Origin of the sequence: Shewanella sp. Sh95 (assembly GCF_001308045.1) — a bacterium.
Taxonomy (GTDB): Bacteria; Pseudomonadota; Gammaproteobacteria; order Enterobacterales; family Shewanellaceae; genus Shewanella; species Shewanella xiamenensis.
In genome coordinates, this window is the sequence record NZ_LGYY01000146.1 from 1 (window position 1) to 57671 (window position 57671).

A 57671-nucleotide genomic window follows, 5' to 3' on the forward strand; every position below is an offset into this window, starting at 1 on the left:
TGGATGGATCGCGGTTCACTATCCGAACCAGAAAACAGGTTAGGCGTTCTAAATGAACCGCCCTGTGCGGAGCCGCATGCAGGGTGGTGTGGGGGCTGGAGGCTAAATACCTCCGGCTACCCGATTAAGTTTCATATTCGTTGACATTAAATTCTTGCAGTGCGTCTTTTAAACTTGCAAACAGTGGCTCATAGTTTTGTCTTAAGGTGTTGGAAAAATCTGGATGTTCACCACAAAACTGAAATAGAAATAGCGAACGCATTTCAGCAAAAGTGCAGAGATCAGAAATAGATCGAGCTATATGCGCAGCTTTAACCCATGCTTGTTCTTCTGTCGTACGTACACATCGCTCCCACACCATAGCTACACCGTCACCATCTTTATGGATAAGATGACTACTCATCCCGTAGTTATAGCCTAAATGAATCAAAGGATTAAGCCTCGTATCATTAGACTTGCTAAACTCTTGTATGATGTGGCTAAACGACCACTTTTGTTCTAGCTGTTTTCGTTGCTGCTTATTTGTATCACCTCGAATAATGTCCACTTGTTCTGGTTCTAATGTTAGCTCTTGAATTGAAAGCCAATTATGCATATCTTGTGGGTCGACTTCTGCTAACAAAGAGCTCGCACGATCACTTCGTTTAATAGCAGAGTAACTGGGAAGAATCTCCCAATACTCATTAACTTTCGTTAGCACTTCCTCTTCAGAGCCATTCAGCATGTAGATGTACTTGGTAACACCTTCAATTATTGTACGGTTAATAATTTCAGCATCCCACTCTTGACCATGCTGTAACAAAATAAGTGAACTCTCTGAGCTAAAGTGACAAGATAAGTACAACTGGGTACTTACAAACCTAACCATGGGATGCATGTTTTGAAAATCTTTATCTAGAAAAGGTTTGCAATGATCGAAGTGCTCACCAATGAAATGGCTAGCCATTGCAACCCAAGATTTAAACCTATCGTCCATAGTTACCTCTTGAAACTTAACATTTTATTCGTGCGCATGCGGGTTTACCCCGTTGGACCAGTAAAAACGCGCACTGTTAACTATCTGTATGCAAAGAAGTTATCAGCTTTCTGCCAAATACACTATCTGGCAAAACGCGCATGAGCGTTTTTCAAACCTATTAACTAAAATTAATTTATTATAATCATTTGATTTTATAGAGTTTTATTCGCTGAGAATGGAATTAATGCGCACTGATATTGTCTTAAAATCACACCAAAGTATCTAAATTTAAATACGACTGTATACCCATACATTGTTAGTCGATTTCTGGTAAGGCCAAACATAGCCAAATAGATAAGAATTTGTATGGCAGCAGATGTGGGAATTTTCGTTTGAGCTAATGAGCTTAAACACACAAAGGGGCAAAAGTCCGTTAGAAATGGCAGTGCTATATTTAGCTCTGCATTTGAGGGTAGGTAATAGGTGATTTGGACGATGACTCAGAATGAGGTTTTACATGCCTCATTCTGAGATTAACAAAGTTAGTTACAGAGCTTAATTATCGACGACGACTTTTTCATCGATAATAACGGGTAGTTCCTGCTGTTTACCTTGGCGAATAACCGTCATCATGATTTTCTTGCCGGGTGTGGTCTCGGCAATTCTATCCATCAGCATTTCGACCCCAGGCACATCTTCGTCGCCGTATTTGATGATTACATCCCTTGGTTGTAGCTGCGCTCGTGCCGCTGGACCATTAGGATCGACACCAGTAACTAATACCCCACGTAAATCGGGCAGGTTGAGGATTTGTGCCACAACTGGGTTAATCGGTTCGCCAGAGATCCCTAAGGCACCACGGATCACACGACCATTTTTAATTAGCTTACCCATAATGCTGTGGGCCAGTTTAATCGGGATCGCGAAGTTAATGCCGTGGCCGCCACCTTCGCCGCCCACTTGGAAGGCGGCGGTGTTGATACCAATCAGGCTACCGTTAGTATCAATTAATGCACCACCGGAGTTACCGGCGTTAATCGCGGCATCTGTCTGTAAAAAGTCTAAATAACCCGAACTCAAGCCGTTACGACCCGTGGCGCTGATAATGCCTTGGGTAATAGTTTGGCCGAGGTTATAAGGGTTACCAATGGCTAATACCACATCACCAACCTGTGGTGGGCTGTCGAGATTGACTGGTACAGTAGGAAGATTATCGCCTTCGATCTTAAGCACTGAAAGATCGGTTTCGGGATCAAAACCTACGACTTCCGAGGTGAATTTGCGGCCATCTTGTAGGGCGACTACAATTTCATCGGCTTTTTTAATGACATGATAATTCGTGAGAATATAGCCTTCTTTACTCATGATCACCCCAGATCCTAAACCTTGGAGTGAGCCAGAATTCAATGGACGGCTCTGATCGATACTTAAGCTGTAAATATTGACTACGGCAGGTGCTGCGCGGCGCACTGCCTTAGCAAAGGACAGTTCAACTGTATTATTACCGCGGTTTTGCAGAAGTGAATTGCCAAGACTCTTATTATCGAAGAAGTTAGTCACCAATAAAAACATGGCCGCCATGATAAGGCCGAAAAGCACGGCTTTACCGAGATATAACAGGGTTTCTTTTATTGTCATGGCAGGCTAAATATTGAAAAAGGTGAGTTAGATTAACATGTTTAACAAGTTAAAGCATAGGGAACGCGCGTTCCCTATGCTGATCCGCATCTGATAATGGGATATAAATCAGACCGGCGTATCGATTAACGCAGCACTAGGTACAATAAGCTCTTACCACGCAGGATCTTCAGGGCTACAGCGCCTTCTTGATCTTTGAGCTGTTCCTTGAGTGATTTGAGATCTTTCACCGCAGAACGATTGATACCGACAATCAAATCGCCTTTTTGCAGACCGCTCATTGCCGCAGGCGAGCCTTGCGCGACATCGGTAATTTCAACCCCTTTAGAGGCATTTTCTAATGAGGCTCCTTGCAACATAGGATGTACAGCACCAGCCGCTTTTTCAGTAGTTTGGCTAGCTTCGCCTAAGGTGACACTCACGGTCTTCTTATCGCCATCACGGATAAGGCCCAGTTCGACCTTGGCGCCTGCGCCCATGGTTGCCACTTTAGCTCGCAGCTCTTGGAACGACTTAATTGCTCGTCCATCCACGCTAACGATAATATCGCCCGCTTTAATACCTGCTTTTTCGGCAGCACTGCCCGCAGTGACTTCATTCACAAAGCCACCGTGCTGAGTGTCTAACCCAAAGCCTTGGGCAAGTTGGCTATCTAAATCACGGCCAGAAATCCCCAATACGCCACGGCGAACTTCACCGTGTTCGGCAATTTGAGCCACGAGGTTTTTCACCATGTTTGCGGGAATCGCAAAACCGATACCGACGTTACCACCGTTTGGTGCGACGATAGCCGTGTTAATACCGATCAGTTCACCTTTAAGGTTAACCAGCGCGCCGCCCGAGTTACCACTGTTGATAGCTGCGTCGGTTTGGATAAAGTTTTCAAGCATTTCAATGCCTAAACCACTACGGCCTAGGGCACTGACAATCCCTGAGGTCACGGTTTGTCCTAGACCGAAGGGGTTACCAATAGCCACGGCAAAGTCACCAACACGCAGCTCATCTGAGTCGGAGGTTTTAATTGCGACCAGATTTTTTGCTTCAATTTGCAGCAAAGCAATGTCGGACTCTGAATCGGTACCAATCAGTTTGGCTTTAACTTCACGGCCATCATGTAAGCCGACTTGGATATCATCGGCACCGTCGATCACATGGTTGTTGGTGACAATATAGCCCTTATCCGCATCGATAATAACGCCAGAGCCTAAGCCTCTAAATGGACGCTCTTGTACTTGTTCCTGCGGTGCATTCGGGCCGAAGAAATAGCGGAACACATCCGGAACGCGTTGTTTAGAAACATGGGTGCCGGAAACCGCGACAGAAACCACTGCGGGCGTCGTGCGCTCTAGCATAGGGGCAAGGCTGGGAATGGGTTGTCCCTCAACAGATTGGGGAATAGCGGCCTGTGAAACCGCAGGCATCATTGTCAGGGTTGCGGCTAACATTGCGGCTGAAAGTACAGATAATTTCGTTTTCATCTATTCATAACTCCAAATAAGGGATCAAGGATCTGGATGTAATGCGTCGTCAGTTTGTGTCCGCACCAGATCAAATCTGTATCGGTACCGGCTATTTGCCTAGGTAACCTTTCGGACACGCACCTCATTGAAAAAGTTCATCAATATTAACAAAGGTTAATTTCTTAACGGTTATTTTATCAACATTTTATTGACTGTAACTGAAGTGAAACCTGTGGGCTTTTAAGGTATTTTTCAAGTCCTAATAACTTCCAATCATTGAGTTTAATCAGCTAACAGCATAGTTCTTCCTCATCAGTTTTATCATATTAAGCCGTTGTGCTGGGCCCTTCCGCAAGCTCACTACAGATCCAAGTTGATAGGGTATAAATATATGCTGCGTCATCTTGGCCGTGTTAATATCGACGCAGTTTTTCCAAAGGACAAAAGAGAATAATAACGTGCCCCAGTTAAGCCCTTGGCAGCATTATCAAAAAGATCTTACTCGTGATGGTTTTTCCCATGATCCGGCGCAGGAAATGGCGGTAAAGGCGCTGCAACGCGTTTATGAGGATCTCACCGCAGCCGAAGAGCCTAATTCTGTATTTGGTAAGCTATTGACCTCTTTTGGCTTAAAGTCGGCACCCGCGCCTACAAAAGGGCTTTATCTTTGGGGAGGCGTAGGCCGCGGTAAAACCTATTTGATGGACACCTTCTTTGATGCATTACCTGGCAATCAAAAGTTAAGGGCGCACTTTCATCGTTTTATGCATCAACTGCATTTAGATTTAGACACCCTTAAAGGTACGCGCGATCCATTATTAGTGATTGCCAAACAAATGGCGGCAAAATATAAAGTCATTTGTTTTGATGAGTTTTTCGTGTCAGATATCACCGACGCCATGTTGCTTGGCACCTTATTCCAAGCGCTCTTTAAAGAAGGCGTGGTATTAGTGGCGACTTCAAATATCATCCCTGACGACTTATATAAAAATGGGTTGCAACGGGCGCGATTTCTTCCTGCGATCGCGCTGATCAATCAGCATTGTGAAGTATTAAATGTGGATTCGGGGATCGACTACCGTCTACGGACGTTAGAGCAGGCGGAAATTTACCACTATCCACTTGATGAGCAGGCCGATACTAACTTGCTGCGTTATTTCCGTCAGTTAGCGCCTGAGGCCGAGGTTTCAACTGACGCGATTGAAATCGAAGGCCGTGAAATATCCATTCGCCAACAGGCGCAAGGTGTGTTGCTTGCTGATTTTAGAGCCTTATGTGATGGCCCCCGTAGTCAGCGGGATTATATGGAACTGGCGCGGATTTATCATACCGTGCTGGTGAGTGGCATTGAGCAAATGGGCGCATTTTTAACGGGTGATGATATCGCCAGACGCTTTTTGGCCATGGTGGATGAGTTTTACGAGCGCAACGTTAAATTGATCGTGTCCGCGCAGGTGCCGTTAGAAGACATTTATGCCGACGGCTTATTGAGTTTTGAATTCAGACGTTGTCGTTCCCGTTTGATTGAAATGCAATCCCACGATTACTTAAAATCAGAGCATTTACCCTAAGTCTTAGACTATTGCAGAGCGTGCTTTGCGGGGTTTTTCTCGACAAATCTTCAGTGGCTCATTCCTTAGCGTAGTAATGAGCCACATCGATCGAATTTTTATGATTTTTGTCAAAATATCAGGTGATTTTTAACTCACGTTTGTCTATAATCCGCCACCTGCCCACGTTACTCCACCAAACTAGGTGGAAGTTGTATGCCGAGTTAAGTACTCGAAGGGGTACTGAAAGGCAATTTTGTGTTGTTTGTCATTGCAAGCAACATGTGAGACAGAAAATTAACTTTGGGTTTTTGTAATAATGAAGACTTTTACTGCTACACCAGAAACTGTAACTCGTGACTGGTTCGTCGTTGATGCAGACGGCAAAACTTTAGGTCGTATCGCTACCGAAATCGCTCTGCGTTTACGCGGTAAGCACAAGCCTGAATACACTCCTCACGTTGACACTGGTGATTACATCATCGTTATCAACGCTGAGAAAGTTACTGTTACTGGTAACAAAGCGCAAGGCAAGACGTACTACTCGCACTCAGGCTTCCCTGGTGGCATTAAGCAAATCAGCTTTGAAAAGCTGCAAGCTCATAAGCCAGAAATGATCATCGAGAAAGCAGTTAAGGGTATGTTACCAAAAGGTCCACTGGGCCGTGCCATGTTCCGTAAACTGAAAGTTTACGCTGGCGCAGAACATAACCACGCTGCACAACAACCTCAAGTTCTTGATATCTAAACGGGATTAAGCAAATGGCTGCAACTCAGTACTACGGCACTGGCCGTCGCAAAACCTCTACAGCACGCGTATTCGCTAAAGCTGGTAGTGGCAACATCGTTGTAAATCAACGTCCTTTGGACCAATACTTTGGTCGTGAAACTGCTCGTATGGTTGTTCGTCAACCATTAGAGTTAGTTGAAATGACTGACAAGCTGGACATCTATGTAACTGTTAAAGGCGGTGGTATCACTGGCCAAGCAGGTGCAATCCGTCACGGTATCACTCGTGCCCTGATGCAATTAGATGAAGCTCTGCGTCCATCATTACGTTCTGCTGGTTTCGTTACCCGTGACGCTCGTAAAGTTGAGCGTAAGAAAGTGGGTCTACGTAAAGCACGTCGTAAGCCACAATTCTCTAAGCGTTAATACGTTTTGGAATCTCAAAAAACCCAGCTTATGCTGGGTTTTTTATTGCCTAAAATTGGTTATCCTCGTATTAATCACCGATTTTTAGGGTAGAAAAAGCTAAGAGAGAGGAAGATGAGCTTACAGTTATTTATGCTAGCCGTGGCACTGGTGTTGATTTTGGAAGGTGTGGGACCATTGTTATTCCCCAATAAATGGCGCCGATATTTAAATGAACTTTCCAATCAAAATCAGCAAGTTTTGCGTCGCATCGGTGGCTCATTAGTCACTGCTGGTGTGGTCATTTTGATTATTTTTTCATAAATGCCTTACCACTTGCGGTTTAAAATCTGTTAGAATTCTTTTTTAACCACAACCTTGCAGCAAACAATGGGCAAAAACGTAGTTGTTCTCGGCACTCAATGGGGTGACGAAGGAAAAGGTAAGATTGTCGACCTTCTAACAGAACAGGCAAAATATGTAGTTCGCTACCAGGGCGGTCATAACGCAGGTCACACTTTAGTGATCAATGGCGATAAAACCGTACTTCATCTGATCCCATCAGGCATCCTACGCGACAATGTTAAATGCATTATCGGTAATGGTGTAGTGCTTGCACCCGACGCACTGATGAAAGAAATCAACATGCTCAAAGAGCGTGGCATTCCTGTTGAGGAACGTCTGCTGATTTCTGAAGCATGTCCGCTGATCCTACCATTCCACTGTGCCTTAGACATCGCTCGCGAAAAAGCGCGCGGTAACAAAGCTATTGGTACTACGGGTCGTGGTATTGGTCCTGCGTATGAAGATAAGATTTCTCGTCGCGGTCTGCGTGTGGGCGATCTGTTCAATGCTGAACTATTTGCTGAAAAGCTGAAAGAAGTTATGGCATATCATAACTTTATGCTGACAGAGTACTACAAAGTTGACGCCGTAGATTACGAGCAAACACTTAGCGATGCGTTAGCCTTAGCTGACTATCTGAAGAGTATGTGTGTTGACGTGACTGAACTTTTGGATAACGCGCGTAAAGCGGGTGAGCCAATCCTGTTCGAAGGCGCACAAGGTACACTGTTAGACATTGACCACGGTACTTATCCGTTTGTGACTTCGTCAAATACGACCGCAGGTGGTGTGGCGACAGGCAGCGGCTTTGGTCCACGTCATTTAGACTATGTCTTAGGTATCATGAAGGCATACACCACTCGCGTGGGAGCTGGTCCTTTCCCAACTGAACTCTTATGTGAAGTAGGTGATCATTTAGGGACTAAAGGTCATGAATTTGGTGCGACTACTGGTCGTAAACGTCGTCCAGGTTGGTTAGATGCAGTGGCAATGCGCCGCGCAGTACAAATCAACAGCGTAAGCGGCTTCTGCTTAACAAAGTTAGACGTACTTGATGGCCTGAAAGAAGTGAAGATCTGTGTGGGTTATCAACATCCAGATGGCACTATCTCCAAAGTTACGCCATTAGCAGCTGAAGGTTATGAGCAGGTCACTCCTGTTTATGAAACTATGCCAGGCTGGAGCGAGTCAACTTTCGGTGCGACCTCTTTAGATCAGTTACCGCAAGCAGCTATCAACTACATCAAGCGTATTGAAGAGTTGTTAGAAACGCCGATCGACATCATTTCTACCGGTCCAGACCGTAATGAGACGATGATTTTAGTTAGCCCGTTTAACTAAAATCGTAGAGGCCGTGTTTCACGGCCTTTTCACCCTCTGCTGTTCCTTCCTGTTTGCTTTCGTGGTTAGAAATTCGGCTCGAGCTCAAGAAATAGGTTATACTGCCGATGCAAGTATTCACCTTATTGTCATTGAGAGTCGTTATGCTACGTACTGCATTAGTTGCGCTGCTGCCCTTAGTATCTTCAATGTGCTTTGCTGAAACACAGGCGGTGGATATTTATTCTCAAGATCAATTGCTTGAAATGATCCGCGGTGAAAAGTATTTGGCAAGAGTCAAACAAGATGACTGTCAGTTAGTGCAAGACATCGAAGCGCGCGCAGAAGTCTTAAAGCAGCCCCTGTATCAGTTTTTGTGGGGAGAAATGCTCAACCACGGAACCTGTGTAAAAGCCAATGCGGTCAAAGGGATGGGGTTATTGCGTGATGCAGCTGAGCAGGGCAGCCCCGAGGCCATGGTGAAACTTGCCGAATATTATCAAAATGGTAAGTTTGTTATTCGTAATAAAGACCGTGCGGTCAATTATTTATTGCCAGCGGCAGCGAGCGGTAGTTTAGCCGCGCGGATGATGCTGGTCCGTTTATACGGTGAAGGTTATGGTAGTCCAAGAGACTATGAAATGGCCTATAACTGGTTATACAACAATGTATTTACCGATGAGGCGACTAAGAAAAAAGCCTTGTCATTACTGCAGGTGTTAGCCGCTAAAATGCCCGCCAGTGCAGTGGCGCGGGCCCAGCAAGAGCACTTGCGAACCCGTTGAGTTGTCTCTACAGATTGAGACAGAAATATTGGATATTGAATGATCAAAGACCCTCATTTCGAGCGTGAACAGGATAAGTACGAAAACCCTATCCCAAGTCGTGAGTATATTATCGAGTACTTACGTTCTCAAAAATCACCTATTACCCGTGACAGCATCGCTGCTGCACTACAGATCCATGATGAAGAGCAATTAGAAGCCCTGCGCCGCCGTTTACGGGCGATGGAGCGCGACGGTGAATTGGTATTTACCCGCGGTCAAAGCTACGGCTTACCTGATAAAATGGATCTGATCTCCGGCATTGTTCTTGGGCACAGAGAAGGCTACGGCTTCTTTAAACCTGACGAAGGTGGCGACGATTTATTTATCTCAAATCGCGACATGCTGATGTATTTCCATGGCGATAAAGTGCTGGCACAAAAAGCCGGTATGGATCGTAAAGGTCGTCGAGAAGCCCGTATTGTCCGTTTGATCCAGCCCCGTAGTGCTGCGATTGTTGGTCGATTCCATGTCGACAGTGGCATGGCATTTGTGATTGCCGATGATAAGCGCATTACCCAAGAAATTTTAATCGCTAGTGAAGATCGCAATGGCGCCCGTCAAGGCGATGTGGTGGTGGTAGAATTAACCCGCCGTCCCGGTCGATTTGTTAAAGCCGCAGGCAAAGTGACCGAAGTGCTTGGCAAGCAAATGGCACCGGGAATGGAAATCGAAATAGCCCTGCGCAATTACGATCTTCCCCATACGTGGTCGGCCGCCATTGAAAAGAAACTGCGCCGTATTCCCGATGAAGTGACTGAGTCTGATAAAGTGGGTCGTGTCGATCTGCGTGATCTACCCTTAGTGACCATCGATGGTGAAGATGCCCGCGACTTTGACGATGCTGTTTATGCCGAAGCTAAACCCAGTGGTGGCTGGCGTCTGTGGGTGGCGATTGCCGATGTAAGCTATTATGTGCGCACCGATTCGGCCTTAGATACTGAAGCCCGTGCCCGTGGTAACTCGGTGTACTTCCCATCGCAAGTGATCCCAATGTTGCCGGAGAAAATCTCTAACGGCTTGTGTTCACTCAATCCTCATGTTGACCGCCTGTGTATGGTTGCAGAGATGACGGTTTCAGCCCGTGGTAAGTTATCGGGTTATAAGTTTTATCCGGCGGTGATGCATTCACACGCGCGCTTTACCTACACACAAGTCGCTGCGATGCTCGAAGGCGGACCGATTGCGCCTGAGCATGAAGCACTCTTTCCACATCTTCAATGCTTACAGTCGCTTTATTTAGCGCTTGATGAACAGCGCGCAGAGCGCGGTGCGATAGCCTTTGAGACGATAGAAACGCAGTTTATTTTTAACGAACAGCGCAAGATCGATAAGATTGTGCCAAGAGCGCGTAATCAAGCTCATAAAATCATTGAAGAATGTATGATTTTGGCGAACGTGTCTGCTGCTAAGTTTGTGAAAAAGCATAAGGGTGAAATCCTCTATCGCGTGCATGAGTCACCCTCTGAGCAGAAACTGGCAAACTTTAAAGAGTTTTTAGCTGAGCGTGGTTTGAGCATGGGCGGTGGGCTTGAGCCAACGCCTGCAGATTATCAAAATGTAATGTTGCAGATTGCCGACCGTCCCGATGCTGAACTTATTCAAGTGATGTTGCTGCGCTCTATGCGCCAAGCAATCTACACGCCTGATAACGAAGGCCATTTTGGTTTGGCACTGGAAGAATACGCGCATTTTACCTCGCCTATTCGTCGTTATCCTGACTTAGTGCTGCACCGAGTGATCCGCTATTTGTTGGCGAAAGAAAAAGGTGAAGCCAATGAGAAATGGACTCCCGATGGTGGCTACCACTATCAACTCGATGAATTAGATAAATTAGGCGAAGAATGTTCTACGACTGAACGCCGCGCCGATGAGGCAACACGTGATGTAAGCGACTGGCTTAAATGTGAATTTATGCAGGACCATGTGGGTGACACCTTCGAGGCCGTGATTGCCTCTGTCACTAACTTTGGTTTATTCGTTCGCTTAAATGACTTATTTATCGATGGCTTAGTGCATATTTCTAGTCTGGGCAGCGATTATTACCAGTTCGATCCTATGCGTCAGCGTTTGATTGGTGAGCACACAGGTCAAATCTATCAAGTGGGTGACCCCGTTACGGTAAAAGTGGCCGCGGTAAACTTGGATGATAGACAGATTGACTTAGTCATGATTGGCGACAGTGGTAAAGGCGGTCGCCGCAAGGCGGCACCTAGTCGAGAAAAACCCATGACTGCCCGTGAGCGGGTAAACCGCGAAGGCGCGAAAATGGCGAAAACGGCTAAATCGACTGGCGTTAAAGCGAAAGCAGGTTCAGACAAAGCGGCGAGTAAGTCTAAGTCTAAAGCGGGCACTAAGCCTAAGAAAAGTGTAAAAGATACGGCGAAAAAGCCAAAGGCCGCGAAGCGGAGCACGAGAAAGAAGTAAATGAAAAAACAAGATATTATTTTTGGGATCCACGCGGTTGAAGCGCTGTTAAAACACAGCCCTGAGCGCATTATTGAACTTTGGCTGTTGCAGGGCCGTGAGGATGAGCGTTTAACCCCGCTGATCCGTCAAGCGAAAGCCTTTGGCACGAGCATTCAAGTGACTTCACGCAAAGTGTTGGACGAGAAAGCAGAAAGTACTCAGCACCAAGGTATTATTGCCCGTGTGAAAGCGGCTAAAATCCTTGGTGAGCATGACTTAGATGAGCTGTTAGCAAAGACCGACTTACCGTTTTTATTGATTTTAGATGGCGTTACCGATCCGCATAACCTAGGTGCCTGCTTACGTAACGCCGATGCGGCGGGCGTGCAGGGCATTATTGTGCCAAAGGATAACTCCGTTGGCTTAACGGCTGTGGTTAGTAAGGTTGCTTGCGGCGCAGCTGAAACCGTGCCGTTATTCCAAGTGACTAACCTCGCCCGCACTATGCGCCATCTGCAGGAAAAGGGCGTGTGGATTGTCGGCACGGCGGGTGAAGCGGATTGCGAGCTTTATCAAGCCGATCTTAAAGGGCCATTAGCGATTGCGATGGGCGCCGAAGGTAAAGGTTTACGCCGCCTAAGCCGTGAGTGTTGCGATACTTTAGTTTCGATTCCGATGTCGGGAAGCGTCTCTAGCTTAAACGTGTCGGTCGCCACGGGTATTTGCCTATTCGAAGCCGTGCGTCAACGCCGTAGCTAATTGATATATATCAATAAAAAAGACGGGCGAGCCCGTCTTTTTTTATTGCCTAAATCAACCCTTAATTGGTTTTAATAGCATCGAGGTTGGATTCGTCCACCTCGTTTGTCTCATCGTGGATAAAGCTGGGCGCTGGGTGAAATTCAAACTCGAATGTTAGCTGTTGCTCGTTATCATGATCTGAATCTTCAACAAGGGCATCGGCACCTAAATCTTCTTCATCTTCCTGCTGTGTTGGTGTCATGTGTTCCTGCACCGATTCAACATCCACCCTCGGGTCAAGCGCCGCAGCCAGTGGTGATGAGACTAAGTCACCGGTCGCCATGATGTAGTCTTGGGTGACACTGGTTTCGGTTTTTTGCTGTGAGTGAACATAACGTAGCCGTAAAAACAGGATTAAGGTACAGGCCGACATAAAGCCATAGAGCATGCTGTTGCCAAACCATTGCATAAGAGTCGAGGCGATTAATGGGCCGATGCTGGCGCCCATGCCAAAGGTGAGCAAAATGGTTGCCGATAGTCCTACCCTTTCACTTTGCTCGACACGGGAGTTAGCCAGTGCGGTTGCCAAGGGATAGAAGGTAAAACCAAGAATGCCGAACAGAAACGTCATCACCAGTGAGAGTGTGGGATGATAGGGGGTGAGGGCGATAGCTAATGCTAAGATCCCAAGCAGTACGCAGTTGATGCGGATCAGGCGACTGCGGGACATAATGTCAGATAATTTTCCCATTGGCCATTGGGCGAGTAGGCCCGCGAGAATGGTTGCTGTCATATAGGTGGCCACCTTCTCGGGCGGTAAACCTAAGTTGCTCGCATAAGCAGGCGCCAAACCGTAAAAGGAGCCGACAATCATGCTGCCAATGGCAATTGTCGTTAGTGCCTGCGGCGCTTTGCGCCAATAGTGAGCAATTTTTAAGGGGGCGGGCACCAGTGGTGCTGGGTGAATACGCCGCGTTAAAGAAATCGGGACAATACACAGGGCAAAGCAGATGGCGATCAGTAACAGCGGCTCTAGACCGAGTTCAGGATAGAGGCTGATGGCACCTTGGCCCAAGATCAAACCGAAGTACGAGACTATCATGTAGCTAGCAAACACAGTGCCGCGTTGGCTGCTTTCAGCCTGTTCATTCAGCCAACTTTCGAGCACCATGTATTGGCACATCATTCCCATACCAACGATAAGCCTTAACAGGATCCAAATCGCCAACTCATCTACGAGTGCATGACCCAGTGCGGAGGCGGCAACGATCCCAGCACTAGCGACAAAGGCACGGATATGTCCGACTTGGGCGATTAGCCGGTGGCCAATCTTAGATCCTGCGACAAGGCCGACATAGTAGGCCGACATCATGCTACCTATCCACAACTGCGGAACATGCATCACCGAGAGCCTAAGGCCTAAATATGTGGTGAGTAAACCGCCAGCCAGCACTGTTAATAACGTCGTGCTATATAAAGAGGCGAAAGTACGTAGCGGGTTTGTCATTAACTGCTCCTTGTATGATTGCCAGGGAGAGTATATCAGCAGTCGGTGTTTATTCCGTGTTGCAAAATGTTGGAATTTATCGACTAATTTATCGTTTTTATGTGTGGGTCACTAAATTGTGCTGAAATGGGATTTGGCTGAGTGGGGAATTGTTGTGCCAGCCAAATCGTTTTATTGCTTGTTTATCTAAAGGTATACAGCAAGTTAAAGGTGGTGATGGTATCCGTCTGCTGGCTGCCCTCAGGAACCACTTCGGTGAACTTGATGTTCATGCCGATTTTAAAGGCCCAATCCTGAAATACTAAATTTTTGTAGTTCATATCGAGAGTCAGGGTATTGTTATTTTCGCCCACCTCGGCGGTGAGATCGGCATTGATACTGGTGTATTCCTGTAATTTTTGAGAAAACTTTGCCGCAGTACGTAGGATCACATCCTTTTCGGGAGCGGGGTCTGGCTCTGCGACTGACTCGGCAGGCAAGTTGTATCGATAACCTGGGCCGATTTCGAGACTGAGTTTGGTCTTATAGGTACTGATGGCATTAAAACCATAACCCGAAGAAAGAGTTGAGATTTGGGTATAACTACCAAACTGATCCCAAGTGAAGTCGCCACGGCCGAAGATATAACCTTTGTTGAGTTTATAGTTGCTTTGAAGCTGGAGTTCGTACTTTTCTGAGGTGGTTTGATTTTTTTCAGAAGCAAAATACGCTTTTAGCGTCGCTTCCTGCTTAGTTTGTTTAGTATCGTAAATCAGTTGGGTTCGACCATTAAAACTGCTCGATTCGGTATTGCCTGTGTTCAATTGTAAGCCGGCTTCGACTTCTGCAGTCAAATCACTTGGTGGCTCCTGATAATCGGGAGGAACAAGCGCAAGTGCAGGAAAAGATAGGCAAAAAAAACTCAAAGGGGCGATAACTTTTAGCATTGCTCGTAACATTAGTATGGGTTCTTGAGTGGCCGGTGTCTGATATCCGAATAGGGGTGAGGCGTCATCATACCTGTATTGGGTGTTGAGGCAAAGTTATTGCTTGAGTTTCGCGTCTGCTTTCTGTACTATCTCGCGCTCAAATCAGTCACTATTTTCGTTCCTTGCCTCTATTTGGTTTGACTGAGCCAATAACGAGGCTACATAACCGTAAGGAGCAATAAATGCGTCATTACGAAATCGTATTTATGGTTCACCCAGATCAAAGTGAACAAGTACCAGGTATGATTGAGCGTTACACCGGTGTTATCACCGAAGCTAACGGCAAAATCCACCGTTTAGAAGATTGGGGCCGTCGTCAACTGGCTTACCCAATCCAAGATCTGCATAAAGCTCACTATGTTCTGATGAACGTTGAAGCACCAGCAGAGACGATTGAAGAGCTAGAAACTGCTTTCCGTTTCAACGACGCAGTTCTGCGTAACATGGTAATGCGTACTAAAGTTGCCGTTACTGAAGCATCTCCAATGGCGAAAGCTAAAGATGAGCGCGATTCACGTCGTGGCCCAGCTGGCGACCGCTCATATGATGAAGCTAACGCTGAAGAAATCGCTGAGTAAGTTTTTCTGTGACCACCAATAACTTGGTGTTGTCAGGAACCATAACCCGTTCCAGACGCTTTAAAAGCCCAGCAGGCATTGCACATAGTGTGATCATGCTAGAACACAAATCGCAGCGTTATGAAGCAGATATGCTCCGCAATGTCTACGTTCAAATACAAGTGATATTGAGTGGACCACGTTTTGAAAGCGTGGCAGATAATCTGAAAGCAGGTGTGGAAGTACAAGTACAAGGTTTTATGACGCTTCAACAGGGGCGAAATGGCCAAAATCGCTTAGTCATCCATGCCGAAAATGTCGAATTGAAAACTTAGGAGACTGTCAAATGGCACGTTATTTCCGTCGTCGCAAGTTCTGCCGTTTCACCGCTGAAGGTGTTGCAGAAATTGATTACAAAGATATCGTTACTTTAAAGAACTACATCACTGAAAGCGGCAAAATCGTTCCAAGCCGTATCACTGGTACTAGTGCTAAATATCAGCGTCAACTAGCTCGCGCTATCAAGCGTGCTCGTTATCTTTCTCTACTGCCATACACTGATTTACATCAGTAATTGCAGTATTCCTAATCGAATATAGAGGATTTGATAATGAACGTTATTCTGCTTGATAAAATCGCTAACCTGGGTAACCTGGGTGACCAAGTTGCAGTTAAAGCTGGTTACGCTCGTAACTACCTGCTGCCACAAGGTAAAGCTGTTGTTGCTAACGAAAGCAACGTTAAAGTATTTGAAGCTCGTCGCGCTGAATTAGAAGCTAAAATCGCTGCTGATCTGGCTGCTGCTAACCAACGTGCTGAGAAAATCGCTGCTCTGGAAGCTGTTGTTATTGCTTCTAAAGCGGGTGATGAAGGCAAACTGTTTGGTTCAGTTGGCAACCGTGACATCGCTGATGCAGTAACTGCTGCTGGCGTTGAACTGGCTAAATCAGAAGTTCGTTTACCATTAGGCGCTCTGCGTACTACTGGCGACTTCGAAGTTGAAGTTCAGTTACACACTGAAGTTAAAGCTGTTGTTAAAGTTTCTATCGTTGCAGAAGCTTAATTACCAACTGCTTTAAATGAAAAACACCGCTTCGGCGGTGTTTTTTTATGGGCGCGATTTAGTTCGTATTGTTGTGTAAGTGGTTGTTTGTCAAGCATCAAGGATAAACAGGCTTAGCTACTTCATCGCAGCTAAGCCTGGCACTAAGGCTCAATATGTTATTGCTGCGGACTGTTGTTAAAAGGCGCAAGTACTCGCGGTAGCACGCCCTGTAATTTAGAAATTGCCACCCCATAGTTAGTGATAGGCACCTGCCGCCGTTGACATTCACGGATGCGACGGAGCATTTCATTGCGGTTAAACATACAAGCGCCGCAGTGGATGACGAGGGCATATTGTTCTAAATTATCGGGAAAGTCGTGCCCAGATGTAACTACAAACTGGAGTTGTTTGCCGGTGTAGCTATTTATCCAGCGGGGAAGTTTAACTCGGCCAATATCGTCCTCCTGCACATTGTGACTACAGGCTTCGGCGATGAGCACTTTATTACCATCTTGCAATTTATCTAAAGCATCAGCTCCCGCAGCGAGAACGGCTAAATCGCCTTTAAATCGGGCAAATAAGGTTGAGAAGGTGGTGAGAGGGACTGCGTCTGGCACTGTGGCGGCGACTTGCTTAATCGCTTGAGCATCAGAAATCACCAGCTTAGGCGTAACCACTGATAATGCCTGCGTTAGTTCTGTTTCTTTGACGACCATTGCGATGGCGCTGCGATCAAGCGCCTCACGCAGTATCTGCACCTGTGGCAGGATCAAACGCCCCTTAGGTGCGGCCATATCGATAGGGACGACACAGAGAATAACGTCACCTGCTTGATAGAGGTCGCCAGCTAGGAGCGGCTCCTGCTTATACTCCGCAGGTGCTAATTCGACCATCAACTGCTTAAGTTGTTTACCCGCAAGACCTGTTGCGGCTGAGACCACAATAAAGGGTAAGGATTGAGTCTGGCAAAAGGCAATATCCTCAGCTTTGGGGGTGCAGATATCGGCCTTATTGAATACCACAAGTATTGGCATTTCTAATTGCTGTATTTCGTCAATTAATGCCATGTCTGAGGGGCACAGCCCGTGCTCATCAACGACTAAGAGTGCCATATCGGAGCGAAACAACACTCTGCGAGTGGCGCTCACTCGCATCATTCCTAATGTCCCTTCATCGTCTATGCCAGCGGTATCGTAAAAGGTCACTGGCCCTAAGGGTTGTAACTCATAGGCCTTGGCCACGGCATCTGTGGTTGTGCCTTTAATATCGGATACTATCGAGATCTGTTGCCCTGCGATCATATTAAGTAGGGAGGATTTCCCAGAATTACGCCGACCGACCAAGGCGATATGGTAGCGCATTCCTCTTGGTGCCGATTGGGTTTGGCTATGCTCTTGTGGATTAATGCCTTGACACATATTGGGTCCTTTTTGAATCACCACGGCTAAAGGAGGGGATTAGCCCGTGGCGTTGAATTTGCTGGCAGACTTGGTTAAGTCGCTCTGCTGCTGGGTTTTTTTGCTGGTTTTTTCCAGGATAGATGCTGTAATCGCCACTGACTTGTGCTGGGGTGAAGGAGGGCATAAGCACATTACATCCGCGTTTGAGTGCCAGTTCCCTTGCGCCTTTTTCGAGGGCGTCGAGGGAACTGGTGGCAGGAATATTCGCCCCCGGATTCATCAGTCGCAAAATAGCGCTAACCCTATGACTCTTAAGGGCGCTGCCATTGGGGGAAGTCGCAAACGGTGTTTGGTTATGGGCAATAAAGGGGCCGCAGGCCAGCATATCAAGCTGCAACTCCGATAAATGCTGAATATCACACGCTAAAATCGCATCAGTCATTCCCGGTAAATCGACAATAATCCCTGAGCCAGTTTGATATCCCAGAGACTTAAGATAATTGAGCCTTGCAATGCGCTCGTCAAAATTGGCTTTAGGGCGACACCGAGCAAAGAGGGCGCGGTCGAAGGTTTCCATTTTGAGTAAATAGCGATCGGCACCCGCCTCTCGCCAGCTTTCCAACTCATGATGTTTGCGATCACCGAGGGAGAGGGTGATTGCTAGGTTATGGCGCTGCTTAATTTCACTGATAAGGCTACTGATGCGCTTGCAACTGTAGCTAAAATCATCCCCCGATTGCAGCACTACAGTACCTAGTCCCAGCTCGGCAATGCTATCCACTGCGTTAAGGATTTCTTCGTTTGAGAGTCGATAGCGTGTTACCTGCCGATTTTCGGTGCGTAAACCACAGTAATGGCAGTGGTTACGACAGTGATTCGAAAACTCGACAATGCCGCGTAAATACACCTGTTGATTAAATTGCAATTTAGTGGCGAGCTGGGCGCGACTAAATAGCCATTCATCGTCTTGCCCCTGAAGTAGCGAAAGGATTTCGGCATAGGAAAACGCTGTGGGCTTAAGCAAGGTCGGTTTAACGGACGTTGGCTGAGTGACTGGCGCTGGCGGGCTAGGGCGAGTGATCATTAGTTACGCCCTTTATCTAGCTCAATCAAGCTCTGATACCAAAGATCGCCCACTGCGCGGCGGCATTCATCAACATAACGGCCTAGGGCCACTTCTACCGCGGAGTTTTGCTCACTGGGGATGCCTGTATCAAACCAATCGATTAAGCTGTTTGGCGCAAGGCCTAAAGCAAGGATGTCAAACTCCAGCCAAAGCCCCTGAGCTGAAGTGGTATGGCTATGGGCGTAGTGGCCGACAAAGAGTCTATCGCCAATCAGCAATATAGGTTGCAGTGGTAGCGCTGGGGTCGACACTAAATTGACTGTCTCAGGAAACTGCGTTTTAAGCTCGGCGCACCAGTGGCGGGAAATATCATACAGCTGCTCAACCTCTTGCAGCGGCATCTCGGGCCTTAGGATGGTGGCAAACTCATCCCGCCATAGACGAGTGGGCTCAAGCTTAATCAGGGTGAGTTGCTTTAAGCTGGCGTTTTGTAGCCGCTGCAATAACAACTGCCCTACGGCATTATCGGCAAAATTACTGTAAATGGCCGCGTGTAGCACGATTTCATCAGCGCGTTCTATCGCATTGAGTAAGGCGCTAGTGTTAAGGCCGAAATGCAACTGCACGCCGAGATCTGAGAATAGATAAGATGCCATTTATAGATAGATATCCCGTTCACCCGCATCGGTTTTTTGCAAGCAGCCGCGCACATTGCGCGCCCGTGACGGGCTCATTTTAGCCAGTTCTCGTTCTATCAGCGCATTGCCAGCCTCGCGAGTCTTTTCACTGGCGTAATCGTTCAAATATTCCTTAAAGGTGATCAAGGCATTGGGCTGGCAGAATTTGCCAATAAACTGCTGTTTGGCTAATCCCATAAAGTGATCGCCAGTTCGTCCTTTGCGGTAACAACCCGTGCAGAAAGAGGGAATAGCATCTGAATCAGTCACTAGCTCATAAATAATATCGTCCATCTCTCGTTGATCACCAAGGCTGAATTGCTCGGCATCATGTTGATTTTGTTTGCTGTCTTGATAGCCACCCGGTGCGGTACGCGAGCCTGCGCTGATTTGTGAAACCCCGAGTTCTAACAGTTCTTTGCGCAGCGCCGCACTTTCCCGCGTGCTCATAATCAGCCCGGTATAAGGCACGGCAAGGCGAGTGATGGCAACAATGCGCTTAAAGCAGTCATCATCGACCTCATAGGGCGGTTTTTCACTGATAGCCGAACCATGGGCAGGTTCAATCCGCGGAAAGGAGATGGTATGTGGGCCAACGCCACAATCTTTTTCGAGCTGCTGAACATGGGTGAGCATGGCGAGCAGCTCAAATCTATGATCATACAGGCCAAAGAGCGCACCGATACCGACATCGTCAATTCCTGCTTCCATCGCCCTGTGCATGGCGTAGAGGCGGTATAAAAAGTCGGTTTTTTTACCTTTAAGATGGACTTGGCTGTAGGTGTCTTGATGATAGGTTTCTTGAAAGCATTGATAAGTGCCTATCGCCGCAGTTTTAAGTTGCTTAAAGTCCTCCACACTCATTGGCGCGCAGTTGACGTTGATACGACGAATTTCTCCGCCCTTGCCCTGCTTAACGCTGTACATGGTTTGAATACTTTCAACAATGGCCTGCACATTATTGCGTGGATGCTCGCCATAAACGGCAAGGATCCGTTTGTGACCCATTTCTTCAAGGATCGTAACCTCTTGGCGGATCTCATCCTGTTTTAAGGTTTTACGTTTGAGCTCATGGTTATCGGCGTTAAAGCCACAATAACTACAACTGTTGGCGCAATGGTTGGATACATACAGCGGCGCAAACATCACAATCCGATTGCCGTAAATGGTGTTCTTAATCTCACGGGCGACGGTAAAGAGTGCTTCATCCAAGGCCTTATCTTGGTTTTGCAGCAAAATGGCGGTCTCGCTAATGCTTAAGCCTTCACACTGGCGCGCCTTGTCGAGAATGGAGAGGACTTGCTCGCGACTTGGATTACTGGCGTCTTCAATGGTCTGCCAAATCGCTTTATCGTCGATAAAGCTGACGTTGGGATTATAGTCAGTGACGGTAATGGAATGATGCTCGTGTGTGCTCATGGTTATCTATGCCCTTGAGTATGAATGCGAAAATGCGGCAGTTGTGAGCAACTGCCGCTGGAGACTTAGCTATTTGCTTGTCAGTTGTTCACCGTTAGTGGCGACGGGGGCAATTTCATTTTTAACCCACAGAGGGGTGTACTCAGCGGCATCATGGTAAGGCACATTACCGTGGAGCATCATGGCCTTGAAATCATCAAAGCGGTACACCGCGAGGAAAAGATGCACGGGTAAAAAGGCGGTTAACACTAAGCCTGACACTAAATGAGCCTGACCTAAAAACCACACTATATCCCGCGGCGCAGCGTGGGGGATAAGCCATAGCACTAGACCTGAGAGGATAAGCACTGTGCCGCCAATCAGTACGCAGGCACCAAAGAGTTTTTGGCCTGAGTTGTATTTGTTCATCGGTGGAATAGGCACTTTTTTACCCAGTAAGAATTTCTGTGGGTAGCCGCCTAACACCATAAACCATTTCACATCGCGCCCTGAGAAACTAAACACACGGGCGATAAACAGTACCACTCGATCGAATGCCATGATGGTAAATGCCACGGCATCGAGGGCCATAACAATCCCTGCAATAATGTGCACATCATAGGTTAGCTGCATACCTTCTTGGGAAAGCGGTTTAAAAAACAATAACAAACCTGTCGCGGCTAATGGCAAAAAGCTGAGCAGCAGGATGTAGTGGAAGATCCTGACGTTTAGCGGATGTTTTAAAATGGGTCTCATATCATGTTCTTGATGCATTTCTCATCTCCAATCAAGAGCTTAATTTAGTGCGATCGACAAAGTGGGTGTGTAGCAGCTCGTGGGACATATGTCCTAATGGCTCGCCACCGAACTCTTTGTAGTACTTTTCAACCGCTGGGTTGGCGTGGCTGACACGTTTTTTCGCTAGGCTATCGTCCTTATATAACCCTTGGCTTCTGGCCTTAATGTATTCATTCCGGCGCTCAAGCTTGCTGGTAAACCAGCCGATAGGGATCGCGAGTGCAGCCACAAACGCGGCGCCAACGGCCATAAATTTACGGCGTGACAGAAAGAAACTGTCCTCGGCAAATAGGTGTTTTTTCTTGTTCATTTTTGTTTCCCGTTAAATGTTACCTAACCAAGAAGAGCCTTTACCCTCAATAGGTTGACCTCCACCGTTAACGCAACCACCTGCGCAGTTCATCACCTCAATAAAGTGGTAGGGAGAGGTGCCTGCCATCACATCGCGCAGCACGGGTTCGATGTTGTTGCCCATGTCATGCACTACGGCGACATTGACGGTCACATTTTGTTTAAGCTGGGTATCAAACAGGCTGACTGAGGCCGATTTCACCCCTTTTAGTCCACGTACGGGTTCAAATTCCAACTTAGCCATTTCAGCGCCAGTCAGCACTTTATGGGCGGTACGCAGTGCCGCTTCCATCACCCCGCCGGTTGTTCCAAAAATAGTGCCCGCGCCGGTGTATTCCGAGAACAAACTATCACCTTGATATTCCGCGGTATTAGCGAGATTGATATCAAGCAGTTTGAGTAACTGTGCCATTTCCCTTGTGGTGAGCACGGCATCAATATCTTGGTACGAAGGCGTGTTAGCCCCGTGTTCCTGATGATATTGCCAAGCAGAGTTAAATTCGGGGCGTGAGGCTTCGAGTTTTTTCGAGGTACAAGGCATCACAGAGACGGTGAAAATATTCTCCGGCTGCATTTGATACACCTTGGCGCCGTAAGTTTTGGCAACCGTTCCGGCCATTTGCTGGGGCGATTTGGCGGTTGACAGGTTGGGTAAAAGTGCAGGGTAGCGGGTTTCGAGGTAGCGTACCCAGCCCGGGCAGCAGGAGGTGAACTGCGGCAATGCACCTGCATTTTCTTCACCTTTCACATTGGCATGGAGGCGATGAATAAACTCACTGCCTTCTTCCATAATGGTGAGATCGGCGGCAAAGTTACAATCAAAAATCTTAAAGCCCGCCTGATTCATGGCGCCATAGAGTTTACCTGTCACCAGTTCGCCCGTGCCTAAGCCAAATTCTTCACCAATCGCCACCCGTACCGCAGGGGCGATAATGCCAACGACGGTGGTATTCTTATCGGCGAGTTTTTTAATCACGGTTTCAAGGGCGCTGTGGGTTTCTTCAATGGCGCTAAAGGGGCAGTTGATTAAACACTGTCCGCAACTTAAACATTTATCTTCATCGATAGAGTGCGCTGCACCCGAGGCACCATTAATGGCGTGGGTTGGGCAGAACTGTTTGCAAGCATCACATCCTTTGCATTTGGATGCATTAATCTTGATCAGCCCTTGGATTTCTCCTGGTTGATAAGTTGTCGCTGTCATAGAATTTTGCGTTCCTCATTTTCAACCTGAATTATATTTTCAGTGTTATTTAATGTGTTTATTAAGTGCTTATGTTGACGGTTACATTTAATTTGTGAAATTTTAGGCGGTTGGATGATAGGAAATTGAACCTATGAAAAACATGATGGTGATCAAGTTTTATGGTTTTTGATAAAACAGGTGTTTTTAATAGTTTTATTTGCGTTTTTTGAGTTTTTTTGAGAAATAAAAATAACAATCTTGGTTAGTTTTATAGTGGTGATTTTTATATTTTTTATTTAAATACAGTGTGTTATTTTTCTTTTTGTGTTTGCCTACCACTATTTGTGATGTTTTAAAGGCTTAGATTGAAATTTGTTGGTTAATGTGGCTTTTATCACTGGATTTTATTTTTAGGTTGGACAAATTGTCCATGTGTAGTCTTGCTTTAAATAATACTAATTAAGACGCTTTGATTGAGTTTTTGGTGAATTGATAATGCGGTAGATCACAAATTGATAAATTACATAAAATAAAAACCGTCCAAGGAATATTTCTTGGACGGTTTTTAAAGATGCTTAATTTATATTGATTAAATTAAACGGTTCATATTAGTTAATTCCATTATCATTAATCATGACAGATTAATAATAATTAGTTTCTTACTAAATCCAGTTCTTTAATCAGATTATCGGCATGGTCAACTTCATCCATCATCCATAGGATATAACGAATATCCACGTGCACGGCACGGGTGATGGTGGGATTGAAGAACCAATCCTTAGTAATCGCTTCGTAGGTGGAGTCGAAGTTAAGTCCTACAAGTTCCCCTTTGCCGTTAAATACGGGTGAGCCTGAGTTGCCACCTGTGGTATCTACGCTCGATAAGAAGTTAACTGGTACTGAGTTGAATTCTTCTGGCTTGTCCAAACAAGAGAACAGACGGCAAATCCAGCCACGGGGATCTTGGTAGACAGATTTCACTAAGTGATCGCCAAAACGTTGCTCGTGAATCGCATCGAGCAATTTTTTCGGGGCATTATAGGGCTCAACACCAGTGTGCTTAGCTACTATCCCATCAAGACGTGTAAATGGCTGTTTGTACAGCGCATCGCGGGATTGATAACCATCGACCATACCGTAGCTGATGCGTAGCGTACCGTTAGCATCGGGATACACTGGCCAGTTGTTGGCTTTGTAGTAGTCGATAACGGCTGCCATGTAGGCTGGGCGAGCGGTAGACAATTTACCTGCAAGGATTTTTTCTGCTTTTTCCTGCGCCATATTGGTGTCATACAGCGCGACTGCAAGGCGGATAAACGGATCGCTGCTGGTTTCGAAGGCCTTGGCATCGGCGTCCATCCAGGCCAAACGTTGCGCTTGGTCTGTCAGAGTGGTCAGCGAATACAGGCCATCAAGTTTAGCCTCTAGACTGACGTTTTTATCGTCCAAATTCAGCATATTGTCTAAGGCCGCAACACGGTTTGGCTGCGATAGATAAGCATTTAAATCTTGTAACCAGAGGGTTTTATCGACTTTAACATCAAAACTAGAGTCGATACGTTTTAAGCGCGAGCTGAACATGGCTAAGTCGCGCTCTTGGTAACCGATTTCACGCTCGGCATCGCTCTTTTGCTTTTCTTTCGCTAAGCGGTAGAGGTTGTTGGCCGCAGTGAGCAGTGTGCTCGATTGGGCGTTGGTGAAGTAATAATTGGTTTGGGTTTGCAGTTGCTGCTCCGCCAGTAACACTTCTAGTTCGCTGATGAGATTCTGGTTAAGGTTTGGGTTTTTGGTTAACCATGCCAGAAAGTCATTTTCGCGTTGCTGCTTAATGCCCACGATATCTGTGGCTTTAAAGCCAGCCAGCAGACCGTTGAGCTTTTTCATCCGGTTCGCCATAGACGCCATATTGCCCGCATATTTAATCGCGATGTCGGCATCTTCCTGACCCATGGCTTCGATAGTATCAATCTGTAATTGATAGCGTTTTGCCTGAGTTGGATACAACCAATCACTGGCAAATTTAAGCTCGCTAGTGAGATTGTAACGGTTGGTCGTGCCAGGATAGCCTGCCACAAACACGCCATCGCCGGCTTTCACGCCATCGGCGTTCACTTTTAAATAGCTTTTGGGCGTATAAGGAATGTTATCTTCGCTGAAAGCCGCAGGTTTTCCGTCTTTACCCACATAAGCCCGTAGGAAGGCAAAATCACCCGAGTGGCGTGGATACTCGTAGTTATCAATATCACCACCGTAACCACCAACACTTTCAGGTGGTGCATACACTAGGCGCACATCGCGGATCATCAATTGCTTGATGAGGTAATATTCCAAGCCATTGTGGAAGCTGCGAACGTTACAGCGGTAGTTATCATCGGCTTCACAGCTTTTGATTAAGGCTTTACTGTGATTTTCAATCTCTTCGTAGCGTTTTAGTGGATCTTGGCTTAAGTCTTTGGTGATCTCAGCGGTGACATTGGTCACGGCTTCGGTGATGTATAAACGCTCATTGGGACCGGCCGACGGTTCTTTATCCATTGAGCTGGCTAAAAAGCCTTGTTCGAGATAGTTATGCTCTTTCTTAGTGTTATATTGTATCGCCTTGTAGGCACAATGATGGTTTGTTACAACTAGCCCTTGGGGCGAGACAAAACTGGCGGTACAATAGCCCAGCCCGACAACGGCGTTCATTGGATAACTGGTGAGATCGGCCAGCTTGTCTGCGGGAATATCGATTCCACGCGCGCTGAGTTTGTCTGCAATAGAAGGCATTTGATAAGGTTGCCATTGCCCTTCATCGGCTGTTGCAATGCCAGAGGTCAGTACTAAGGCTGCAACCAATGCAATACGCATGTTCTTTCCTTATTTTTAGTTTGAGTATCCGTTGGGTGAGATAACAGGCCAGTGTAAACCACCTGTTTGCTTGACGGGGTTTTATATCATATTTTGTTAAGTTGTTGGAAATCGGGAGTGTTAATGTCACAACAAGGTGCTTTTAAGCCTAAGAGTAAGCCAAGGGATTTGCAGGTCGATAGCCTCAAGCTACCGCCGCATTCAATTGAGGCTGAACAATCGGTATTAGGCGGCCTCATGTTAGACGCCGACGCTTGGGATAAAGTGGCTGAAACCGTAGTGAAAGAGGATTTTTATTCTCGCTCGCACCGGATGATTTTCGCCGCCATGCACCGTTTAGTCGAAACAGGCCAACCTATCGACTTAATTACGGTTTCTGAACAGCTTGAGCTTGAAAACCAACTCGAAGAAGCGGGCGGCTTTGCCTACTTGGGCGAGATTGCCAAAAACACCCCGAGTGCCGGCAACATTGTTTCCTATGCTGAAATTGTCCGTGAGCGCGCAGTCGTACGCGAGATGATCCGCGTTGCTCATGAGATTGCCGATGCGGGTTATAACCCTGAAGGCCGCGATTCCAGCGCTCTACTCGATTTAGCTGAGAGCAAAGTCTTTAAAATTGCTGAGCAGCGCACCAATGCTAACGAAGGCCCTGAAGGCATCAAAACCATTCTGGAAAAAACCGTTGATAAGATTGAGCAGCTCTACAACAATCCACACAATGGTGTAACCGGGGTATCGAGTGGCTTTACTGATCTCGATAAAATGACAGCAGGCTTTCAATCCGGCGACTTGATCATCGTGGCGGCGCGTCCGTCGATGGGGAAAACGACCTTTGCGATGAACCTGTGCGAACAGGCGGCGATGAATGAAGACAAGCCCGTGCTTATTTTCAGCCTCGAGATGCCCTCAGAACAGATCATGATGCGTATGTTGGCCTCTTTAGGGCGCGTTGACCAAACCAAAATCCGTACCGGACAACTCGATGATGAGGATTGGGCGCGGGTATCCTCGACCATGGGCATTATGCTTGAGCAAGGTAAGATGTATATCGATGATGGTTCAGGCTTAACGCCGACCGAAGTGCGCAGCCGTGCCCGCCGTATTGCCCGCGAGCATGGCGGATTATCGATGATCATGGTCGACTACTTGCAGCTGATGCAAGTGCCGGCATTATCGGACAATCGTACCCTTGAAATTGCTGAAATCTCTCGTTCTCTTAAGGCATTAGCTAAAGAATTAGAAATCCCCGTTATCGCACTTTCCCAGCTTAACCGCTCGCTCGAACAACGTGCCGATAAACGCCCTGTGAACTCGGACTTACGTGAATCAGGTTCTATTGAGCAGGATGCGGATCTCATCATGTTTATTTACCGTGATGAGGTGTATAACAACGACTCTCCCGATAAGGGCACGGCGGAAATCATTATCGGTAAACAGCGTAACGGCCCAATTGGACGTGTGCGCTTGACCTTCCAAGGCCAGTTTTCCCGTTTTGATAACTATGCAGGTCCTCAGTTTGAAGAAGATTAATTCCCGGTGTTAGAAGATAAGCAAAGCTTATGTATTCTTTTTATTTCCAGACTTTTCCAAATAGACAAGGCAAATTTTGAAACCTTTTCCTCGAGCAGAAATTAGCAGTACTGCACTGCAAAACAACCTCGCCGTTTTACGCCAGCAGGCGAGCAGCAGCCAAGTGATGGCGGTGGTGAAAGCCAATGGTTATGGTCATGGATTATTAAATGTCGCTCATTGTTTACATACTGCCGATGGTTTCGGCTTAGCCCGTTTGGAAGAGGCATTAGAACTGCGCGCAGGTGGTATTAAGGCGCGTTTATTATTGCTGGAGGGATTTTTTCGCAGCACCGACTTACCTTTGTTGGTGGAGCACGATATCGATACTGTGGTGCACCACGAATCGCAAATCGAGATGTTAGAACAGGCAAACTTAACGAAGCCTGTCACCGTGTGGCTAAAAGTCGATTCGGGGATGCATCGTTTAGGGGTCACGCCTGAACAATTCACTGCGGTTTATGCGCGTTTGGCAGCTTGCGAAAATGTTGCCAAACCTATTCATTTGATGACCCACTTTGCCTGTGCTGATGAGCCAGATAATCATTACACTCAAGTACAAATGCAAACCTTTAACCAGTTAACTGCGGATTTACCTGGGTTTAGAACCTTAGCCAACTCGGCGGGTGCGCTTTATTGGCCTAAAAGCCAAGGGGATTGGATCCGTCCAGGCATTGCGCTCTATGGCGTATCTCCTGTCACAGGAGATTGCGGTGCGAACCATGGTTTGATCCCCGCGATGAACTTAGTCTCACGTTTGATCGCGGTGCGCGATCATAAAGCGGGTCAACCTGTAGGTTATGGTTGTTACTGGACAGCCAAACAAGATACTCGCCTTGGCGTTGTCGCTATTGGCTATGGTGATGGCTATCCGCGGAATGCGCCTGAAGGCACGCCTGTATGGATAAATGGTCGCCGAGTGCCGATTGTTGGCCGCGTATCTATGGATATGTTAACCGTAGATTTAGGCCAAGATGCAGCGGATCAAGTCGGTGATGATGTGCTACTTTGGGGGCAGGCTTTACCCGTAGAGGAGGTGGCCGAACACATTGGTACCATCGCCTATGAATTAGTGACTAAACTGACTCCAAGAGTAGCTGTTTGCTTAGCATAGTTTGCTCAAATTAGAATGACAAAACGGCGCTAATGCGCCGTTTTTCTTTATCTAGCATACAGTTAATCGATTTACTGATTGGCTATCAGGTTTGCTCTAGTGGAGCAAAGCGTACCCGTTACAGCCAACCAAACATCCAATGTTTTCCTACAAACTTATGATATTTAATTAATTTTCGAAGCAAACTTCGATAAATGCAGTTCCGTAAGAACTGGTAAATGGCATGATAATTTTGGTGCCGTTGGCTTTATGGGAAATTGTATGCCCTTGACCTGAAACGACCATTGGTGTTGCCATTTCGAATTCGTAACCCTTTTGTCCTAAAAGATTTTTTGCGCCCCCCGTAACCATATTAGTGATTTCACCCACCAGATCGGTTACTTCTTCATTTATTTTGCCGGGGTTTTCGCCCAGCATATTTTGCATGATTTGCAGTACCAGTTTTTGCTCAAACGTAATTGAAAGTGAGCCTTTGGTTTGTGGCCCAACCATACCAATCAAACCTGATACATCGCCTTTGGCTAAGTTGTCAGTTTTGATTTGGGGTTTACCTGGCGTGAGCTCTAGGCTGGCCATGGTCGAAATAACATTGAGCAGCGACTGCAAAAAAGGATTAATAAAATTGACGTTCATGCTTCAGTGTGTCCTCTTATGAACTTAAGCCTTATGGTCACCACGTAATTAAGGGTAGTCGAAAAGTGGCTTGACCACAGCAATCTTAATCACACTCTATCAGCTTAGATGACACAAATGGAAATGTGAGGTTAATTTCACGATTTTCTTGTTATTTATCGTAAAAGTCTTTTTACCAAAAGCCACGCTACAAGCGGTAAAAGAGTCGCGTATTCTGCATGCCCCCTCAATGAGTCCAAAGGCACGTTTCCACCGAAAGGTTGATGATTCGAATGAGCATGCCGTTAGGCTATAGTGCGATAGCTTGAATGTATGCGAAAGATTTTTGAAGGAAATTTTCATTTCTATCATAGGCGTATCTTTAACCCTACCAATGTAGCTACAGTCGTTTTGCTGTGCCTAACAACTATAAACGGCTTAAACTGTGATTTACATTAAATTATAATGTAAATGATAATAATTATTGATCACAAAAATAATTTTACATATATTAGCGGGCGATTAACAGGTGGGGGACATCTGTTACAGGGTTTAGTCCGCAACAGGAATGCTTTAAATGAAATTTGCAAAACGTCGCAATGGTCGAGTCACGCTTGGTGCCCATGTTTTAGGTTCGTTAACCATAGGGATGGCGGTTTCTGCTATCCCTGCTATGGCCGCGGAGCAGGCACAAGTCGCAGATAAAAAAGTTGAACATATTGAGGTCAATGGTGAGTACTTGGGTTATAACACCCGCAAAGTACAATCGGGTAAATTTACCGAAGACCTGCTCAATACTGCGAAAACTGTAACAGTCATCAATCAAGATCTGATCAAAGATATGGGCGCGCAGAGTTTTACTGATGCGCTACGAGCGACGCCTGGTATTACCTTGGGTACTGGCGAAGGGGGGAACCCCTACGGTGATAGGCCGTTTATTCGTGGATACGATGCTCAATCCTCTACTTTTATCAATGGTATGCGTAATGTGGGTTCACAAAGCCGTGAAACCTTTAACATTGAACAAATTGAAGTCCTGAAAGGCCCAAGCTCTGTCTATAACGGCCGTGGCGCGGTTGGCGGTAGCATTAACATTGTGACCAAAAAAGCTCAGGCTGAAGATTTTATTAACGCCGATGTTGCCGTGGGGACTGATGCCCTCAAACGTGCCAATGTTGATATTAACCATGTGATTACCGATGAAGCTGCGGTTCGTGTCAACATGATGGCTCACGATGCTGACACTCCTGGGCGTGATGAGGTCACAGGTAATCGTTGGGGCGTTGCACCGTCAGTTACTTTTGGGTTAACGACGCCAACTAAAGTGACCCTTGAATATTATCATTTTGAAAACCATGATATTCCTGATTATGGTATTCCCTACGATCAGGCGACAGGCAAACCTGCCGATGTCGATCCAGACAATTTCTATGGCTTATTATCGCGGGATTTTCGCGATACGATGGACGATACAGCTTCGGTGTTGATCAGCCATGATTTTAACAACGACATGCAGTTCACTTCGACGTCTATCTATAGCCGTAACAGCAATTACTATATTGTGACTAACCCAGACGACACCACTGGCAACGTGGCTAATGGTTATGTTTGGCGAAACACTAAGTCGCGCCATTCGGTCACTAAAACCCTAGCGACTCAATTGCAACTCTCGGGTGAAGCAAAACTTGCAGGAATGACTAACCGTTTTGCAGTCGGGACTGAACTCAGTAACGAACGTACTAGCAATTTGAGTTACACCGTCGATACGGGCAATGGTCGCAACGCGGGTTGTAATCAGGCAATGCTGGATAACTACAACTGTACGTTGCTGGATAACCCGAATCCCCACGATCCTTGGGTTGGTACGATTACACTTGGTACCGATGCGACAGTGACTGAAACCGATACTCGCTCTATCTATGCCTTTAATACGATTGAGTTAACTGAAGCATGGATGGTTAACGCAGGTATCCGCTGGGATGACTATACCACCAGTGCTGAGAACTCAACCTCTCGATTCAGCAATGATGCTGATTTCTTCAACTACCAATTGTCGGTGCTATATAAGCCCGCAGAAAATGGCAGTATCTACGCTGCGTGGGGCACTTCCTCTAATCCACCTGGCACGTCCAACGGAGATGGGGCAGATCGTCTTGGCAGCACTAATGCCGATTTAGAACCAGAAGACACCGAAAGCTACGAGTTAGGCACTAAATGGGATCTTTGGGAGGGGCGTTTATCTCTGAATGGCTCTGTATTCCAAATCGAGAAAAACAATGCCCGCGTTGCGACCTCTGGCGATCGTAATGCACCGCAGGAAAACGTCGGCGAGCAAAAAGTCAAAGGCTTTGAAATCGGCTTTTCCGGTGACTTTACTAAAGATTGGCATGGTTTTGGTGGTTATACGTATTTGGACGCTACCCTCGAAAGCAATGGTTACAACGCAGCGCAAAATGGTAATCGCTTCCCTAATACAGCCAAAAATAGCCTAAGTTTATTCACCACTTACGATATTACCGAGCAGTTAACGGTCGGCACGGGTGCCTATTATATGGACAAAGTGTATGGCAATACGGCTAATACGCTGTCAATTCCGTCTTACTGGCGTTTTGATTTGACCTCATCCTATAAGATGAGCGAATTCTTGACCTTACGCCTGAACGTTCAAAATCTAACGGACGAGCGTTATTACGATAAAGCGTACACCGCGCACTTTGCCAATATGGCGCCTGGACGTTTGGTGATGTTAAGTGCCGATATGCACTTTTAATATCAGTGAATGACGATTTGAATGGCAGCCCTAGGGCTGCCTTTGATGTTTATGCTTTCCTTAAGGTTTGAAGATGCTTATTGAAATTCCTCATGTTTTTTCTAAACAAGAAGTCAATCAGTTACGTGAACAACTCGATGCTCGCACTTGGATTGATGGCAATCAAACATCAGGCGTGATGGCGAGTACCCGTAAGCGCAATCAGCAGTTGGATAAAGACGATCCCGTTGCGATTGGCATCGGTGAATTGATTATGGAGCGCTTGTTAGCTCATCCTTTATTTGTCTCGGCAGCACTTCCATTACAGTTTTATCCGCCCTTGTTTAATCGTTATCAAGGTGGAGAAACCTTTGGTTATCATATCGACAATGCAATTCGCTCGACGAGTGACGGTATGGTGCGTACCGATCTGTCTGCCACCTTATTTTTAAGCGAACCAGACACTTATCAAGGTGGTGAGCTGGTCATCCAAGATACCTATGGCCAGCAAAGCATTAAGCTGGCGGCGGGATCTTTGGTGTTATACCCGTCAACGAGTTTACATCAGGTTACGCCTGTCACATCAGGTGAGCGAACCGCCGCCTTTATGTGGCTACAGAGCATGGTGCGCGATGAGGGGCAGCGCCGCTTGTTATTTCAACTCGATCAATCGATTCAATCTTTGACGTTGCAGGCCGCGCCTGAACAAGAGCTGTTTAATCTAACGGGTGTTTATCATAACTTGCTCAGGCGTTGGAGCGAGTTGTAGCTTTGGTTCAGAGTCGGCTCCTGTTCCTGCATTATCTCCACAAAGCAGGCGGTTTAGGGTATAATCCCGCTTGCTCTGAGGGGCAATAAAACAGTAAACGTTAACTCGTTTACTGTTTTTGTATTTTTACGCTGGCGCTGTATTGCTCATCTGCTGCTTAAGTTAAGGCGCTTTATCCCTCAAAGTTTGAACTTACTGGCAAATTTTAATTACTTGAGTCGATAGTCACGTGTTGAAAAATAATCTTAATGATGGTCTACAGCTCGACCGCACCTTTTCCATTGCACCGATGCTCGATTGGACGGATCGTCATTACCGTTATTTTGCGCGCTTAATGTCGGCTAATGCTTTGCTGTATACCGAGATGGTGACCACCGGCGCGATTTTGCATGGCCGTGGCGATTATCTTGCCTATAACCAAGAGGAACATCCTCTGGCATTACAATTAGGCGGCTCTAATCCTGCTGAACTTGCGCGCTGCGCCAAACTGGCCGCTGAGCGCGGTTATGATGAAGTGAATCTCAATGTGGGCTGTCCTTCGGATCGGGTGCAAAATGGTCGCTTTGGAGCCTGTTTGATGGCTGAACCTGAGCTGGTGGCTGAATGTGTCGATGCCATGAAGCAAGTGGTTGATATTCCTGTGACGGTAAAAACGCGCATCGGGATCGATGAGCAGGATAGCTATGAGTTTTTGACTCACTTTATTGATACTGTCATGGCTAAAGGCTGTGGTGAGTTTATAATCCATGCGCGTAAGGCTTGGCTGCAAGGCTTAAGCCCGAAGGAAAATCGCGAGATCCCGCCCTTAGACTACGAACGTGTTTATCAACTCAAACGTGATTATCCGACGCTTAATATCAGCATTAACGGTGGCATCACTAGCCTTGAACAGGCCCAAACCCACTTGCAGCACTTAGATGGTGTGATGGTAGGACGTGAGGCTTACCAGAATCCTTATATGTTGGCGCAGGTTGACCAACTGCTCTGCGGCAGCCAGAAGACGGTGATTAGCCGTGAGGCTGTGATTGAGGCGATGGTGCCCTATATCGAGGCTCACTTGCAGGCGGGCGGACGCCTAAATCATATCACTCGCCATATGATTGGCTTATTCCAAGGTTTGCCTGGTGCCCGTGCGTGGCGTCGTTATTTAAGCGAAAACGCCCATAAAAACGGTGCGGGCATAGAGGTGGTAAAGCAGGCTTATTTGAGTATTCAAACAGAAATAATTGCTCAATAATCATTCGATTTAAAAAGTGGTGAGATTCACTAAACGTTGTAGTATTTTTCACCACTTTACCTTTCCTAAATATCTCGCTTATCTCGTTCTAGCTTAAAATAAATTTTTAAATCTAATTAAATTAGTGTGTTAAGTCTTATTTGGTAAGTTGGCACGCCCTTTGTAATAGTCCCTATGTCAAGTTAATCAATCGAAAGGGACGACATCATGTTTACTTCAAATGTTAAAAAATCAGTTCAAGTGAGTGTGTTATTCGGTACATTAATGGCGAGTGTTACAGCACATGCTGAAGCGGCTCCTGTATCTGATGTTATGAGCGCCATTGAGCAAACTCTTAGCACCCAAGCGCAGGAGTTGTTAGTGAATACAAAGCGTGAATTGGTGTTATCGCTGCAAACGCAACTGGCTGAAAGTATCTATGACTTTAATAGTCAATTAACACTGAGCGCGGATACCCAAACTGATTCGGCAACCACAGGTGAATTGAGCGCGAATAAGTAAGGATCTGCCTATGTGGTTTGTAGCACCTCTAATGACTTTGCTACTGCTACCAGTGATTAGCCTCGCGTTGTTTTCAGGCATTATCTGCTGGTTTCAGTGGCATAGTGTCAGCGATAAGTAACTCATAAAATTTTGGAGTTCAAAATGAAACGAGCGCAAATACGAATGAACAATTCACAACGTTTGGTCTGTGGTGTTGCATCAGGTATGGCGTGGCAATTTGGTTGGTCCTGTTTTTGGACGCGAGTGGTATGGGCGGGGGCAATTCTGTTTATGCCAGGCGTGAGTCTACTGGTGTATTTTGTGTTGGCTTTGCTTGTAGAACAATGGAAAAGACCGATTTAAGCCAAGTTTTTGTACTCTAGATTGTGGGACATTAATGGGACAGCCTATACACGTTTATGGCCACAATCGTTAGCGAGATGCTATCAACAAGAGGGCACATTGACCCTCATGCCAATAATGAGCACTTGCTAAGTGAGTATCACTTTTTAAGAAAAGCCTGGAATCTGGCTTTTGCTTCATCACTTTTAAGTCTTGCACTAAATTGTTCTAATTCTTGATGCATTTGGTGTTGCACACGGTTTTTATGTGGTCGCATCAACTGACGGGTAATTTGCAGCGCCTGCGGTGGTTGATTGGCTAGTTTTTTCGCTTGGTTAAAGGCATAAACCAATAACTCTTCTTGGGCGATCACACCGTTAATGATGTTCAGTCTGTGGGCGGTATCAGCATCAAAACTTTCTCCGAGCAGCAATAATTCAGCTGCTTTTTGATAACCCACTAATTCGGGTAGGAGTAAACTCGCGCCCGCTTCAGGGACCAAGGCTAAATTAACAAAGGGCAGTTGAAACTTAGCTGTATTGTCTGCGTAAACTAAATCGCAATGCAGTAGCACAGTGGTACCAATACCAACAGCCGCACCAGAAACGGCAGCGACCAGTGGTTTTTTGAGCTCTAATAAACAAAATAAGAAGCGTACCGCAGGATGGTTTGGCCCTAAGTCACTATTTTTCAAAAAGTCTGCAACATCATTGCCCGAGGTGAAACAATTATCTTCACCATGGAGCATAAAGGCACGAATGTCGTTGTCTGCTTCACCTTCGATCAGGTATTCTGTCAGTTGTTTATACATATTAAGATCAAGTGCATTGCGTTTATCTGGGCGATTAAAGCTGATAACACGAACGCCCTGATCATCCCGAACCTGTATATGACTCATGGGTTGTTTTCCTTTACGACGACATTGGGTAGACATGGAGTTTAAGACATTGAAACCGATATTCAAACAGATGTTTAATTGTGTTGCCTTATCCTGTGCCTCATTTTCTGTTTTCGCCAACGTAGTGATGACTGAAGGTCATGTACGTGCAATGCCTGATACCGTTCCAAATACCGCCGCTTACTTTACGCTCGAAAATCACAACGATAAAGCCGTACGCTTGATTGGCGTGACAACCGACGTAGCGAACGAAGCGCAATTGCATACCATTATTGAAGAGCAAGGTATGGTAAAAATGCGCCATGTTGAAGGCTTTGATATTCCATCCCATGGAAAATTAACCCTGATGCCATCGGGGGAGCATGTCATGCTAATTGGGCTTAAGGCTCCATTAGTGTTAGATCAGCAAGTTAAGCTGCAATTAGAGTTTAACGATGGCGAAAAAATGACGATTACATTGCCTGTCGCTAAGCAGGCCGAGAATGCTGCTGAACCCGAGCATCATCACCATCATTAAGGAGTCGCTTGATGCAAATCACATGGAAGAAGGTCACTGGAGTTAGTTTATGCGTTGTTTTAATTGGTTATGTTGTGAGTGTCTGGTGGAGTATCGAGCCTGATCCGCTGACGCCACAACAGCTTACTGCCACAGAAAAGAATGTTGTTGGTTATGCGACCACAACCTCTTTGATTATGACTGTTGAAACGCTGCTGGATAAGCAAGGTGGTTGGCTATCGAATGATGTTATGCCACCCTCAATCTTTATGGATAACATGCCCGCCTTTGAGTATGGCGCTTTAGAGCAAGCGCGTGATTTGGCGCTGATTATGCGTAAAGAGTTTAGCCGTTCACAGTCGCAATCTACCGCTGATAAAGATTTGAGTGAAGCGCAGGCTAAGTTGAACATCGACCATACCAGTTGGTTAGTTCCCAGTGCTGAAAGCGAATACCGCGATGGTATTAAGCTACTTAAGTTGTACCGGGCGCGAATGATGGACCCGAATAATCAAGATGCACAGTTTTATGCCCGCGCAGATAACCTTAATGAGTGGCTCAAAGAAGTGCAAAAACGTTTAGGCAGTATGTCGCAACGGTTATCTGCAAGTGTAGGTCAAGAACGTCTTAACACCGATTTAGCGGGGGATAATGCTGCGCGTCAATCAACCCCTAATTTAGCCAGCCATCAGGTGAAAACCAGCTGGTGGAAAATTGATGATGTGTTTTATGAGAGCCGCGGCGCCTCATGGGCATTACTGAATTTTATGCGTGCAGTTGAAGTCGATTTTGCTGACGTGCTGAAAAAGAAAAATGCTGAAGTGAGCCTAAAACAGATCATTCGTGAACTAGAGGCAACTCAGCAAACGGTTTGGAGCCCTGTTGTGCTTAATGGCAGTGGTTTCGGTCTAGTCGCTAATCATTCATTGGTTATGGCTAACTATGTATCCCGTGCAAATGCCGCGGTGATTGATTTAACGAACTTGCTATCTCAAGGTTAATTATGAAAAAAATACTCCTGGCCAGTGCAGTATTAGGCTGCATAATGGCTACATCAGCTCACGCGGCCACTGTGGTTGGTTTTAAAATAGGTGGCGATTATTGGCGCGCCGATACTAGCGGTACTTTTTCCGATAAAGGTCAGCCACAACAAGGTTTTGACTACAGCTCATCAGCGCAGGGTAGCTATTGGTTTGCCGTTGAACACCCACTGCCTTTTGTGCCAAATCTGAAAATTCGTGAAAACAGTCTTGATCAAAAAGGTAGCTTGGCGAACGCTGATTTCAGCTTTAATGGTCATGATTTTAAAGGTAATGTGACCAGTTATACCGATCTGAGCAACACCGATTTTGTGTTGTATTACGAACTGCTGGATAACGATATTTTATCTTTTGATTTGGGCGCAGCTTATAAGTTGATGAATGGCTCTCTGCGTGTCCAAGATGCAGGTCATCCAGAAGAGAAAGACGTAGATAGCGGAATTGTTATGGGGTACGCCAGTACCCATGTGAGCATGCCGGGTTTAGGCTTATTTGGCTTTGCAGATTTAATGCTTGGGGTGAATGAGTCGAATGTACACGATTATGCGGTCGGTTTAGGCTGGCAGTTTGATGGTGTTGCGGTGGATACCCGTGTGCGCGTTGGCTATCGTGAGTTTGCCTTTGATGTGAATAATTTCTCTGGCATTAGTGCTGACTCAAAGTTTGATGGCTATTTCGCTGGCGTCGAAATTGACTTCTAAGTCGTAATTCTGACAATAAAAAACCGCCAATCTTGGCGGTTTTTTTATTGGACAATATTGCTTAACTTATTCAGCTTTTAGGCCGTTGTTAATAGCAATAACATCATCTTCGTTTAATGTACCCGCTGCTTGTTTCAGTGCAACAATCGAGTTGATGTAGCTGTAACGCGCATCTGATAATTTACGTTTTGAGTCGTACAGATCGCGTGTACGGTTCAATACGTCAACAATAGTACGAGTACCAACTTCGAAGCCTGCTTGCGTAGCCTTTAATGCACTTTCAGATGAAATTACAGACTGTTCGTAAGCACGGATAGAGCTGATTGACGCCCCCACGTTGTTGTAGTTATTACGAACGTTTTTCACTACGCTACGGTAGGTTTGTTCCAACTTCTCGCTTGCCTCAACATATTGGAACTGCGCTTCTTTGACTTGTGATGAGACTTTAAAGCCTTCAAAAATCGGAATACTTAAGTTAATGCCTGCGCTCATGTTGTCAAAATCAGGTTCATTCGAATTACCTAATTTTTGCTCTAAACCTTTGCTATAACCAGCATTTAAGCTTAGTGATGGCATATGGCCTGCTTTATAGAGGCTAATGGTCTCTTGAGCGATATCTTTGCCAATACGTTGAGTCATTAGATCGACGCTATTGGTCTCGGCAATTTTTAACCAATCACTAGATGAACTCGGTGCTGGTGTGACTGCTGAGAAGCGGTTAGTGTCGAGTACGTTTAAGGCTTTGTGATCGATACCCGTGATTTCGCGCAGTGCTTCATAACTATTGGCAAGGGTATTTTCTGCCAAAATTTCAGAGGCTGAGGCTAAGTCATATTGTGCTTGAGCTTCATGAACGTCAGTAATCGCAGTTAAACCAACGGCAAAACGTTGTTTAGTTTGCTCAAGTTGACGCTCAATCGCGCGTTTTTCTGCACCTTGGAACTCGTAGTTATCTTTGGCCGTTAATACATCAAAGTAGGCTTTAGTCACGCGAGTGATCAAATTTTGCAGTGCCGATGCATAGGTTGAGTCAGCTTGAGAAGCGGCTTTCTCCGCAAGGCTTAAACCTACCCAAGCACTATGGTCATAGATGACTTGATTGAGCTTTAGGTTGCCAGTCAGGCCGCTGCTATCATCTCGAGGATCATTCCATGCCTTGTCATAGCCCACGTTTGCACTGATAGTCGGTAACAGTGGCGCACGATTTTGTTCAATCTTTTCAAACAAAGCGTTACGTTGCGCTTGCGCTTGCAACACGAGTGGGTCACTTGTCAGTGCCTGTTGATAAATTTGCAGTAAATCATCTGCTTGAACCGCAGGAGCGGAAGCGGCTAGAGTTAATGCTACGCATAGAGAACGGATCTTAAATTTCATTTGCTGTCCTTATTAGACAAAATCTCCAAAAGGAGAAATATATAACTTCGTTTAGACTAAGTAATGCCTTTACCAAGGCGGTTTGCGCTTCCCGACGCTTCCCGATACAGCTAAAACTTAATGACGTAGAGTCTAAAAACTCCCACACGTTCAAGTCAACTGCGAAGTGTAACAGATTTTATTTAAAAATGAGCCAAATTGCCTTGATAATAGGCGAAAATTTAACTGTTAAGGATAAGATATGAAGCCTCAGGTTTTTTCGCAAACAGATATTGAAATCCTCGAAAAAAAATCGCTATATCAAGGCTTTTTTGCCTTAGAGCAATTTACCTTCAAACATAAGCTATTTGCTGGAGGCTGGAGTCAGCCTGTCACCCGTGAGGTCTTTGAACGTGGCCATGCAGTCGTTGTGCTGCCCTATGATCCTAAGTGCGATAAGGTTGTGTTGATTGAGCAAGTTAGGTTTCCTGCATTAGCAACCACTAAATCTCCTTGGCTTATGGAGTTAGTCGCGGGTATGATTGCGCCCGACGAAACGCCAGAGGATGTCGCGCACCGCGAGTTGTTAGAAGAAACTGGTTTGACCGCTCGCCACATCCATTTTGTGAGCAGTTATCTTGCAAGCCCTGGTGGCAGTACTGAACGTTTCTATTTTTATTGGGCTGAGGTGGATTCATCACAAGCCCAAGGTTTGCATGGATTAGCTGACGAACACGAAGATATTCGATTGCATGTTGTAGACCGTGAGGTTGCCTATCACGGTGTCGTTAATGGCGAAATAGACAATGCATCGACCGTTATTGGATTGCAGTGGTTGCAATTAAACTATCAGCAACTGGTTTAGGTTGGAAAAGGTTTGGCGCATTCAACATCACATCAAAAACCGCGTTATCAACCCAACGTGAGCGACTTTTTAGCGCTATGCGGGCGTAACTATGGCTATATGCAAAAGTGGTTGCCACTGGATATTGCTGTGGGTCAATCTTGGCAACTTGAAGGTGAATTTGGTGTATTAGTTATCCGTATTTTAGAAAATACCAAATATACTCAATTAGTTGAAATCTCACGCCCACTACAAATAGTGGAGTTTGTTAATATTCCCAAGGTGTTAGTGAGAATTTATCATGATGCTAAATTAGCAGAAGTGTTAACTGGTCAACAGATTTACCAACTGCGCCCAGTGTATGATTATCCCAATTTACGTATGTATCATAGTGATGAGAAGTACCAGGTAAATGCATTCCTGGGAGAATTATTGAAGATTGGTGGCCAACAACGTTTGGTTTGCCAGTCTTAGAATTGGGTATTCAATGTGCTGAAAGAGGCTATCTCTTACTCTGTAGCTGATGAAAGTGTGCGCATAGTGCAAGTCACTGACCCGCACCTCTTTGCCGATCCTGAAGCTCAGCTACTTGGTGTTAATACCAGCAAAAGTTTGGCCGCGGTACTCAATACCATACGCGCCGTTAATTACCCTGCGCATCTTATGCTTGCCACAGGTGATTTAAGTCAAGATTATTCCCCTGAGTCTTATCGCCAATTTGTGTCAGCGGTCGCCCCGCTCAATTTACCTTGCCATTATCTTCCGGGTAATCATGATGATCCGCGGATCATGTTTTTGCATATGCAGGGCGAGCGGATTTTTGGCCAGCAACGTATTTTAGTTGGTAAATGGCAAATTTTGATGCTGGATTCCACCGTGAGAGGAAAACCTGGTGGTCATATGGCCGCGAGTCAATTCGAACTCATTGAACAGGCTATAGCCGCACATCCAGACCGCCATACTTTACTGGTGATGCATCATAATCCTATTTTGGTTAATTGTGCTTGGTTAGACCAACACTGCATGGATAATGGGACGGAATTTTTAAAGTGTGTCGCTCAATACCCGCAGGTCAAAGCTTTGCTGTGGGGCCATGTGCATCAACAATTGGATAGCCTTTACGATGGTCCACATGGTGCGTTGCAATTAATGGCGACACCTTCTACTTGTATCCAGTTTAAACCGCAATCGCCTTATTTTGCCCTCGATGGACTGCAACCCGGTTATCGTTTGCTGGAGCTCAAGGCCGATGGTAGCATCAGCACTAATGTGTATCGCGTACCGGGAAATCTGTTTTCCCCCGATAAAGATTCCAGCGGTTATTAACGCGAGTGACCGCAGCTTGAGGAACTATGCTGCTCTATATTCACGGATTCAACAGTTCTCCTTTCTCTGATAAAGCGGTGATGACGGCACAATATATGGCCGAGCATCACCCGTCCCTCACTTTTCATCAGCCACAGTTACCCAATACACCCAAAGCTGCGATGGCCTTACTACAGCGCTATGTAGAGGAGGCTTTGCAAGCGGGTGAGCCGCTTAACTATATTGGCTCGTCCTTAGGGGGTTATTTTGCCAGTTACTTGGCTGAGCATTATGGTGGCCGAGCCGTGTTGGTGAATCCGGCAGTAAAACCCTTTGAACTGTTTGATGAATTTATGGGGCCGCAATTTAACCCTTATACCGAAGAGCATTATCAGGTATTACCAGAGCATAAGCAGGAAGTGGCTGAATTTAATACGGCTGTTATCCGCAATCCCGATCGTTTTTTGGTACTATTGCAAACGGGCGATGAAGTGCTGGATTATCGCGAAGCGCTACATAAATATCATCATTGCCAATTACGGATTGAATCCGGTGGTGATCACAGTTTTGTGGGTTATGAGCGATATCTGCAAACTGTAAGCCAATTTTTACACTTACCTTGACAAATCGTCATCCACAGCCGCAACATGGCCGGATATAACAACCTATAGCGTACACTATGACTAATCAATACACCTCTGACGCCATTGAAGTTCTTAACGGACTCGACCCAGTTAAACGCCGTCCAGGTATGTATACCGATACCAGCCGACCTAACCATTTAGGCCAAGAGGTCATAGATAACAGTGTCGATGAAGCCTTAGCTGGCCATGCCACTAAAATTGAAGTAGTGCTCCACACAGATAACTCGCTGGAAGTCACTGACGATGGTCGTGGTATGCCAGTGGATATTCATCCCGAAGAAGGTATTCCAGGGGTCGAGCTGATCCTGACTAAACTCCATGCTGGCGGTAAATTTTCAAATAAAAATTATCAATTCTCTGGTGGTTTGCATGGTGTAGGGATTTCAGTCGTTAACGCCCTGTCTCGCAGAGTTGAAGTCACTGTGCGCCGAGATGGCCAAGTGTATGATATGGCTTTCGAAAATGGCTTTAAAGTCGAAGAACTACGAGTCAGTGGTACCTGCGGTCGGCGCAATACCGGTACTCGAGTACATTTTTGGCCTGATGCGAGTTATTTTGATTCGGCGAATTTCTCCAATTCCAAACTTATTTATTTACTGCGTGCCAAAGCAGTATTGTGCCCCGGTCTTAGAATTAAATTCACTAATAAGCACACTAACGAAGTGCATGAGTGGTACTACGAGAGTGGCTTAACCGATTATCTTAAGACGGCGGTAGGCGATAATATCATGCTGCCGGAAGAGCCTTTTATCGGTAGTTTTAAGGGACAAATTGAGGCGGCAGATTGGGCTATTACCTGGTTGCCAGAGGGCGGGGAGTCGATTAACGAAAGTTATGTCAACTTGATCCCAACGCCATTGGGTGGCACCCATGTGAATGGCTTTCGCCAAGGTTTGTTGGAGTCGATGCGTGAGTTTTGTGAGTTTCGTAATCTCATCCCCCGCGGGATTAAGCTCTCTCCTGAGGATATTTGGGATCGCGCAGCCTTCATTCTGTCAGTGAAAATGCAAGACCCGCAGTTTGCGGGACAGACAAAAGAGAAGCTTTCGAGCCGTCAAAGCTCAGCCTTTGTTTCAGGTATCGTGCGTGATGCATTTTCGCTTTGGTTAAATTCGAATACCGAATTAGCCGAGTCATTGGCTGAAATGTGTATTAATAACGCGCAAAAACGCTTAAAAGCAGCGAAAAAAGTCGCCCGTAAAAAAGTCACATCAGGTCCCGCATTACCGGGTAAATTGACCGATTGTAGTGGCCAAGATCCAATGCGCGGCGAACTCTTCCTTGTGGAAGGGGATTCTGCGGGAGGCAGTGCTAAACAGGCTAGAGACCGTGAGTTTCAAGCTATTATGCCGCTACGTGGTAAAATCTTAAATACGTGGGAAGTGGATGCATCTCAGGTATTAGCGTCGCAGGAAGTACATGATATTTCGGTGGCAATTGGTTGTGATCCCGACAGCAACGATATCTCCGAGTTAAGATATGGCAAGATTTGTATTCTCGCCGACGCCGATTCCGATGGATTGCATATTGCGACTTTACTCTGTGCACTGTTTCTGAAACATTACCGAGTGTTGGTTGAGCAGGGGCATGTTTATATCGCCATGCCGCCACTGTTCCGTATCGATATAGGTAAAGATGTTTATTACGCTTTAGATGAGGCTGAAAAAGAAGGTATTCTCGATCGTATCAGCGCTGAGAATAAAAAAGGTAAAGTTCAAGTAACACGCTTTAAAGGTCTGGGTGAAATGAATCCACTGCAATTGCGTGAAACGACAATGGACCCTAATACTCGCCGTTTAGTGCAGTTAACTATTGATGATGCGGAAGAAACTGATTCTCTTATGGATATGCTGTTAGCTAAGAAGCGTTCACCCGATCGTAAAAACTGGCTCGAAGATAAGGGTGACATGGCGGTACTTTAATGTTGTGCACTATTGCCGATAACAATAACACTTAGGCATAAAGAAAATTACCATGTTGTATATTAAAACGAATAATTATAAATGTTTAAAGGTGTTCTCTGCCTATTGGACCCTACTGGTGAGTCTGGCTTTGTTACCGATCCAGACGGCGATTGCAGGGTCTCAGTCGATCATGATTACCGTCTCAAAGGGATTTGGTTTATCGCTCTATGCTTCCGATCTTGGGGATGCCAAACAGCTTGCGATGGGGGCAAATGGCACCTTATTTGTCGGCTCCAATAAGAGTGGCACAGTGCATGCGCTTGTTGATAGTAATCAAGATGGTCGTGTAGACAAGCGTTATGTCATCGCCAAGGGGTTAGAGTCTCCCGATGCGATCGCGTTCCATAATGGTGATCTGTTTGTGGCAACTGAAAACCGAATTGTCCGCTTTATTGATATCGAGCAGCGCTTACGCCGTCCAAGTCGTCCTAAAGAGATTTATAGCGATTTACCAGAGTCAGATAAGAAAAGTGCACGAGCGATGAATTTTGGTCCTGATGGCAGGCTCTATGTCTCTATCGGTGCACCTTGTAACGTGTGTGAAGCGAGCGCACCCTATAGCAGTATTATTGCGATTAATGTGGATACCGGCGCCAGTGAGCAAATTGCGTCAGGTATTCGCGATGTGACAGGTTTTGACTGGTCTCCTCAAGACGGCAAATTGTGGTTTGCCGATCAAGGACGCGATTGGATGGGCGATAACTTACCCCCCGATGAGATTAACCGCATCGATGTGGCGGGCAGCCATTATGGCTTTCCGTATTTACACGCATCATCCGTGGTCGAACCTGCCTATGAAAAGCCAAAAAATTTAAAAATTTCTGTACCGATATACGAACTGCCTGCACACGTTGCACCAACGGGACTGGCATTTTACCGTGGTAAGCAATTCCCAGAAATCTATCATAACCAATTGTTTGTTGCTGAAAATGGTTCTTGGAACCGTTCAAGCAAAGTCGGTTATCAAATCGTCATGTTGAAGCTTGAGAATCAACAGGTGGTCAGTCGCGAAACCGTAGTGAGTTTTCTCGACGGTGAGTTTCCTGTCGCCCGCCCCTATGGATTATTGTCCGGTGAAGATGGGGCCATGTACATCTCGGATGATTTGAAAGGTAACCTGTATCGACTGTTCTATAGGGATGGCGATAATACTGAAGAACCACAGGAACTAGAAGAAAATGAGTGACGCAATCAAGTTAAGCTTGGATGGCGTAGAGCAGATGCCATTGCGGCGCTTTACCGAAGAAGCTTATCTGAATTATTCCATGTACGTCATTATGGACCGAGCCTTACCCCATATTGGTGATGGCCTTAAACCCGTACAACGACGGATTATTTATGCTATGAGCGAGCTTGGTTTATCGGCTCAATCAAAGCATAAAAAATCAGCTCGTACAGTGGGTGACGTATTAGGTAAGTACCATCCCCATGGCGATAGTGCCTGCTATGAGGCGATGGTGCTGATGGCGCAGCCATTTTCATATCGTTATCCACTGGTAGATGGTCAAGGAAACTGGGGGGCACCAGACGATCCTAAGTCATTTGCAGCAATGCGTTATACCGAGGCGCGCCTGTCGAAGTTTTCTGAGCTGTTATTATCTGAGCTGGGACAAGGTACGGTTGACTGGGGGGCGAACTTCGATGGCACGTTAAAAGAGCCCAAAGTGCTGCCTGCACGTTTACCCCATATTTTGCTGAACGGCATCACTGGCATTGCTGTGGGCATGGCGACAGATATACCGCCACATAATGCTAGAGAGTTAGTGAATGCCTGCGTTGCGCTTTTGGACGATCCCAAACTCGACCTTGCGCAGTTGATGGCCTATGTGCCAGGGCCTGATTATCCTACAGAAGCTGAGATCATCACCCCGTCTGCCGATATTGCCAAAATCTATGAAACTGGGCGTGGCTCCTTAAAAGCCCGTGCGGTTTATACTGTCGAAGCCGGTGAAATAGTGATCACCGCGCTACCACATCAGGCGGGTAGTGGTAAGATTTTAGAGCAGATTGCTGCTCAAATGCAGGCGAAAAAATTGCCTATGGTTGCTGACTTGCGTGATGAGTCTGACCATGAAAACCCCGTTCGCTTAGTGATTGTACCGCGCTCAAATCGCGTCGATTGCGATCAACTGATGGCGCACTTGTTTGCGACCACCGATCTTGAGAAAAGTTTTAGGGTAAACCTTAACGTACTGGGCCTGGATGGTCGTCCAAGAGTTAAGGGCCTAAAAGACTTACTCACCGAATGGCTTGAGTTTCGTGTCGATACCGTAAGACGTCGCCTCGAATATCGTTTAGATAAAGTGTTGGCGCGTTTACATATCCTTGAAGCGTTAATGATCGCTTTTCTCAATATTGATGAAGTCATTGAGATCATTCGTTTTCATGATGAGCCCAAAGCGGAGTTGATGGCGCGTTTTAACCTGACAGACAAGCAGGCTGAGGCCATCCTCGAGTTAAAATTACGCCATTTAGCTAAGTTAGAAGAATTTAAGATCAAAGCTGAGCAGGACGAACTGGAAGCTGAACGTGAAAAGTTAGAGCAATTATTAGGTTCTGAACGCCGTTTAAAAACCTTAATAAAGAAAGAATTAATCCAAGATGGTGAGACCTATGGCGATGATCGCCGCTCTCCTATTGTAGAACGCCATGAGTCCCGCGCCTTAACAGAGCAAGAGCTTACCCCGAGTGAACCTGTGACTGTGGTGTTATCAGAAAAAGGTTGGGTGCGTTGTGCTAAGGGCCATGATATTGATGCCGAGTCTTTATCCTATAAGGCGGGCGATCAATATCTCTGTAGTGCCATCGGGCGCAGTAATCAGGTGGCAGTGTTTATTGACTCATCCGGTCGCGCCTTTGCCACCGATAGTCATAGTCTGCCATCGGCTCGTACCCAAGGTGAGCCCATTACTACGCGCTTTAATATGGCATCTGGTGAGACCATGCAGCATGTTATTTTGGGGGAAGACGAGCAATGCTTCCTCTTAGCAACCGATGCAGGTTATGGCTTTATTTGTACTTTCAATGACATGGTGTCTCGTAATAAGGCGGGTAAAGCGCTATTGAGTTTACCGACGAATGCCAAGTCTTTATCACCCAAACCGATTGATCGTAATCGAGAGATGTCTATCCTTGCCATCACCAATGAAGGTCGTATGCTGCTGTTTTCATTGGAAGCATTGCCGCAATTATCCAAGGGTAAAGGTAATAAGATTATCGGTATTCCAAGCGAGCGCGCTAAAAACCGTGAAGAGTTAATGACACATTTACAACTTGTGCCAGCAGATACTCCAGTTACCTTGTGGGCGGGTAAGCGCAAACTCACACTTAAACCAAGTGATTTAGAGCATTATCGCGGTGAGCGCGGACGCCGTGGTGCAAAATTACCACGTGGATTACAGCGTGTTGATAGTGTGGAATTAGGCGAAGGTGCAGAGGTCTTGCCTAGCATTTAACTGTGAATTTGAGGCTGCGTAAGAGGTTGCCAGCACAAGTTATCAAAACCGTTAATCAAAGCCACTCAAGTTTCACTGGAGTGGCTTTTTTATTATCAGAGTTATGCGCTACAGAGTCACTTTTCTTAAATACAAGGCATAAAAAAACCTACCGCTTGCGGTAGGTTTTTATTAGCGAATATCCGTAAGGATATTAGAAGTCGTAACGTACACCAACAGAGAATACGTTGTCGTCTTGTAGGTCTACTTTGTTACCTGCTACGACATGGTCACCACGGTACATTGCGTATTGACCGTATACCATAGTTGATTTAGAGAAACGGTAGTCAGCACCCACGTTGAAGTTTTGCACGCTGATATCAGTACCTGACCAAGACTTATTGGTGATAACATCTTTACCTGTTACTGGATCAGTCGAAGTAACAGTATATTTGTTTACGTTTTTGTAGTAATTACCAAAACCTGCTTCATCAAAGCCGTATTCGGCTTTCAGGTTAACACCGTTTAAGGTGTAAACTACGTTTACAAAATAGGTGTTACCATCTTTATCGCTATTCACAACATCTTCAGATTGTTGGAATAAACCGCCCACTTTGAAGTCACCAAATTTAACTTGAGCAACACCGCGGTATGCGTCAACACCAGCGATACCTTTGTTGTAAGCTACAGCGACATAGTAGTTTTGATCTTTGAACTTGCTATCACCCAGAGTCGCGCTCAGAGCGTATAAGCTTTCGGTGGTTTTTGCAGTAGTGTCGTTATCATCAAATAGATAAGTGGCGTTTAAGGTCACTAAATCAGCGATTTTTGGAGAGTAGTACCAAACACCGTCTGCGCTACGAGTTTGTGCGCTGACTAAACGGTCGATATCGGCGTTGGTGTTACCAAATACGTCTACGTTACCTTCTGCTTGTTTGAATACAGTGTCATTACGACCTACTAATACAGTACCTGCATTAGTTTTTAAACCGAGGAAAGTGTTACGAGCTTTGAACACATCACCTGAGCCAGAAGTGTTTTCAACTTGGAATTCCATTTGATAAACAACATCATAGCCATCAGCGATTTTCTCAGTACCTTTAACACCTAACAGTGAGAAGTTATTTTCTAAATAGGTACCAGCATTGTTTTCATCAGCATAGTTTGCTGTGTCAACACCATTGGTGCCTGATTGTAGAGTTGCACCTGTTTCAGTATTAGTTAATGCAAGCTCTAAACGACCATAGAAGCTTGGGCCTTCGGCTAGCGCACCGAATGAAGCCAGCGCTAATACTGATGCAACTGATGCAGAGATGAATGTCTTTTTCATGTTTTGTGCTCCCTCGAACCTAAGTTCTTATCCATTTTTCATGGTTTTTGTGTGGTTTAACACGTTTGTTACAGAAATAAGTAACAAAGTTGCCGCCGATTTTTACAGTTTTATGCCTTGCAGGCTGTGTCATAGATCAAGTTTTTAGCTCTCCTTGCCTGTATTCGGGGTTTTTTAGGACATTTCCCTATCACTTGACCGAAAATCGGCGTGTAAGAGATAAAACTGTATTTTTGGCATACTACTAAAGAGGTATGCGAAGTGCCGTAGCATATACAGACCGGCGGGCCTAACTGTAGCATATACTAATGTTGTCGCAAGTTTGTCATATACGCGTGAGTTGGTGTTATTGGGTACCGAGTACAATAAAAAAAACAAGTAAAGTTACTTTTTAGCAACAAAACACCTGAGAAGATGTTGTTAAATGTGTTTAAAATCAAAAATTTAATTGTTGTTGATGATCTATTATTTAGATATTGTATTAACTCAGCTAGCATAAGCATTAGTTCAATGCGATAGCCATCATCCTAGACCATAGTATTAGGACGTATTGACGTTTTGAGTGTGAATTTTATTCGTTCTGGCAAGCTTGTGCTTGCGATACGAGAAATGATTATTGACGAGTAAAGCCGTCAATCAACGTGGGTTTAGCGCTTACATTTGCATTCGTGCAAACATGTCTGCTCAGTGCCTTAGGAAAGCCGAGTGGTTTAATTTAATATCTAGCTGCATCTTTTAGCTCATGGGTTGAGTTTGATTTCGGTTTTTGGCTTAAATCGTTTAGAATCTTCGGCGCATTTTTCATGCATTATGCTGCGTTGGTAAGTGTTTCTCCTCATTCTCGTTGCGGCCGGGTTCGCTAGATATAAATAAGGTAAGTATTGATGACTGAAGCCTATCAAAATCGCTTTGGTGGCATAGGCCGCTTGTACGGGCAAAAAGCGCTTGCGAAATTTGCAGCATCTCATGTCGTGGTAATTGGTATTGGTGGTGTGGGCACTTGGGCGGCTGAGGCATTGGCAAGGAGTGGTATTGGTCAAATTACCTTAATTGATTTAGATGATATCTGCGTGACCAATACTAACCGTCAAATTCATGCGCTTACCTCAACTATTGGCGATTCTAAGGTTGCAGTTATGGCCAAACGGATCCGCGAGATTAATCCTGATTGCCAAGTCAATGAAGTAGAAGATTTTATTACGGTCGACAATCTGGGTGACTATTTACTAGGTTCTCAGTCAGGCGGCAATATTGATTATGTTGTTGATTGTATTGATGCGGTTAAACAAAAAGCAGCGCTTATTGCTTGGTGCAAACGTCAAAAAATCAAGATAGTGACCGTAGGTGGTGCTGGTGGGCAAGTTGATCCAACACAGATCCAACTGACTGATTTGGCTAAGACCTATCAAGATCCGTTGCTTGCAAAAGTGCGTAATATTCTTCGCCGTGAATATAACTTCTCCAAAAATGTACAACGTCGTTTTGCTGTGGATGCCGTTTTTTCTAGTGAACAGCTCGTTTACCCTCAAGCTGATGGCTCGGTTTGTAGTACTAAAGCCACCGCCGATGGTAGCATGCGGATGGATTGTGCTTCGGGGTTTGGTGCTGTGACTATGGTCACTGGTACTTTTGGATTTGTGGCGGCGAGCCGTGTCCTTTCTCGGTTGGCACAATTAGCTAACGAATAATCCAATTTGTATGTTTTATTGTTCTAAATATTTTCAAATAGTGAACTCGTGGTGAGTGGTTATCTTAGGCGCATCGCATTGGTTAAGAGGAATGCGAATGTTAAATTGCGCGCCGCCAAGTGAAGAGTCTGCTTGATAGCTCATTGAACCTTTTAACAAGGTGACTGCATTAAAGGCAGCGGATAAACCTAATCCCGTGCCGCCTTTACTTCTATTGGTGGTAAAGAAAGGCTCGAACATATGTTCAGCGACTTCGGGGGGGATTGCGACGCCATTATTTTGGATGCTGATATTCACAAAGCCCTGCTCAATACTGGCGGAGATTTGTATCTGATTATCTTCTCGGTCTTGAAATGCATGGGTATAAGCGTTGGACAATATATTACTGACGATTTGGTTTAATAGACTCACATTAGTTTGAATATTTAAGTTGGGATCGACTTGTAGGTCGGTTTTTGCGTTGAGTTTAGGATGCATTATCAAGCTAGACGCTAAAATCTCTTTAAGCTGCCTTTGCAGATTGATGCACTGATGCTCTTCGTGGCTGCGGTCGATAGCAATAGTCTTGAATTTTTGAATTAGGCTGCTGGCTTTGGTGATATTACGAACTATAAGCTCACAGCTTTGTTGATACTCGTCCAAAATCGCATTGATTTCGTCGAGTGTCGCGTGCTCACTATGGATAAGCTCAATGAGTTCTTCTATATGATTTAATTGTGCGCTGGCCGCCGTTAAGCAAATACCAATGGGGGTATTAATTTCGTGCGCCACACCAGACACTAATCCTCCTAAGGCGGCCATTTTTTCCTGTTCAACTAACACCTGCTGTGCGCGCTTTAGAGCGGCTAAGGATTGCTCTAACTCTTGGGTTCGCTCTTTAACTTGTCTTGCTAGTTCTTCCTTATAACTACGTTCGAGTTTCAGTAAACGCTCTCTATCTTCTAATGCTGTTTGTAACTCTGCTTTAGAACTTTTCAGTGCTTCAAATGAGCTGCGAAGTTGCCCTTGCATGCTGTTAATCGCATCAGCAACTTGTTTAAACTCATCGATTTTCTCCTTACGTTCAAATTGAAGGGGTTCGAAGTCCGCGTCTAAGTTAATCCGTTTGCAGTATTTACTGAGTTTATCGAGATGTTTAGTGATGTTGTACCAGACTAAAAATAGAATAAATCCAGCGACTAAGAAGGTTTTTATGCCATTGGAGAGTAAAATAAGGATGGCTTTATCGTAAAGGCGGTCATAAATGGCATCCATGTCTACTTGTACTTCTAAAGTACCAACGTTGATATTGTCGGTCGGTGATTTATACACCAGAGGAAAGATTTTATTTAAAGTATGAGTTGGTTTTGGGGTTCCTCCGTTCCACGATTGACCACTATCATCTTTGATTGAAATGTAGTTAATATCAGGTAGTTGGATGAGACCATTTAGTTGGGTGTTAATCAGTCTTTCATCTATTACCCAAATACTTGCGGCTAATACATCCAGGTTAGCTTTCTCGATATTAGAAAATACCCGATCAATCCGACTAACATCGCCACGATAATCGCTAATGAGTTGGTAGGCTGTCGTCATTAGTGTGATTAAGGAGCTGAATAGCACAATTGACAAGGTGAGGTGCCTACCAATCGGGCTTTTTATAAATTGACTGAAGAATGTCAGCATCTTAAATAATCTTTATCTGATAGCAAGTTGGATGCTTATAAGCATAGACTCAAGCTTAAAAAATTTCGCATGTTATCCCAGTGAAAAATCCCTCAATATTGAATAAAGCAATGGCATCAAACTTGCTTGGTCTTGGCTAAGTTCAATTTTTTGTCACTGGGATAACACTATGATTAAACTCAAATTCGATTCAGTGAAGTTGTTTAACCCTAAGAAGGTAATGTTTCGGGTTATGCTGTGGCTAATGGTGAGTTGTGCAGTTTTATTGGCGATGCCGTCAAATATTCTTACTTTGCTGGCACTGGATAAGTTTGTACCCGAGCACGCACATTTTGTCGGGCTTGGACTTATTATCTCGATCGCGTATTTTTTAACTCAGTTATTGAACTTGGGATTAGATGAGTCGATTCGTCATTTAAGTGATAAGCGCATCACCGAGACCATTGAAGCAAAAGTTAATTTGCTGGATCGTGCAGAGCGAGCATTATTACGAGAATTCTTTTTGCAAGGAGCCACTATTTTGACATTGCCGCAAAACGAACCCGCGGTCAAAAGTTTGCTCAGTGCCTGTATCCTCGAATGTTTAGGTAATGAACGTCATTACGCAATCCAAGGGCCCACAGCAGACTATAAAATTTCGATGAAAGCACGTATCTACTTAAATCGGGGCGTTTTACGTTTACCTGCAGGGGAACCAAGTGAAGAAGAAATGCAACATCTGATTAAAGCGCGCCCGCAGTTTCTCAATGGCTTAGTACAAAACCGTAAACACGCAGCTTAAGTGTAGCGTTGGCTCTAACGCGAAATTACAGGCATAAAAAATGGGGGTTAATGGAACCCCCATAACAACGTGCAATTTTTACAAGCTACAATGAACAGAATAACAATTTGGAAGCAAAAACTACGATTGTTGCGCTGACTTCACGATAAACATCCAAGTGATATAAGAAATTATCCCTATAGTGCTAAAGATAACGATCATTGAAAGTAAACCAATTGGGTTACCGAACATTAAATCTAACCAAAATGCCATGATTGAAATCCTCTTTCTTGTGAAGTCATCCATACACTAGCGCTCTTACTGTCAGCAAATACTGATCCTGATCAATAAAAAATCGACGTCCTAAAACAATCTTGTAACCAAAGATTAACCCTGTGATCTACTTCAAATTTAGCGGGTGATGAAATTTTATCAAACTCAATCTTTTGGGCTTTGTTTCTTACTTCATTCGGGACTAGTCTTAAGAGTAGTAACTATTAAGTGATACCAAGAACAAGGTATTTGCTAATCCGTTTTAGCATTGATTGAAGTTAGACTGCATTTTTGAAGGAGCCAAAAATGGCTAGCACCACTGTTAAAAAGGGCACTATGGGATATGGTATTATTTTCGCTCCTATGGTCTTACTTTTATATCCCCTTTATTGTTTGCTTAGTAGCGCGCATTGGGTTGCAACCTTATGTTTAATCGCACTTGCCCTTATTCTATTTTTTAACATTAACAAACTTATCCGTAATCTGAGGCACCTCGAGCGTGCGGCTCATCACTTGGGTGACGGTGATTTGAGTTACCAGCTTGATGAGAAAGATGCGGGAGTGTTTCACACTGTCGTTCACAGCATCAATCGCATGGGCGAAGATGTGAGTCGTACTATTCTATCTCTAGTTGATACCAGCGAATGGATGAAGAAGGTCGCCACCGACATAAAGACGATTAGTGAGCAGGCAAAACAAGGCGTTTTGGAGCAAGAACGTCAAACCGAGCTTGCGGCAACGGCCATGACCCAGATGGTTTCAACCGTACAAGAAGTGTCACACAATGCGGCTAATACCGCGCAAGCCGCTGATATTGCGCAGACTTCAGCTAAACATGGTGATGAAGTCATGGGCGCTATTGTCAATAAAATCAGCGATATGACTTCGCAAATTCACCAAACAAAAGCAGTGATTGAACACCTTGCCGCCGATACGAATAGCATTAGCAGCATTATTGAGACTATCTCGCAAGTGGCCGAACAAACCAACTTATTGGCTCTTAATGCGGCGATTGAGAGTGCCCGAGCGGGTGAGCATGGCCGTGGATTTGCGGTTGTTGCCGATGAAGTCCGTAATTTGGCAAAACGTACCTCAGAGGCGACCGCCGAAATTCAACAGCAGATAACCGCATTACAAAAGGGCGCTCAACAAGGGGTTGAAGTGATGTTAAAAAACGTCACTATCGCCGATGAAACCGCCTTGATGGTAGAGAAAGCGCATCAATCTTTGGGTGAAATTGTCACTCACGTTGAAAGCATTACGGATATGTCTCATCAAATTGCCACTGCATCGGAAGAGCAGCATGCAGTTGCAGAGGAAATTAACAAAAATATCAACGCGATGACTGAATTAGCGTTGAAAAATGCACATCATACTAATCTAACCAATCTATCTAGTCTTAAGGTTTATAATATGTCTCAGGAGATTGGTTCACTGCTACATCGTTTCCATGTGGATAAGCAGCTATTTACCTCTAATCAAGCCCAAAGCCAACTATTTGTAAAATGGGGGCCAGAACTTGATATCGGTATGCCGGAGATTAACCGCCAGCATCAACGCTTAGTCTCTCTTGTTAACGAATTGCACCGTACCTTAAGCGAAGCCTATGGCCTCGAAGCGATTAAACGGATTGTTCAAGGACTTGTGGATTACACCGCGAATCATTTTTCCTATGAAGAAGAACTGTTTGCACGCTTTGGTTATCCTCAAACAGCTGGACATAAAGAAAAGCATGCTCAACTTGTCGGTCAGGTGCTGGATTTCCAGAAGCGGGTAGCGAGAGGTGAAGATGTTGCCGATGAACTTATGGCATTTTTAAAATCCTGGTTAGTTAACCATATACAAAAAAGTGACAGGGAATACGCGCAATTTTTGCTTTCCCACGGAGCTGAGTAGAATCAGGCGTGATAAATGTCTTCTTATCGAGCTATGTAGGGCTTTAATCCTATATAAGACTGATTTTTGAGCGGTTAAAACTAATTTGCCACCCAGCCTTTCAAAAGGGCTTGCCATTGTCAAAGGCAAAGGTATAATTCCCAGCACTTAGAGCCAGCTAGTTGTTTTTGTTAGCTCTAAATCTTGATGCCAGAGTGGTGAAATCGGTAGACACAGCGGATTCAAAATCCGCCGCCCTTAAAAGCGTGACGGTTCGAGTCCGTCCTCTGGTACCATCCCTTCAAAGGGATTAAAACCGACCTAGAGTCGGTTTTTTTGTGTCTGAATTTTGCGCTAAATATTCCACTCAGTGGGACTCAGCAATATCCATTTGCGTCATAGTCACGCCTTTGATTTGGGCATAGATAGCCTTTCCTGGAGCGAGTTGTAACTCGTCACAAGCCCATGGGGTGATATTGGCCCACAGTTCTTCTTTGCCAAGGGCAATTTTTAGCTGAATTTGCTCGCCATTATCGCTGGGGTAGAGCTCTTTTATGTTTCCTCTTAGTAAATTACGAATACTCGAGCCTTTAGGTTCCTCTGTGCAAACCGAAACATGGTTCGCTTGAATGCGCACCTTTAACTGTTTATGGGTGGGCGGTAATTGGCCGCTGACCCAGAGCTGATTGCCGTCATCCATCAACAGTCTGGTCATTGGATAATCAGGATGTCTGTCGGAGATTCTGGCGCTCAGCAGCGAACTTAATTCCTGCAATGGTACCCAGGGGCGCATTTGTTCACTATTCCATACCTGTGTTAGCGGTCCTTGGGCGATCATTTTTCCTTGATGCAACACCAACATATGGTCGGCAAGTTGTAGGATTTCATCCAAGCTGTGGCTCACATAGACGATGGGTAGCTTCAATTCCTGCGCTAGGGTTTGTAGGTAAGGCAGCAATTCGCGTTTTCGGGGTAAATCGAGGGAAGCTAAGGGCTCGTCCATCAATAGCATTTGCGGCGAGATGAGTAGGGCTCGGCCAATGGCGACCCGTTGTTTTTCACCGCCAGACAGTGTGCTGGGATAGCGGCTTAAAAGTTTTTCTATACCCAGTAGCGAGACCACTTTGTCGAACAATTCAGGTGCTTTATAGCGCATTCCATAGGTGAGATTGCCCTTCACACTGTAATGGGGAAATAATCTCGCTTCTTGAAAGACATAGCCAATTCGGCGTTTTTCAGGGGGCAGATTAACGGTTTTATGCTTGAACAATAGTGTATCGCCCAAGCTAATCTCGCCTTTGTCTGGCGTGGTTAATCCGCCGAGTAAATTCACTAAGGAGGTTTTGCCCGCTCCTGAGCGGCCGAATACGGCGGTGACGCCCTGTAAAGGTAACTGGGTGTTCACCTTAAGTTGTAGTTGGCCGAGTTGTTTTTCAATATTGATGTTTAACATACACTTGCCGTTCTTTTGAGGGCTTTTTTCGTGAGCCATTGGGAGGCGAGCAAAGAAGCCAGGGCTATTACTATCGAGATGATACACAGGCGCATTGCCTGATATTCCGCTCCCGGTGTTTCGATAAAGGAATACATGGCCAGCGGAATGGTGCGAGTTTCGCCGGGAATATTAGAGACGAAGGTAATTGTCGAGCCAAATTCCCCTAGGCTGCGGGCAAAGGCGATGATCATCCCAGAGACTATGCCGGGCGAGGTGAGTGGCAGGGTAATGGTCAAAAATACCCGCCAGCGGCTGCTTCCCAAGGTGCGCGCCGCCTGTTCGAGGCGAATATCAACGGTTTCGAAGGATTGACGTATGGCTCTGACCATCAGAGGAAAGGAGACCACTGCGGCGGCGAGTGCCGCACCTCGCCAGCTAAAGCTAAAACTTATGCCAAACCAGTTATAGAGCCACTGCCCGATTACGCCCTGACGCCCCATACTGATGAGCAGCAGGTAACCCACCACCACGGGCGGTAACACCAGTGGGAGATGTAGGAGACTGTCGAAGATAGCCTTACCGGGAAACTCCACGCGCGCTAGCAACCAAGCGCATAAAATGCCTAAGGGTAAACTGGCGAGCACGGCAACCGCCGAGACTTTGAGGCTCAGCAGTAGCGCGGCGGTTTCGTATTCGCTGAGCAGTGGCCCGTTAAACAGCGAGCCACTTACTAAAACATCACTCAGCACTAGTTCACTCCAAAGCCATATTTTTCAAATACTGCTTTTGCACTTGAGCTTTGAAGGTATTGATTAAAGTCTTTAGCGCTGGCGGTTGATTCCTGCTTTGTTAAGGCGCTGGGATATTCAATCGGGCTATAGCTGGTGGCGGGGAAGGTTGCCACAATTT

General features: G+C 45.6%; 54 protein-coding genes and 1 tRNA gene (1 of these 55 running past the window's edge). 33 read left to right on the top strand and 22 right to left on the bottom strand.

The window, feature by feature from the left end; genetic code table 11:
• Nucleotides 1-124 precede the first annotated feature (124 nt).
• The 3 genes from AEA42_RS10465 to degQ all read right to left on the bottom strand — a co-directional run bounded on the left by AEA42_RS10465 (nucleotide 125) and on the right by degQ (nucleotide 4074).
• On the bottom strand, nucleotides 125-976 hold the full coding sequence (locus tag AEA42_RS10465) for a DUF5677 domain-containing protein (protein ID WP_055647684.1): 852 nt from the start codon (nucleotides 974-976) through the stop codon (nucleotides 125-127).
• 537 nt (nucleotides 977-1513) lie between these two features.
• Nucleotides 1514-2596, bottom strand: a complete 1083-nt coding sequence (gene degS / locus AEA42_RS10470; RefSeq protein WP_055647685.1) for an outer membrane-stress sensor serine endopeptidase DegS — start codon at nucleotides 2594-2596, stop codon at nucleotides 1514-1516.
• 125 nt (nucleotides 2597-2721) lie between these two features.
• Nucleotides 2722-4074 (bottom strand): Do family serine endopeptidase DegQ, encoded by a 1353-nt coding sequence (gene degQ, locus AEA42_RS10475; protein ID WP_037422060.1) that lies wholly within the window; start codon nucleotides 4072-4074, stop codon nucleotides 2722-2724.
• A gap of 440 nt (nucleotides 4075-4514) precedes the next feature.
• Here degQ and zapE point away from each other — a divergent pair, with 440 nt between their 5' ends.
• The 8 genes from zapE to rlmB all read left to right on the top strand — a co-directional run bounded on the left by zapE (nucleotide 4515) and on the right by rlmB (nucleotide 12397).
• Complete coding sequence (gene zapE / locus AEA42_RS10480) at nucleotides 4515-5627, top strand: cell division protein ZapE (protein WP_055647686.1); 1113 nt, start codon at nucleotides 4515-4517, stop codon at nucleotides 5625-5627.
• Nucleotides 5628-5925: 298 nt separating this feature from the next.
• Nucleotides 5926-6354, top strand: coding sequence for a 50S ribosomal protein L13 (rplM, locus tag AEA42_RS10485; RefSeq protein WP_011073682.1), 429 nt, complete (start codon nucleotides 5926-5928; stop codon nucleotides 6352-6354).
• A gap of 14 nt (nucleotides 6355-6368) precedes the next feature.
• Nucleotides 6369-6761: a 30S ribosomal protein S9 gene (gene rpsI, locus AEA42_RS10490; RefSeq protein WP_006083052.1), complete on the top strand. Its 393-nt coding sequence runs from the start codon at nucleotides 6369-6371 to the stop codon at nucleotides 6759-6761.
• Nucleotides 6762-6875: 114 nt separating this feature from the next.
• Nucleotides 6876-7064, top strand: coding sequence for a DUF2065 domain-containing protein (locus AEA42_RS10495; RefSeq protein WP_047533524.1), 189 nt, complete (start codon nucleotides 6876-6878; stop codon nucleotides 7062-7064).
• 66 nt (nucleotides 7065-7130) lie between these two features.
• Nucleotides 7131-8426: an adenylosuccinate synthase gene (locus AEA42_RS10500; protein WP_055647687.1), complete on the top strand. Its 1296-nt coding sequence runs from the start codon at nucleotides 7131-7133 to the stop codon at nucleotides 8424-8426.
• Nucleotides 8427-8533: 107 nt separating this feature from the next.
• Nucleotides 8534-9190 (top strand): flagellar protein MotX, encoded by a 657-nt coding sequence (motX, locus tag AEA42_RS10505; protein ID WP_082389636.1) that lies wholly within the window; start codon nucleotides 8534-8536, stop codon nucleotides 9188-9190.
• Nucleotides 9191-9229: 39 nt separating this feature from the next.
• Nucleotides 9230-11656 (top strand): ribonuclease R, encoded by a 2427-nt coding sequence (rnr, locus tag AEA42_RS10510; RefSeq protein ID WP_055647688.1) that lies wholly within the window; start codon nucleotides 9230-9232, stop codon nucleotides 11654-11656.
• Nucleotides 11657-12397 carry a 23S rRNA (guanosine(2251)-2'-O)-methyltransferase RlmB gene (gene rlmB / locus AEA42_RS10515; RefSeq protein ID WP_037427160.1) on the top strand — a complete coding sequence of 247 codons (741 nt, stop codon included), beginning with the start codon at nucleotides 11657-11659 and terminating at the stop codon, nucleotides 12395-12397.
• A gap of 61 nt (nucleotides 12398-12458) precedes the next feature.
• Here the strand turns inward: rlmB and AEA42_RS10520 are convergent, their stop codons facing one another.
• Nucleotides 12459-13886 (bottom strand): MFS transporter, encoded by a 1428-nt coding sequence (locus tag AEA42_RS10520; RefSeq protein ID WP_037422082.1) that lies wholly within the window; start codon nucleotides 13884-13886, stop codon nucleotides 12459-12461.
• Nucleotides 13887-14068: 182 nt separating this feature from the next.
• Nucleotides 14069-14812, bottom strand: a complete 744-nt coding sequence (locus AEA42_RS10525; protein WP_055647689.1) for a DUF481 domain-containing protein — start codon at nucleotides 14810-14812, stop codon at nucleotides 14069-14071.
• A 224-nt stretch (nucleotides 14813-15036) separates the two neighbouring features.
• On the opposite strand from AEA42_RS10525, the gene rpsF reads away from it, so the two are divergent.
• Genes rpsF through rplI form a run of 4 tightly spaced genes read left to right on the top strand, consistent with a single transcriptional unit; the run spans nucleotide 15037 to nucleotide 16474 of the window.
• Nucleotides 15037-15432 (top strand): 30S ribosomal protein S6, encoded by a 396-nt coding sequence (gene rpsF / locus AEA42_RS10530; RefSeq protein ID WP_011623998.1) that lies wholly within the window; start codon nucleotides 15037-15039, stop codon nucleotides 15430-15432.
• An 8-nt stretch (nucleotides 15433-15440) separates the two neighbouring features.
• Nucleotides 15441-15746 (top strand): primosomal replication protein N, encoded by a 306-nt coding sequence (gene priB / locus AEA42_RS10535; protein WP_011073673.1) that lies wholly within the window; start codon nucleotides 15441-15443, stop codon nucleotides 15744-15746.
• Nucleotides 15747-15757: 11 nt separating this feature from the next.
• Nucleotides 15758-15985 (top strand): 30S ribosomal protein S18, encoded by a 228-nt coding sequence (gene rpsR / locus AEA42_RS10540; RefSeq protein ID WP_006083042.1) that lies wholly within the window; start codon nucleotides 15758-15760, stop codon nucleotides 15983-15985.
• A gap of 36 nt (nucleotides 15986-16021) precedes the next feature.
• A complete protein-coding gene (gene rplI / locus AEA42_RS10545) occupies nucleotides 16022-16474 on the top strand; it encodes a 50S ribosomal protein L9 (RefSeq protein WP_037422085.1) in 453 nt (150 codons plus the stop codon).
• Nucleotides 16475-16632: 158 nt separating this feature from the next.
• Here the strand turns inward: rplI and hydF are convergent, their stop codons facing one another.
• The 8 genes from hydF to AEA42_RS10585 form a co-directional block, all read right to left on the bottom strand.
• Entirely contained in the window at nucleotides 16633-17874 is a 1242-nt protein-coding gene (gene hydF, locus AEA42_RS10550; RefSeq protein ID WP_055647690.1) for a [FeFe] hydrogenase H-cluster maturation GTPase HydF, read from the bottom strand.
• Nucleotides 17858-18940 carry a [FeFe] hydrogenase H-cluster radical SAM maturase HydE gene (gene hydE / locus AEA42_RS10555; protein ID WP_082389637.1) on the bottom strand — a complete coding sequence of 361 codons (1083 nt, stop codon included), beginning with the start codon at nucleotides 18938-18940 and terminating at the stop codon, nucleotides 17858-17860. The genes hydF and hydE overlap by 17 nt, the downstream gene beginning before the upstream one ends.
• Nucleotides 18940-19578 carry a hypothetical protein gene (locus AEA42_RS10560; protein WP_055647691.1) on the bottom strand — a complete coding sequence of 213 codons (639 nt, stop codon included), beginning with the start codon at nucleotides 19576-19578 and terminating at the stop codon, nucleotides 18940-18942. Before AEA42_RS10560 ends, hydE begins: the two co-directional genes overlap by 1 nt.
• Nucleotides 19579-21018: a [FeFe] hydrogenase H-cluster radical SAM maturase HydG gene (gene hydG / locus AEA42_RS10565; protein ID WP_055647692.1), complete on the bottom strand. Its 1440-nt coding sequence runs from the start codon at nucleotides 21016-21018 to the stop codon at nucleotides 19579-19581.
• A gap of 69 nt (nucleotides 21019-21087) precedes the next feature.
• Nucleotides 21088-21771 carry a cytochrome b/b6 domain-containing protein gene (locus AEA42_RS10570; protein ID WP_055647693.1) on the bottom strand — a complete coding sequence of 228 codons (684 nt, stop codon included), beginning with the start codon at nucleotides 21769-21771 and terminating at the stop codon, nucleotides 21088-21090.
• A 13-nt stretch (nucleotides 21772-21784) separates the two neighbouring features.
• Nucleotides 21785-22105 carry an iron hydrogenase small subunit HydB gene (hydB, locus tag AEA42_RS10575; protein WP_023268564.1) on the bottom strand — a complete coding sequence of 107 codons (321 nt, stop codon included), beginning with the start codon at nucleotides 22103-22105 and terminating at the stop codon, nucleotides 21785-21787.
• A 12-nt stretch (nucleotides 22106-22117) separates the two neighbouring features.
• Nucleotides 22118-23350 carry an iron hydrogenase large subunit HydA gene (gene hydA / locus AEA42_RS10580; RefSeq protein ID WP_055647694.1) on the bottom strand — a complete coding sequence of 411 codons (1233 nt, stop codon included), beginning with the start codon at nucleotides 23348-23350 and terminating at the stop codon, nucleotides 22118-22120.
• 633 nt (nucleotides 23351-23983) lie between these two features.
• On the bottom strand, nucleotides 23984-26182 hold the full coding sequence (locus AEA42_RS10585) for a S46 family peptidase (protein ID WP_055647695.1): 2199 nt from the start codon (nucleotides 26180-26182) through the stop codon (nucleotides 23984-23986).
• 123 nt (nucleotides 26183-26305) lie between these two features.
• Here AEA42_RS10585 and dnaB point away from each other — a divergent pair, with 123 nt between their 5' ends.
• Nucleotides 26306-27712, top strand: coding sequence for a replicative DNA helicase (gene dnaB, locus AEA42_RS10590; RefSeq protein WP_037422109.1), 1407 nt, complete (start codon nucleotides 26306-26308; stop codon nucleotides 27710-27712).
• Between the two features lie 76 nt (nucleotides 27713-27788).
• On the top strand, nucleotides 27789-28865 hold the full coding sequence (gene alr, locus AEA42_RS10595) for an alanine racemase (RefSeq protein ID WP_055647696.1): 1077 nt from the start codon (nucleotides 27789-27791) through the stop codon (nucleotides 28863-28865).
• Between the two features lie 168 nt (nucleotides 28866-29033).
• Here the strand turns inward: alr and AEA42_RS10600 are convergent, their stop codons facing one another.
• Entirely contained in the window at nucleotides 29034-29498 is a 465-nt protein-coding gene (locus tag AEA42_RS10600; protein ID WP_037422113.1) for a chemotaxis protein CheX, read from the bottom strand.
• A gap of 556 nt (nucleotides 29499-30054) precedes the next feature.
• Between AEA42_RS10600 and AEA42_RS10605 the strand changes: the two genes are divergently transcribed.
• The 5 genes from AEA42_RS10605 (at nucleotide 30055) to AEA42_RS10625 (ending at nucleotide 35078) form a co-directional block, all read left to right on the top strand.
• On the top strand, nucleotides 30055-32247 hold the full coding sequence (locus AEA42_RS10605; RefSeq protein WP_055647697.1) for a TonB-dependent siderophore receptor: 2193 nt from the start codon (nucleotides 30055-30057) through the stop codon (nucleotides 32245-32247).
• Between the two features lie 73 nt (nucleotides 32248-32320).
• On the top strand, nucleotides 32321-32995 hold the full coding sequence (locus AEA42_RS10610; RefSeq protein WP_055647698.1) for a Fe2+-dependent dioxygenase: 675 nt from the start codon (nucleotides 32321-32323) through the stop codon (nucleotides 32993-32995).
• A 229-nt stretch (nucleotides 32996-33224) separates the two neighbouring features.
• Complete coding sequence (dusA, locus tag AEA42_RS10615; protein ID WP_055647699.1) at nucleotides 33225-34232, top strand: tRNA dihydrouridine(20/20a) synthase DusA; 1008 nt, start codon at nucleotides 33225-33227, stop codon at nucleotides 34230-34232.
• 207 nt (nucleotides 34233-34439) lie between these two features.
• Nucleotides 34440-34733 carry a hypothetical protein gene (locus AEA42_RS10620; RefSeq protein ID WP_055647700.1) on the top strand — a complete coding sequence of 98 codons (294 nt, stop codon included), beginning with the start codon at nucleotides 34440-34442 and terminating at the stop codon, nucleotides 34731-34733.
• Nucleotides 34734-34877: 144 nt separating this feature from the next.
• Nucleotides 34878-35078, top strand: coding sequence for a PspC domain-containing protein (locus AEA42_RS10625; protein ID WP_037422129.1), 201 nt, complete (start codon nucleotides 34878-34880; stop codon nucleotides 35076-35078).
• 139 nt (nucleotides 35079-35217) lie between these two features.
• On the opposite strand, the gene AEA42_RS10630 is transcribed toward AEA42_RS10625, so the two are convergent.
• Nucleotides 35218-35955 carry an enoyl-CoA hydratase-related protein gene (locus AEA42_RS10630; protein ID WP_055647701.1) on the bottom strand — a complete coding sequence of 246 codons (738 nt, stop codon included), beginning with the start codon at nucleotides 35953-35955 and terminating at the stop codon, nucleotides 35218-35220.
• A 34-nt stretch (nucleotides 35956-35989) separates the two neighbouring features.
• Here AEA42_RS10630 and AEA42_RS10635 point away from each other — a divergent pair, with 34 nt between their 5' ends.
• Genes AEA42_RS10635 through AEA42_RS10645 form a run of 3 tightly spaced genes read left to right on the top strand, consistent with a single transcriptional unit; the run spans nucleotide 35990 to nucleotide 38192 of the window.
• Entirely contained in the window at nucleotides 35990-36472 is a 483-nt protein-coding gene (locus AEA42_RS10635; RefSeq protein ID WP_037428023.1) for a copper chaperone PCu(A)C, read from the top strand.
• 11 nt (nucleotides 36473-36483) lie between these two features.
• A complete protein-coding gene (locus AEA42_RS10640) occupies nucleotides 36484-37452 on the top strand; it encodes a DUF2333 family protein (RefSeq protein WP_037422138.1) in 969 nt (322 codons plus the stop codon).
• A gap of 2 nt (nucleotides 37453-37454) precedes the next feature.
• The gene (locus tag AEA42_RS10645) at nucleotides 37455-38192 is read left to right on the top strand and encodes a TIGR04219 family outer membrane beta-barrel protein (protein ID WP_037428021.1); all 738 of its coding nucleotides are present in this window, start codon (nucleotides 37455-37457) and stop codon (nucleotides 38190-38192) included.
• A 66-nt stretch (nucleotides 38193-38258) separates the two neighbouring features.
• On the opposite strand, the gene tolC is transcribed toward AEA42_RS10645, so the two are convergent.
• A complete protein-coding gene (gene tolC, locus AEA42_RS10650; RefSeq protein WP_037422145.1) occupies nucleotides 38259-39566 on the bottom strand; it encodes an outer membrane channel protein TolC in 1308 nt (435 codons plus the stop codon).
• Between the two features lie 241 nt (nucleotides 39567-39807).
• Between tolC and nudF the strand changes: the two genes are divergently transcribed.
• Genes nudF through parC form a run of 7 tightly spaced genes read left to right on the top strand, consistent with a single transcriptional unit; the run spans nucleotide 39808 to nucleotide 47757 of the window.
• Nucleotides 39808-40410: an ADP-ribose diphosphatase gene (gene nudF / locus AEA42_RS10655; protein ID WP_037422148.1), complete on the top strand. Its 603-nt coding sequence runs from the start codon at nucleotides 39808-39810 to the stop codon at nucleotides 40408-40410.
• A 12-nt stretch (nucleotides 40411-40422) separates the two neighbouring features.
• Nucleotides 40423-40863, top strand: a complete 441-nt coding sequence (locus tag AEA42_RS10660) for a DUF1249 domain-containing protein (RefSeq protein WP_037422150.1) — start codon at nucleotides 40423-40425, stop codon at nucleotides 40861-40863.
• A gap of 15 nt (nucleotides 40864-40878) precedes the next feature.
• Nucleotides 40879-41715, top strand: coding sequence for a 3',5'-cyclic-AMP phosphodiesterase (cpdA, locus tag AEA42_RS10665; protein WP_055647702.1), 837 nt, complete (start codon nucleotides 40879-40881; stop codon nucleotides 41713-41715).
• Nucleotides 41716-41741: 26 nt separating this feature from the next.
• Complete coding sequence (locus AEA42_RS10670) at nucleotides 41742-42317, top strand: YqiA/YcfP family alpha/beta fold hydrolase (protein ID WP_055647703.1); 576 nt, start codon at nucleotides 41742-41744, stop codon at nucleotides 42315-42317.
• A gap of 56 nt (nucleotides 42318-42373) precedes the next feature.
• Nucleotides 42374-44260 carry a DNA topoisomerase IV subunit B gene (parE, locus tag AEA42_RS10675; protein ID WP_037422159.1) on the top strand — a complete coding sequence of 629 codons (1887 nt, stop codon included), beginning with the start codon at nucleotides 42374-42376 and terminating at the stop codon, nucleotides 44258-44260.
• A gap of 52 nt (nucleotides 44261-44312) precedes the next feature.
• Complete coding sequence (locus tag AEA42_RS10680; RefSeq protein WP_037422162.1) at nucleotides 44313-45488, top strand: PQQ-dependent sugar dehydrogenase; 1176 nt, start codon at nucleotides 44313-44315, stop codon at nucleotides 45486-45488.
• Nucleotides 45481-47757, top strand: a complete 2277-nt coding sequence (gene parC, locus AEA42_RS10685) for a DNA topoisomerase IV subunit A (RefSeq protein ID WP_055647704.1) — start codon at nucleotides 45481-45483, stop codon at nucleotides 47755-47757. Before AEA42_RS10680 ends, parC begins: the two co-directional genes overlap by 8 nt.
• A 193-nt stretch (nucleotides 47758-47950) precedes the next feature.
• Here the strand turns inward: parC and AEA42_RS10690 are convergent, their stop codons facing one another.
• Nucleotides 47951-49066, bottom strand: a complete 1116-nt coding sequence (locus tag AEA42_RS10690; RefSeq protein WP_055647705.1) for a porin — start codon at nucleotides 49064-49066, stop codon at nucleotides 47951-47953.
• An 884-nt stretch (nucleotides 49067-49950) separates the two neighbouring features.
• On the opposite strand from AEA42_RS10690, the gene tcdA reads away from it, so the two are divergent.
• Nucleotides 49951-50754 carry a tRNA cyclic N6-threonylcarbamoyladenosine(37) synthase TcdA gene (gene tcdA, locus AEA42_RS10695; protein ID WP_047539345.1) on the top strand — a complete coding sequence of 268 codons (804 nt, stop codon included), beginning with the start codon at nucleotides 49951-49953 and terminating at the stop codon, nucleotides 50752-50754.
• Nucleotides 50755-50787: 33 nt separating this feature from the next.
• On the opposite strand, the gene AEA42_RS10700 is transcribed toward tcdA, so the two are convergent.
• The gene (locus AEA42_RS10700; RefSeq protein ID WP_047539347.1) at nucleotides 50788-52419 is read right to left on the bottom strand and encodes an ATP-binding protein; all 1632 of its coding nucleotides are present in this window, start codon (nucleotides 52417-52419) and stop codon (nucleotides 50788-50790) included.
• A 169-nt stretch (nucleotides 52420-52588) separates the two neighbouring features.
• Between AEA42_RS10700 and AEA42_RS10705 the strand changes: the two genes are divergently transcribed.
• Nucleotides 52589-53200 (top strand): superinfection exclusion B family protein, encoded by a 612-nt coding sequence (locus AEA42_RS10705; protein WP_047540754.1) that lies wholly within the window; start codon nucleotides 52589-52591, stop codon nucleotides 53198-53200.
• Nucleotides 53201-53320: 120 nt separating this feature from the next.
• Here AEA42_RS10705 and AEA42_RS21810 read toward each other — a convergent pair whose 3' ends face one another.
• On the bottom strand, nucleotides 53321-53452 hold the full coding sequence (locus AEA42_RS21810) for a DUF3149 domain-containing protein (protein ID WP_011715898.1): 132 nt from the start codon (nucleotides 53450-53452) through the stop codon (nucleotides 53321-53323).
• Between the two features lie 306 nt (nucleotides 53453-53758).
• On the opposite strand from AEA42_RS21810, the gene AEA42_RS10710 reads away from it, so the two are divergent.
• Together AEA42_RS10710 and AEA42_RS10715 are read left to right on the top strand one after the other, a co-directional pair.
• Nucleotides 53759-55348, top strand: coding sequence for a bacteriohemerythrin (locus tag AEA42_RS10710; protein ID WP_055647706.1), 1590 nt, complete (start codon nucleotides 53759-53761; stop codon nucleotides 55346-55348).
• A gap of 188 nt (nucleotides 55349-55536) precedes the next feature.
• Nucleotides 55537-55623, top strand: a tRNA-Leu gene (locus AEA42_RS10715).
• A gap of 71 nt (nucleotides 55624-55694) precedes the next feature.
• Here AEA42_RS10715 and modC read toward each other — a convergent pair.
• The 3 genes in view from modC to modA are tightly spaced (each overlapping or abutting the next) and all read right to left on the bottom strand, a layout consistent with a single transcriptional unit that may run on beyond the window.
• Nucleotides 55695-56780: a molybdenum ABC transporter ATP-binding protein ModC gene (modC, locus tag AEA42_RS10720; protein WP_055647707.1), complete on the bottom strand. Its 1086-nt coding sequence runs from the start codon at nucleotides 56778-56780 to the stop codon at nucleotides 55695-55697.
• A complete protein-coding gene (gene modB / locus AEA42_RS10725; protein ID WP_088586704.1) occupies nucleotides 56774-57511 on the bottom strand; it encodes a molybdate ABC transporter permease subunit in 738 nt (245 codons plus the stop codon). The genes modC and modB overlap by 7 nt, the downstream gene beginning before the upstream one ends.
• On the bottom strand, nucleotides 57511-57671 hold the 3' end of the coding sequence (modA, locus tag AEA42_RS10730) for a molybdate ABC transporter substrate-binding protein (protein ID WP_055647708.1). The gene runs 625 nt beyond the window's last position; 161 of the gene's 786 nt are visible here — the last part of the coding sequence; the start codon falls outside the window, past its right edge; its stop codon occupies nucleotides 57511-57513. The genes modB and modA overlap by 1 nt, the downstream gene beginning before the upstream one ends.

Coding starts and splice junctions, on each gene's coding strand:
- AEA42_RS10465 (WP_055647684.1), bottom strand. CDS start 976: ATGGACGATAGGTTTAAATCTTGGGTTGCAATGGCTAGCCATTTCATT.
- degS (WP_055647685.1), bottom strand. CDS start 2,596: ATGACAATAAAAGAAACCCTGTTATATCTCGGTAAAGCCGTGCTTTTC.
- degQ (WP_037422060.1), bottom strand. CDS start 4,074: ATGAAAACGAAATTATCTGTACTTTCAGCCGCAATGTTAGCCGCAACC.
- rplM (WP_011073682.1), top strand. CDS start 5,926: ATGAAGACTTTTACTGCTACACCAGAAACTGTAACTCGTGACTGGTTC.
- rpsI (WP_006083052.1), top strand. CDS start 6,369: ATGGCTGCAACTCAGTACTACGGCACTGGCCGTCGCAAAACCTCTACA.
- AEA42_RS10495 (WP_047533524.1), top strand. CDS start 6,876: ATGAGCTTACAGTTATTTATGCTAGCCGTGGCACTGGTGTTGATTTTG.
- AEA42_RS10500 (WP_055647687.1), top strand. CDS start 7,131: ATGGGCAAAAACGTAGTTGTTCTCGGCACTCAATGGGGTGACGAAGGA.
- motX (WP_082389636.1), top strand. CDS start 8,534: ATGCAAGTATTCACCTTATTGTCATTGAGAGTCGTTATGCTACGTACT.
- rnr (WP_055647688.1), top strand. CDS start 9,230: ATGATCAAAGACCCTCATTTCGAGCGTGAACAGGATAAGTACGAAAAC.
- rlmB (WP_037427160.1), top strand. CDS start 11,657: ATGAAAAAACAAGATATTATTTTTGGGATCCACGCGGTTGAAGCGCTG.
- AEA42_RS10520 (WP_037422082.1), bottom strand. CDS start 13,886: ATGACAAACCCGCTACGTACTTTCGCCTCTTTATATAGCACGACGTTA.
- AEA42_RS10525 (WP_055647689.1), bottom strand. CDS start 14,812: ATGCTAAAAGTTATCGCCCCTTTGAGTTTTTTTTGCCTATCTTTTCCT.
- rpsF (WP_011623998.1), top strand. CDS start 15,037: ATGCGTCATTACGAAATCGTATTTATGGTTCACCCAGATCAAAGTGAA.
- rpsR (WP_006083042.1), top strand. CDS start 15,758: ATGGCACGTTATTTCCGTCGTCGCAAGTTCTGCCGTTTCACCGCTGAA.
- rplI (WP_037422085.1), top strand. CDS start 16,022: ATGAACGTTATTCTGCTTGATAAAATCGCTAACCTGGGTAACCTGGGT.
- hydF (WP_055647690.1), bottom strand. CDS start 17,874: ATGTGTCAAGGCATTAATCCACAAGAGCATAGCCAAACCCAATCGGCA.
- hydE (WP_082389637.1), bottom strand. CDS start 18,940: ATGATCACTCGCCCTAGCCCGCCAGCGCCAGTCACTCAGCCAACGTCC.
- AEA42_RS10560 (WP_055647691.1), bottom strand. CDS start 19,578: ATGGCATCTTATCTATTCTCAGATCTCGGCGTGCAGTTGCATTTCGGC.
- hydG (WP_055647692.1), bottom strand. CDS start 21,018: ATGAGCACACACGAGCATCATTCCATTACCGTCACTGACTATAATCCC.
- AEA42_RS10570 (WP_055647693.1), bottom strand. CDS start 21,771: ATGCATCAAGAACATGATATGAGACCCATTTTAAAACATCCGCTAAAC.
- hydB (WP_023268564.1), bottom strand. CDS start 22,105: ATGAACAAGAAAAAACACCTATTTGCCGAGGACAGTTTCTTTCTGTCA.
- hydA (WP_055647694.1), bottom strand. CDS start 23,350: ATGACAGCGACAACTTATCAACCAGGAGAAATCCAAGGGCTGATCAAG.
- AEA42_RS10585 (WP_055647695.1), bottom strand. CDS start 26,182: ATGCGTATTGCATTGGTTGCAGCCTTAGTACTGACCTCTGGCATTGCA.
- dnaB (WP_037422109.1), top strand. CDS start 26,306: ATGTCACAACAAGGTGCTTTTAAGCCTAAGAGTAAGCCAAGGGATTTG.
- AEA42_RS10600 (WP_037422113.1), bottom strand. CDS start 29,498: ATGAACGTCAATTTTATTAATCCTTTTTTGCAGTCGCTGCTCAATGTT.
- AEA42_RS10605 (WP_055647697.1), top strand. CDS start 30,055: ATGAAATTTGCAAAACGTCGCAATGGTCGAGTCACGCTTGGTGCCCAT.
- AEA42_RS10610 (WP_055647698.1), top strand. CDS start 32,321: ATGCTTATTGAAATTCCTCATGTTTTTTCTAAACAAGAAGTCAATCAG.
- AEA42_RS10620 (WP_055647700.1), top strand. CDS start 34,440: ATGTTTACTTCAAATGTTAAAAAATCAGTTCAAGTGAGTGTGTTATTC.
- AEA42_RS10625 (WP_037422129.1), top strand. CDS start 34,878: ATGAAACGAGCGCAAATACGAATGAACAATTCACAACGTTTGGTCTGT.
- AEA42_RS10630 (WP_055647701.1), bottom strand. CDS start 35,955: ATGAGTCATATACAGGTTCGGGATGATCAGGGCGTTCGTGTTATCAGC.
- AEA42_RS10635 (WP_037428023.1), top strand. CDS start 35,990: ATGGAGTTTAAGACATTGAAACCGATATTCAAACAGATGTTTAATTGT.
- AEA42_RS10640 (WP_037422138.1), top strand. CDS start 36,484: ATGCAAATCACATGGAAGAAGGTCACTGGAGTTAGTTTATGCGTTGTT.
- AEA42_RS10645 (WP_037428021.1), top strand. CDS start 37,455: ATGAAAAAAATACTCCTGGCCAGTGCAGTATTAGGCTGCATAATGGCT.
- tolC (WP_037422145.1), bottom strand. CDS start 39,566: ATGAAATTTAAGATCCGTTCTCTATGCGTAGCATTAACTCTAGCCGCT.
- nudF (WP_037422148.1), top strand. CDS start 39,808: ATGAAGCCTCAGGTTTTTTCGCAAACAGATATTGAAATCCTCGAAAAA.
- AEA42_RS10670 (WP_055647703.1), top strand. CDS start 41,742: ATGCTGCTCTATATTCACGGATTCAACAGTTCTCCTTTCTCTGATAAA.
- parE (WP_037422159.1), top strand. CDS start 42,374: ATGACTAATCAATACACCTCTGACGCCATTGAAGTTCTTAACGGACTC.
- AEA42_RS10680 (WP_037422162.1), top strand. CDS start 44,313: ATGTTGTATATTAAAACGAATAATTATAAATGTTTAAAGGTGTTCTCT.
- parC (WP_055647704.1), top strand. CDS start 45,481: ATGAGTGACGCAATCAAGTTAAGCTTGGATGGCGTAGAGCAGATGCCA.
- AEA42_RS10690 (WP_055647705.1), bottom strand. CDS start 49,066: ATGAAAAAGACATTCATCTCTGCATCAGTTGCATCAGTATTAGCGCTG.
- tcdA (WP_047539345.1), top strand. CDS start 49,951: ATGACTGAAGCCTATCAAAATCGCTTTGGTGGCATAGGCCGCTTGTAC.
- AEA42_RS10700 (WP_047539347.1), bottom strand. CDS start 52,419: ATGCTGACATTCTTCAGTCAATTTATAAAAAGCCCGATTGGTAGGCAC.
- AEA42_RS10705 (WP_047540754.1), top strand. CDS start 52,589: ATGATTAAACTCAAATTCGATTCAGTGAAGTTGTTTAACCCTAAGAAG.
- AEA42_RS21810 (WP_011715898.1), bottom strand. CDS start 53,452: ATGGCATTTTGGTTAGATTTAATGTTCGGTAACCCAATTGGTTTACTT.
- AEA42_RS10710 (WP_055647706.1), top strand. CDS start 53,759: ATGGCTAGCACCACTGTTAAAAAGGGCACTATGGGATATGGTATTATT.
- modC (WP_055647707.1), bottom strand. CDS start 56,780: ATGTTAAACATCAATATTGAAAAACAACTCGGCCAACTACAACTTAAG.